A 56,322-nucleotide genomic window follows, 5' to 3' on the forward strand; every position below is an offset into this window, starting at 1 on the left:
TGCCGCCCCCGGGGTCTGCGCCGGGGGCGGTCGGGCTTGGTAAGACTCCGATTCACGCAGTAATGAGACCGTTTCATGGCCAAGCCTTCGTTTATCAATCTGTGGAACGAATATCTCAAGATCTGGAACGAGTACCCCGACGGCAAGGTATGTGATGGCCCATGGGCGAACCAATGTGCCATTCGCATGAGCTACACGCTCAATGCCGACAAGACCATCAAGGTCAACAAGGCCACCTACACCGAACCCAAATGTGCTCACGCACACGCCAGGGGCGCTGAATCATTGGCCAACTGGTTATGGAAACACCACCTGGGCCGCCCGCTGATCATCGGTGGCAGTGCACAGGAGCGTCTCAAGCTGGTCGACAAGACCGGACTGATCTTCTTCAAAGATTGCTTCCAGCAAGCCGGACAGACCCTCGATGAGCGCACCGGCGACCATATCGATCTGTGGAATCGCGGCTTTACGGCAGGCCGTTACGCTGATCCGAGACACATGGCCCGGCAGATCTGGTTCTGGGAGCTGGCATGAGCAAGCGCCTTCGTACACCTTTGCTGCTGCTCGGCATGCTGACCAGCCTCTGTGCATGCGCCGAATCGACTCTACCGCCTGCCACAGGTAAATCCAGCTACCCGGAGCAAGTGGACCTGGAAGGACAGCCTTATAAATTGGAGAACGCCGAGCAGGCCTGCGTATTGCGCAAGCCAGACCTGAGCGTACTGCCACTGAACCTTCCCTCGCCGTGTCATTTCAGTGTCGGCAAGGATGGCCAGGCACATGTCGAAATCTTTCAGAATGTGCCGATCGTCATGGTGCTGCATGTGGCTCCCGTGGCTGAAAACGAGCTGGAGTGTCGCTCGCAATACAAGGCCATTCGACTGATCGAGGGCCAGCTGGAGCCATCGGTGCTGGCTCAGAGTGCCAGTTGCCTGCGCGGTGTCGGTGATCAGAAGGGTTACACCGCGATGTTCGACTGGTAAGCCTGCGTATGACCAGCCCCATGACCCCACGCGAGCGCCTGCAGCCCTCGCTGCTCGATCGCCTGACCGACGATGACCCCGGCAATCCGCAGGAAAGCGCGGATCGCCGCGTGCTGTCGATGAATCAACTCAAGGCTTCGGTGCTGCGCGATCTGACCTGGCTGTTCAATACCATCGCCCTGCTCGATGCCGACACCACGCGGCACACGCCGGCAGGCACCTCGGTGATCAACTATGGCTTGCCGGCTCTGGCTGGCAGCAGTGTTTCGGGGGTCGATATCGCCGCCCTGGAGAACATTATCCAGCGCGCCATCATCACCTTCGAGCCGCGCATCCTGGCGCACAGCGTGCGGGTGCGCGCGCATGTCGGTCATGAACAGATGAACCATAACGCCCTGAGTTTCGAGATTCAGGGTGACCTGTGGGCCCAACCGGTCGCCCTGTCCTTGCTGCTGCGCACCGAGGTGGACCTGGAGTCCGGCCATGTGCAGGTGCTGCCCGCCGAGCAGCGGAGACGCTCATGAACCCCCGTTTGCTGGAACTGTATAACCAGGAGCTGCTGCACATCCGCGAAAGCGCTCAGGAGTTCGCCCGCGAATACCCGAAGATCGCCGGGCGCTTGTCGCTGTCTGGAATGGAATGCGCCGACCCCTACGTCGAGCGTCTGCTCGAAGGTTTCGCCTACCTGACCGCCCGCGTGCAATTGAAGCTCGACGCCGAGTATCCGACCTTCACCCATAACCTGTTGGAGGTCGCCTACCCGCATTACCTGGCGCCGACGCCGTCGATGACCGTGGTGCAGTTGCATACCGATGCCAACGACGGCGCGCTCAACGGCAGCTTCAACCTGCCGCGCGACAGCGTGCTGCGAGCCACTCTCGGCAAGGACAGTCAGACTCCCTGCGAGTACCGCACGGCTCACGCGGTGACCCTGTGGCCGCTGCAGGTGGCGGATGCCGAATACATCAGCAACCCTACCGCCGCGCTGGGTCGCCTCGCCGCCAGCGAGCCACGGGCCAAGGCCGCGCTGCGCATCACCCTGCGCAGCGGCGCCGAAATACCCTTCGCCAGCCTGGAGCTGGACAACCTGCCGCTGTACCTCAATGGCCTCGACGAGCTGCCGTTTCGTCTTTATGAGCAACTGCTGGGCAACCGCATCGCCGTGTTTGCCCGCCAGCCCGGGCGCGACTGGGTCGAACGGTTACCTGCCGACGCCTTGCGCCCTTGCGGCTTCGATGACGCCGAGGCGGCCTTGCCGGTAGTGCCGCAGGCCTTCCAGGGCTATCGCCTGTTGCAGGAATACTTCGCCCTGCCGCAGCGTTTCCTGTTCGTCGATTTCTCTGGTTTGCGCCGTGCCGTGCGCCAGTGCAGCGGTGAAGAGCTGGAATTGATCGTGTTGTTCGATCGCGTCGACAGCCACCTGCAGAACCAGGTCGGCGCCAGTCAGTTCCTGCCATTCTGTACCCCGGCGATCAACCTGTTCCCGCGGCGCCTGGATCGTATCCACCTGAGTGACAAGGTGCACGAGCACCACGCCATCGCCGACCGCACGCGGCCGATGGATTTCGAGATCCATTCGCTGCGCGGCGTCAGCGGCCATGGCAGTGGCCCGGAGCAGCCCTTCCTGCCCTTCTATGCCGTGCGCGACCCTGCTCGCTATGGCCGCGATCAGGCCTATTACATCGTACGTCGTGAGCCGCGCGTGCTGTCGGCAGAGCAGCGCCGCAGCGGCACTCGCTCCAGCTATGTCGGCAGCGAAACCTTCATCAGCCTGGTCGACAGTCACCAGGCGCCCTATCGCCACGACCTGCGCCAGCTGGGACTCAGTGCCCTGTGCACCAACCGCGACCTGCCGCTGTTCATGACCGTCGGTATCGGCAAGAGCGACTTCACCCTGGCCGACAGTGCGCCGGTGCAGAGCGTGCGCTGTGTCGCGGGGCCAAGCCGGCCGCGGGCCAGCCCGGCCCACGACAACCAGGCCTGGCGGCTGATCAGCCAGCTGTCACTGAACTACCTGTCACTGGCCGAGCAGGGCCAGGGCGCCGCTGCCCTGCGTGAAATGCTGCGCCTGTATGGCGACACGCAGAATCCGGCGCTGCAACTGCAGATCGAAGGCCTGCGCGAAGTCAGTGCCAAGCCCTGTACACGGCGTTTGCCGATGCCCGGCCCGATCGTCTTCGGCCGTGGCCTGGAAATCACCCTGGAGTTCGACGAGAACGCCTTTCGCGGTACCGGAGTGTTCCTTCTCGGTGCGGTGTTCGAGCGTTTCCTGGCGCGCTACGTATCCCTCAACAGCTTTACCGAAACGGTGCTACGCAGCACCGAACGCGGCGAGATCATGCGATGGAAAGCCCGGCCCGGCCGTCGTCCGAACCTGTAGACACGCTTGAGCAGATGCAGGCACAGCCCTGGGAGTACGATTTCTTCCAGGCCCTGCGACGCATCGAGAACGAGCACCCGCATTTGCCACGCCTGGGGCATTCGCGGCGTCTGGCTGACGATCCGCTGCGCCTCGGCCAGCGTCAGGAAGGTACATTCGCCCCGGCTACCCTGGCCGCCGTGACGCCCGCCAGCGACGAGCGTCCGGCGCGTCTGGAACAGTACTTCTTCGGCCTCGGCGGGCCCAACGGGCCGCTGCCGCTGCACCTGACCGAATACGTGCGCGAGCGCCAGCGCAACCATGCCGACAGCACCAGCAAGCACTTTCTCGATCTGTTCCATCATCGTCTGCTGACCCTGTTCTACCGCGCCTGGGCCGAAGCCCGGCCGACCGTCAGCCATGACCGCCCCGACGACGACTACTGGTCGGCGCGCCTGGCTGCCTTCAGTGGTCGCGGCATGCCCAGCCTGCGCCAGCAGGGCGTGCTGGACGATGCAGCGAAGCTGCACTTCAGCGGTCACCTGGCCGCACAGACGCGCTACCCCGATGGCCTCAAGGCGATCCTCGCCGACTACTTCGGCGTGCCGGTGCAGATCGAAGAGTACGCCGGCAGCTGGCTGAGCCTGCCCGAACCAACGCGCCTGGGCGTGGAGTCCAGCCAGCTGGGCGTGGACTTCTGCCTGGGCAGCCAGGTCTGGGATCGTCAGCACAGCTTCCGCATCTGCTTCGGGCCGCTGACGCTCGAGCAGTACAACGCCATGCTGCCCGATGGTGAGTCCTTCGCGGCGCTGGTGGCCTGGGTCGCCGAATACCTGGGCGACGAACTCGACTGGCAACTGAATCTCGTATTGCAGCGCGAGGAAGTCCCCGCGCTATGCCTCAACGGCCAGGCTCGCCTGGGTTACACCACCTGGCTTGGCCAGCCGCAGCACGACGCCAGGGATCTGGTGCTGGCCCGCCATCACGCCGCAGCGACCCCGCCGGCGGATCAATCAAGGAGAACTTCACATGGGTGAAATCAGTCGTACCGCGCTGTTCGGCAAGCTCAACAGCGTCGGTTACAAGGCCATCGAGGCCGCCACCGTGTTCTGCAAGCTGCGCGGCAACCCTTATGTCGAACTGGCGCACTGGTTTCACCAGCTCCTGCAGCTGCAGGATTCCGACCTGCACCGCATCATCCGTCAGTTCAGCCTGGAACCGGCGCGCCTGGCGCGGGATCTGACCGACGCACTCGACCGCCTGCCGCGTGGCTCGACCTCGATCACCGACCTGTCCTCGCACGTCGAGGAAGCGGTCGAGCGCGGCTGGGTCTACGGCAGCCTGATGTTCGGCGAGCATCAGGTGCGCACCGGCTATCTGGTCATCGGCATCCTCAAGACGCCGAGCCTGCGCCAGGTGCTGCTGGGTCTGTCGGGTGAGTTCGACAAGATCAAGGTGCAGACCCTGAGTGAGCGTTTCGACGAGTACGTCGGCGATTCGCCGGAGAACCACCTGGCCGCCAGCGATGGTTTCGCCGCTGCAGCACCGGGCGAGGTCAGTGGCGCCATGGCGCCGGCGGCGATGGGCAAGCAGGAGGCGCTCAAGCGCTTCACCCTCGACCTCACCGAACAGGCACGCAAGGGTGAACTCGACCCCATCGTCGGCCGCGACGAGGAGATCCGCCAACTGGTCGATATCCTCATGCGCCGCCGGCAGAACAACCCGATCCTCACCGGCGAGGCGGGCGTCGGCAAGACCGCCGTGGTCGAGGGTTTCGCCCTGCGCATCGCCGCCGGTGACGTGCCGCCCTCGCTCAAGGATGTCGAGCTGCGCAGTCTCGACGTTGGCCTGCTGCAGGCCGGCGCCAGCATGAAGGGCGAGTTCGAGCAGCGCCTGCGCCAGGTCATCGAAGACGTGCAGGCCTCGCCCAAGCCGATCATCCTGTTCATCGACGAAGCTCACACGCTGGTCGGCGCCGGTGGCGCGGCCGGCACCGGCGACGCGGCCAACCTGCTCAAGCCGGCGCTGGCGCGCGGCAGTCTGCGCACCGTGGCGGCCACTACCTGGGCCGAGTACAAGAAGCACATCGAGAAGGACCCGGCGCTGACCCGTCGCTTCCAGGTGGTGCAGGTACCCGAACCTTCCGAGGGCAAGGCGCTGCTGATGATGCGCGGCGTGGCCTCGACCATGGAGAAGCATCATCAGGTGCAGATTCTCGACGAAGCCCTGGACGCTGCGGTCAAGCTCTCGCACCGCTACATCCCGGCGCGCCAGTTGCCGGACAAGTCGGTCAGCCTGCTCGACACCGCCTGTGCCCGGGTGGCCATCAGCCTGCACGCCGTACCGGCCGAGGTCGATGACAGCCGCCGGCGCATCGAAGCGCTGGAAACCGAACTGCAGATCATCGCCCGCGAGCATGCCATCGGCATCGACGTCAGCCTGCGCCAGGCCAACAGCGAGAACCTGCTGGTCGCCGAGCGCGAGCGCCTGGTCGAGCTGGAAAGCCGCTGGGCCGAAGAGAAACAACTGGTCGACGAGCTGCTGGCCACCCGCGCCAGCCTGCGCGAAAGCGCGGGTGTCGTCGATAACGACAGCGCCACGGACCACCAGAGCCTGCGCGCCCACCTGGTCGAACTGCAGCAACGCCTGAGCCAGCTGCAGGGCGAAGCCCCGCTGATTCTGCCGACCGTCGACTACCAGGCCGTGGCCTCGGTGGTCGCTGACTGGACCGGCATTCCGGTTGGGCGCATGGCGCGCAACGAGGTCGAGACCGTGCTCAACCTCGACAGCCTGCTGGCCAAGCGCATCATCGGCCAGGACCACGCGCTGAAGATGATCGCCAAGCGCATCCAGACCTCGCGCGCCGGCCTCGACAACCCCAGCAAGCCGATTGGCGTGTTCATGCTCGCCGGCACCTCTGGCGTCGGCAAGACCGAAACCGCGCTGGCGCTGGCCGAGGCGCTGTATGGCGGTGAGCAGAACCTGATCACCATCAACATGAGCGAATTCCAGGAGGCGCACACCGTTTCCACCCTCAAGGGTGCGCCGCCCGGCTATGTCGGCTACGGCGAAGGCGGTGTGCTGACCGAGGCCGTGCGTCGCCGGCCGTACAGCGTGGTGCTGCTCGACGAGGTGGAAAAGGCCCACCCGGACGTGCACGAGATCTTCTTCCAGGTGTTCGACAAGGGCGTGATGGAAGACGGCGAAGGGCGCCTGATCGACTTCAAGAACACCCTGATCCTGCTCACCACCAACGCCGGCACCGAGCACGTGGCGCGCCTGTGCCAGGACCCGGATAACCTGCCCGAGCCGGAAAGCATCGCCCGCGACCTGCGTCAGCCGTTGCTGGAGATCTTCCCGCCCGCCCTGCTCGGCCGCCTGGTGACCATCCCCTACTACCCGCTCAGCGACGCCATGCTCAAGGCCATCACCCGCCTGCAACTGGGCCGCATCAAGACGCGCATCGAAAGCACCCACAAGGTGCCCTTCGACTACGACGAGGCGGTGGTCGACCTGGTGGTTTCGCGCTGCACCGAGAGCGAGAGTGGCGGTCGGCAGATCGATGCCATCCTCACCAACGGCATGCTGCCGGACATGAGCCGCGAGTTCCTCACCCGCATGATGGAAGGCAAGCCGCTGGCCGGCGTGCGCATCAGCGTGGCCGACAACGACCTGACCTACAGCTTCGCCGACAACGCCTGAGCCCGATCGCGGGTCGGCTTCTGCCGGCCCGCGCCATGGCAGGCCGGAACCCCGACCTATGTTCTTCACCCAATCTACCCGCTTTGCACGCATCACCAGCCCGCTCGGGCCGGACGTTCTGCTGCTGCGCTCGATGCACGGCAGCGACGAGCTGGGCCGCCTGTTCGAGTACGAGCTGCAACTGGTGTCCCACGACGCCAACCTCGATCTCAACCAGTTGCTCGGCAAACCGCTGTCGCTCTCCGTGCAGCAGCATGGCGGCGGTGAACGGCATTTCCATGGCATCGTCGCTGCCTGCGGGCAGACCGTCGACCGTGGCCAGTTCGCGGCCTATCGGGTCACCCTGCGACCCTGGCTGTGGCTGCTCAGCCGCACCTCCGACTGCCGCATCTTCCAGCACATGAGCGTGCCGCAGATCATCAAGCAGGTATTCCGCGACCTGGGTTTCTCCGATTTCGAAGACGCACTCAGTCGTCCCTATCGCGAGTGGGAGTACTGCGTGCAGTACCGCGAAACCAGCTTCGACTTCGTCAGCCGGTTGATGGAAAAGGAGGGCATCTACTACTACTTCCGCCACGAGGCCGATCGCCATGTGCTGGTGCTCGCCGACGCCTACGGTGCCCATGTGCCGGCACCCGGTTACGCCAGCGTGCCCTACTACCCGCCGGACGGGCAGCACCGCGAGCGTGACCACATCAACGACTGGCAGCTGGCTCAGCACGTGCAACCGGGCTCGATGGAGCTCAACGACTACGACTTCCAGCGGCCCAGCGCGCGTATCGACGTGCGCTCGGTCATGCCCCGTCCGCACAGCGCCGGCGACTATCCGCTGTACGACTATCCCGGTACCTACGTGCAGAGCAGCGATGGCGAGCAGTACGCGCGCAATCGCATCGAGGCCCTGCAGAGCCTGCATGAACGCGTCGAGGTTGGCGGCAGCGTGCGCGGCATCGCCTCGGGCAACCTGTTCAGCCTCACCGGCTTCGGTCGCGCCGACCAGAACCGTGAGTACCTGGTGGTGTGCGCGCGCTACCACGTCGCGCAGGAATCGCTGGAGAGCGGCAGTGGCGGCGGTGGCCAGTTCGAGTGCCAGCTCACCTGCACCGATGCCCAGCAGACCTTCCGCCCGCTGTGTGGCACGCCCAAGCCCCTGGTACAGGGGCCGCAGACCGCCGTGGTGGTCGGCCCAGCCGGCGAGGAGATCTGGACCGACCAGTACGGCCGGGTCAAGGTGCACTTCCACTGGGATCGTCACGACCAGTCCAACGAAAACAGCTCCTGCTGGATTCGCGTCTCGCAGTCCTGGGCCGGCAAGAACTGGGGCCATATCCAGATTCCGCGCATCGGTCAGGAAGTCATCGTCAGCTTCCTCGAAGGCGATCCCGACCAGCCGATCATCACCGGGCGCGTCTACAACGCCGAGCAGACCGTGCCCTACGACCTGCCCGCCAACGCCACCCAGAGCGGCATCAAGAGCCGCTCCAGCAAGGGCGGCACGCCGGCCAACTTCAACGAAATCCGCATGGAGGACAAGAAGGGCGCCGAACAGCTGTACATCCACGCCGAGCGCAATCAGGACATCGTCGTCGAGGTGGATGAAACCCACTCGGTGGGCCACAACCGGGTCAAGAGCATCGGCATGAACGAGACCGTCACCATCGGCAACAATCGCCTGCGCGCGGTGAAGCTCGACGACGTGCTGGTGGTGGGCTCGACCAAGACCGATAGCATCAGCCAGAGCTACCTCATCGAGGTCGGGCAGAACCTGCGTCTGGTCTGCGGCAAGAGCATTCTCGAACTCAACGCCAGCGGCCAGATCAACCTCAGCGGCGTGGCGATCAACCTCTACGCCAGTGGCGACGCCGAATTCAACACAGGCGGCGTGCTCAACCTGAACATCGGCGGTGGCCCTGGCGCCACGCCCGATGGTCAGGGTGATCAGGGCAGCATCGATGCCGCCGTCAAATCCCTGTTCGGGCAAGAGAAAGGAACCTCATGATGAGCTACACCACCCAGGAATTGAGCCTGCAACTGCCCGGCCAGGACCTGCAGGACAGCACCATCAACATCCTGCGCCTCAATGACCTCGGCACCTCGCTGGTGATCACCCGTGGCGCCCTTGGCGATGGCGAAACCCTGCGCAGCCACTTCGAGGCCCAGGTCGCCAAGCTGGCGAAACAGGTCAAGGATCTGCGCAGCAGCGCGCTGCAGGATGTCCAGGTCGGCCCGACCCAGGCCGTCGTCGGCGTCGAGCTGCGCAGCCAGTTCAGCAAGGGGCCGGAGCAGGTTTACCAGTTCCAGCTCGGCGTGCTGCTGGCCGATGGTCGCCGCCTGCTCGCCCTCAGCTACGTCAAGCCGACGCCGCTCGATGATGCCGACGCCGCGCACTGGGCGCAGATCAAGCACAGCCTCAGTCTCAACGGATGACCTGCGATGTCTGATGCGCTCTGGGCCGCCCGGCTCGGCGACGATCTGCTGCACACCACATTGCTGGCCGACATCGTCGGCGGCGTGCTGGAAGTGGCTGCCTATGCCGCCATCACTGCCGTAGCCTGCGCTGCGGTGGTCGCCGCCACCGGCCTGACCGTGCTCACCGGCGGTCTCGGTGGCTTTGCCCTCGCTGCAGTGGTCGGTATCGCCGTGGGGGTCGGCATGAACAAAACCGGCTGGGACAAGGGGCTCACGACCCTTTGCGAAGGCCTGGGCAACGCCATCTCCCCGCCCAATGTCCAGGCCAAGATCGTCACCGGCGCCAACAAGACCAAAACCAACGGCCTGCCTGCCGCGCGCGCCGCTGGCAAACTGGGCAGCGCCGCCGCGCCGTCCGGCACCGAGCTGGAGCAGGCACCGCCCGCCGAGGAGCCGGAGCCCGGCTTTCTCGACATGGCCAAGAGCTTCTTCAGCGAGATGTGGCGCCCGACCGTCGCCGAGCCAGCGCCCGGCGTCATCCCCTGCCCGCTGGATGCCATCGAGTGCAAGAAGCACCCACCGATGCCCGTGCAACTGCTGGCCGAAGGCTCCAGCAAGGTCAGCATCGAAGGCCAGCCCGCGGTGCGCAGTGGTGATCGCAGCACCTGCGACGCCAAGGTGGTGGACAGCGGCAACATCTCACCGAACGTGCGTATCGGCGGCGACGCCGTGGTGGTGCAGCCGATTCGCAGCGGCAAGACCCCTGGGGTTGGCCTGGCCATCGCCGTGCTCATGGCGCTGCGCGGCAACCCGCGCAAACTGTGCAGCAAGCTGCCCTGCCTGGCCGCTGGTTTCGCCGGCAACATGGCCATGGGCGGTGCGACCGCCTATGCCACCAACGCCATCTCCAACGCCCTCGGCGCGGCCAGCAGCGGTGCGCCCAACCCGGTACACGCCAGCACCGGGGCCAAGGTGCTCGGCGAGGATGACGACCTCGACTTCGTCCTGCCGGGGCTGATGCCCATCGAGTGGCAGCGCTTCTACAGCAGCCGCGACGAGCGTCGCGACGGCCTGCTGGGTGCCGGCTGGAGCCTGCCGTTCGAGATCGCCGTGCAGGTGCGCGCGCACCCGGAGGGCGGTGAGGCGCTGACCTATATCGACGAGCAGGGCCGTCCCATCGAGATCGGCAGCCTGCCACCGGGCGATGCCTGCTACAGCCCCGGCGAAGGCCTGAACTTCCGCCGCGATGAAAGCGGCGCGCTGCTGGTGGAAAGCGTCGATGGCCTTTACCGCCTGTTCGAGCCGTTGCCCGAGTCACCTGATCGTCTGCGCCTGAGCAAGCTCGGCGACCGCAACGACAACCGCCTGCTGCTCGAATACGACGCCACTGGCCGACTGCGTGCCGTGCGCGATGGCCACAACCAGCTGTGCATCGAACTGATTGCCGACGCCCGGCACCCGCAGCGCCTCGGCCGGGTCGAACGCCTGTTCGCCGATGCCCGGCGCGAAGTGCTGGTCGCCTACGACTATGACGCTCAGGGCGATCTCAGCGAGGTTCGCGACGACAAGGGCCAGGTGCTGCGTCGCTTCGTCTACGACAGCGGCCGTCGTCTGATCGAACACCAGCGCCCCACCGGCCTGCGCTGCTTTTATGAATGGAGCGAGCTGCACGGTGCCGATGGCCGCGAATGGCGGGTGACACGGCACTGGACCGATGACGGCGACGAGTACCACCTGCAGTACGACCTCGGTGCCGGGATCACCCGGGTCACCGACGGCCTTGGCCGCGTCAGCGAACGCCACTGGAACAGCCAGTACCAGATCACCCGCTACCGTGACGCCCTCGGCCAGCTCTGGCTGTTCGACTGGAACGACGAACGCCAGCTGCTGGCCGCCGTCACCCCGGACGGCGCGCGTTGGCAGTTCGCCTATGACGAATCCGGTAACCTCTGCGAAACCCTCGACCCGTTGGGGCGCCGTGACTTCACCCAGTGGCTCGGCCACTGGTCGCTGCCCGAAGCCGAGACCGACGCCGCCGGCAATGCCTGGCAGTACCGCTACGACAAGCGCGGCAACTGCATCGCCGAGATCGACCCGCTGGGCCATGTCACCCGCTACCGCTACGACACCAGCGGCCTGCCAGTGGAGATCATCGACGCCAGCGGCAAGCGCAAGACCCTGCGCTGGAACGCCCTCGGCCAGCTCACCGAGCAGGTCGACTGCTCCGGCTACCCGACGCGCTTCGCCTATGACGAGCGCGGCAACCTGGTGCAGATCACCGATGCCCTTGGCGAGATCACCCGCTACCACTACGACAGCCAGGGGCGCCTGCTGCAGACTCAACTCGCCGACGGCCGCTGTGAGGCATTTCAACGCGACACCATTGGCCAGCTCAGCGCCTACCTCGATCCTGCCGGCAAGCCGGTGCGCTACCGTTACGACCGCCGTGGCCAGGTGCGCCAGCGCATCGATGCCCTGGGCCGCAGCGTCGGTTTCGAGTACGACGCCTATGGCCGCCTGCTCGCCCTGAGCAACGAGAACGACGAGCGCTACCGCTTCACCTGGGACGTGCTCGACCGCCTCACCGCCCAGCATGACCTCGACGACAGCGCCCGGCATTACCGCTATGACCCGCAGGGCAACCTCATCGCCCTGGCCTACACCCCGGCGCCGCATGGCACCGGCCTGGGCAGCGTACCCGAGGCGCCACCGGCGCCGATCATTCACCGCTTCGAGCGCGATGCCGTTGGCCGGATGATCGCCAAGCACACCGATGACGGTCACACCGCATACGCCTACGACCCACTCGACCGACTGATCAGCATCGACCTCACCGCCGTCGACGGCCAGGTGCAGTCACTGGCCTTCGCCTACGATGCCCTCGGCCAGCTGCTCAGCGAGCAGAGCGCCGCGGGCACCGTGCAGCATGCCTACGACGAACTCGGCAACCTGCTGGAAACGCAACTGCCTGACCAGCGTCGTATCCGCCGCCTGTACTACGGCAGCGGCCACCTGCAACTGCTTAACCTGGATGATCAGTTGGTCAGCCGCTTCGAGCGCGACCGTTTGCATCGCGAGGTGCTGCGCACCCAGGGGCAGCTCGTTACCCGCAGCCAGTACGACCGCAGCGGTCGCCTCACCGGTCGCCTGCGTCGACGCCTGGAACAACCCGCGCAACTGCCGGCCGAAGCCGAGCGGCGCTATGCCTATGACCCCAGCGACAACCTGATCGGCCGCCTCGACCGTGACCCGGCCAGCCAGCGCGAACAGAAGCAGCAACTGCACTACGACGCCAGCGGGCGCATCATCGCCAGCCAGGACCTGATTCGCGGCAATCTGGAAACCTACAGCTACGACGCCGCCGCCAACCTGCTGCATCCGGTCGGCGGCGATGCCGCCAGCAGCGGCTGGGTGCGCCACAACAAACTGCTCACCTACCAGGACAAGCGCTACCGCTACGACGCCTTCGGTCGCCTGGTGGAAAAACGCAGCGGCCGTCATCAGGTGCAGCGCCTGAGCTACGACGCCGAACACCGCGTACGGGAAGTCACCAACAACGACGGCAGCCGCGTGGTCATGCACTACGACCCGCTGGGCCGGCGTATCGGCAAAAGCCACTACGACGCCCGTGGTGCCCTGCTCGGCCAGACCGACTTCACCTGGGACGGCCTGCGCCTGCTCAGCGAAACCCACAACGGCCGACACAGCCTGTACCTCTACGACGAAGGCAGCTACGACCCGCTGGCGCGTGTCGATGGCCAGGGCGAACACGCGCGCCTGCGCTATTACCACACTGACCCAAACGGCCTGCCGCAGCAACTCACCGAAGACGACGGCCGCTGCATCTGGCAAGCGCGCTACCAGGTCTGGGGCAACACCCTGGCCGAAACGCAGGAAAGCTTCTTCGTCGAAGAGCAGAACCTGCGCTTCCAGGGCCAGTACCTGGACCGCGAAACGGGGCTGCACTACAACACCTTCAGGTTCTACGATCCGGATATCGGGCGGTTTATCAGCCCGGACCCGATTGGGTTGGCGGGTGGGATCAACCTGTTCCAGTACGCGCCGGAGCCGTATGGGTGGGTGGATCCGTGGGGGTGGAGCCCCAGTTCGACACTTGACCGATCATTAGGCGGTATTGTCGGAGACAACATGCAGGCACAACACGTCATTCCTGTGGCTGTTTGGAAGCGACATGAGAGATTCATGACCGCAATAGGTCTTGGCGGCACACGTGATAAATCAGGGAACGGACTCCTGATGCCTGATAGTCAGGTAAAAGCCAAATCCATCGGAGTACCCATTTATCACAATGGGTCACACAAAGACTATTCGGATCTGGTAAATAGAAAACTTTCAAAAATTGAGCGTCGGCATACCGCCAAGCTCATTACTCAGGCACAAGCTAGGCAACAGGTAGAGTCACTTCAGCGTAGTCTTCGTAAGAAAACTCTTTCCGGAAGAATACAGACCAAGTCTAAAACCGGGCGACTTTGTTAATAAGAGGTGGATATGCATTACACATTTGCATTCAAAAAAGATAAGAATTGCCCGACATTTATTGACGGTGTCATTCATGAATTCTATCAAGAAGGAATTTACGATGAGCCTATGGAGCAGAATTGGCATTATGCGGGGCCAGATGAAATACTAGCTAAGCTTCCGGAAAAATTAGTACTTATTACAAAAGATAAATGCTACGGATTTGATTTTTGTACTGACTTTGGCGGGCATATTGTCAGTGAAGCCTTTCTCAAAGAGTTTAAGACTTTAAAAATTGGACGCTGGGAGGTTGCCGAGTTAGCGATCGTTAATCCCAAAGGTATTTCTATGGATGCTCTTCGATATTTCTTCATCCGGCAGCGTCGCGAGGATCAGGCTTCCTCCACAGTTATTGATCTGGAACGATCAAATATCCAGTTCCGCAAAACCGGCGAGATAAAAAGTATAAATAGTTTGTTTATTAAGGATGACGCTGGGCTAGACGTTTTTAGCATTGACGAGGTCAGCTTGCTAGGATTCGTGTTTTTATCTGAAAAGGCGGCTGATGTATTAAATAGGCTAGGATTAAAGGGGGTAGAAATAGTAGATACAGGGGGGATAGGGTCAGTAAAAAGCGCATGAACTGTAAGAACATTCGGAGACAGACCACGATTAGTCCCATAAAACTCGGTTTGTCGCTGAGCAATTCCAGTTGCTGGCCTGCGCCTGCTCAGCGAGACCCGCAACGGCCGGCACAGCCTCTACCTCTATGACGAAGGCAGCTACGACCCGCTGGCGCGCGTCGATGGCCAGGGCGAACACGCGCGCCTGCGCTATTACCACACCGACCCCAACGGCCTGCCGCAGCAACTTACCGAAGACGACGGCCGCTGCATCTGGCAGGCGCGCTACCAGGTCTGGGGCAACACCCTGGCCGAAACGCAGGAAAGCTTCTTCGTCGAAGAGCAGAACCTGCGCTTCCAGGGCCAGTACCTGGACCGCGAAACGGGGCTGCACTACAACACCTTCAGGTTCTACGATCCGGATATCGGCCGGTTTATCAGCCCGGACCCGATTGGGTTGGCGGGTGGGATCAACCTGTTCCAGTACGCGCCGGAGCCGTTTGGGTGGGTGGATCCGTGGGGGTGGGCCAGCAATAATCCGGGTGTATACGATGTGTTTGGTGAGGCAAGGCTTCCCAAGGATATGTATCGTCTCAGCGACTATAAGCATTTTCAGGAATCGAATCGCCAGCTTTACTATCAGATGAAAAATAATCCGAGTCTTATGGCTCAAATAGAGTCAAAGTATCCGGGCACTTTTGCGCACGTTTCACCAGGGAAACGCGGTGCTTTTAAAGGTACCGCACCTGCTAGCTTGACATGGCATCACCATGAAAATGTCGGCGGCCTGCTTCAGTTAGTAGATTCAAAGGACCATAATTCTAGGCATAAGGATTACCACCCTTCTGGCCGCGGCGGCAGAAATAAGTGGGGTGGCGGCTCAATTTGTAGGTAAAATATGAAAAAATTTAGATCTCTTGAAGAATTAGTAAAAACCTTCCAAGCAGAGAGCCAGGAAGAGTGGATTTATACCAATATGGAGCAGTGGAATAGCTCTTCAAAGAGCAATGATTTTTATATAATTACAGAAGAAGAGATAGACGAGCTTGCTGATGATGAAGTGTATGAATCCGCAAGTGGTGCTTTCTTACCTAAAGAATTGGAAGATCAGAATCTATATCCGTGGATACTGACAAGCACGTTAGAAGGTATATTGCTTAATCTGAATGGTGGTAAAAACGCACCTTTAGAAAAAATCAGAGGCGCAATAAATTTCTATAGAGAAAATGATGCTTTCTTAAGCGCCTGAAAGGGTAATAGGGGGTAATAGGGGACGGCCTGCGCCTGCTCAGCGAAACCCGCAACGGCCGGCACAGCCTCTACCTCTACGACGAAGGCAGCTACGACCCGCTGGCGCGTGTCGATGGCCAGGGCGAACACGCGCGCCTGCGCTATTACCACACCGATCCCAACGGCCTGCCGCAGCAACTCACCGAAGACGACGGCCGCTGCATCTGGCAGGCGCGCTACCAGGTCTGGGGCAACACCCTGGCCGAAACGCAGGAAAGCTTCTTCGTCGAAGAGCAGAACCTGCGCTTCCAGGGCCAGTACCTGGACCGCGAAACGGGGCTGCACTACAACACCTTCAGGTTCTACGATCCGGATATCGGGCGGTTTATCAGCCCGGACCCGATTGGGTTGGCGGGTGGTATCAACCTGTTCCAGTACGCGCCGGAGCCGTATGGGTGGGTGGATCCGTGGGGGTGGAAAGGTTGCAGTGTTAAGCAAGGCGATGGAAAGACTCATGACATTGTTCTTGAACTGACAAGAAAACAGTACAAGCAAGCATTTGGTCACATTCAAGCGGTCATAAAGAAAACTGGTTTAGATATATTCACCATAAATAGAGCTGGTGCTGCGAGAAATAGAAAGAGTTCGTTGTCAGGATATCCAACCAAGAAAGGTAAGGACCGCGACGAGTTCCCTATGGCAATGTTTAAAGAGGGTGGAAAAGGAGCAAGTGTTCGATACATTGACCCAAGCGATAATAGAGGTGCGGGCTCATCTATTTCTCATGCTCTAGACCCATACCCTGACGGAACCACGGTCAAAATAACTGTAAAATAATGGAGTCCACATGGTTACTGATGCAGTAATACAAAGCCTGCAGACAGAAGATAAGATTCTTGTCGATTTTTTTGAAAAAATACCAAAGAAAAATAAAAAAACTGAAAAAAAATTTATTGAGTCTTCGGTTAGATTGGCGTACGTGCTTTTTTTTTCTGGCGAGCAGGAAGCCGCTAAGCAAATTGTTGCGCGAATTTCCAAGATCCCATTTGCAAATAGTTATGACTATTGGGTTTGGATCGAGGCTGCTCTAGTTCTTAAAGGTGTTATTGCGGAAAAAGAAGGGGACGTGTCATCTTACGAAAGCTCGCTTGATACTGTTAGCCAAGCACTAAAATCTGGCTCGGAGGTACAGGTCTCCGTTAAGGCTAATGTGCATAAGCGATTCCTTGAAGGGCAAACGCTAGATATAAGCTTCTATGAAGAAAACAATCCGGTAGATGCTTTTGAAATGCGCATTGAATATGTAATGTCTCTACTTAAAATGTATATTTTTGGTGGTAGCGATTCTTGGACGCTAAAAAGAATTAAAGGTGAGCTTGAAAAAGTTGGCGGGGAAATTAGAGCGGCAATAGTCGGAAAAGGGATCTATTCATTCCCTCCTTTTCTCTAGAAAAAATAGAGAGGAATCGGGGACAGGCCACGATTAATTTATCTGTAAATCGTGGTCTGTCCCCTGTTGTTCTGCTTTTCACATAATCGCTCTAAAGATGCAAGTCTCGAGGAAACTTACAGAGATCCTGGAGACTGTATTGGACCTGCTGAAAAATCAAGCTATTTCTAAGGTGAGAAATGAGAGATCTAGAAGTAGAACAGCCAGACCTAGCAGAGAAAATTATCAATGTTATTGAGTCAGGTAATATGATGGCAGATGAAGGCGCGCACGAGAAAGCGCTGGCTGCTTATAATCAAGCTTGGAATCTTCTACCTGACCCTAAAATAGAATGGACCATGATTAGCAGCTGGTTGGCGGGCTGTTTTTATGAGTCTTTTTTTCAACTCGAAGACTTTAAGAGCGCACTGCATTGGGCGTCTATTGAGTTAGATATCAGGGAGTCAGATATTGATGTGGGTCCTTGGATGAACCTAGGGAAAGTTTATTACGAGCTCAACGATCATGATGCAGCCTTCAACTACTTCAAGAAGGCTTTTGATTTCGGCAAGGCTAGAGTTTTTAAGGAAGAGCCAAAGAAATATTACGAGTTCTTCAAGTTAAAAAACATTTGAAGGAACATTCGAAGAACATTCGGGGACAGACCACGATTAGTCTCATAAAACTCGGTTTGTCGCTGAGCAATCCCAGTTGCTGGCCTGCGCCTGCTCAGCGAGACCCGAAACGGCCGGCGCAGCCTCTACCTCTACGACGAAGGCAGCTACGACCTACTGGCACGCATCGTTCTCATGTGTGCCGCTATGGCAAAAGGCTTACACGCCGAAGCGCAATGAGCCTCTCCCGTCTTCTGCGTAGGCTGGCTAATCTACACACACCTGCCGGGAACTGGATGTCCCGGGTCAAGGAAGACAGACCGCGCCAGGATGGCAAACGACAGGATGTCGGAAGGTCATTAAAAAACCCGCTTCGGCGGGTTTTTTGTTGCCTCTGTTCCGGCGGCAACCCTTTCGGGCCGCCGCCTGCGGCGTCAAGACCGTCCATGACGGTTTTGCCCACGCAAAAGGCGGGCCCTCAGGCCCACCAGTAGCGCACCATATGGAAGAACACCGGTGCGGCGAAGCACACCGAATCGAGGCGGTCGAGCATGCCGCCGTGCCCTTCGATCATGTGGCCCCAGTCCTTCACCCCGCGGTCGCGCTTGATCGCCGACATCACCAGGCCGCCGGCAAAACCCAGCAAGCACACCAGCAGGGCGAACAGTGCTGCCTGCCAGAAGGCGAATGGGGTGATCCAGCAGAGCATGGCGCCGATCAGGGTGGCCAGCGCCACGCCGCCGACAAAGCCTTCCACGGTTTTCGAGGGTGAGAGGTTGGGCGCGATCTTGTGTTTGCCGGCCAGCTTGCCGCACACGTACTGCAGCACGTCGGAGAGCTGCACGACGATGATCAGCCAGGCAATCAGCAGCAGGTTGCGTCCCTCGTAGCCGGGAATGTCCAGGGTCAGCAAGGCGGGCACCGAGGAGATGCAGTAAACCGCAATCATCAGGCCCCACTGCACTTTGGCCGCGCGTTCGAGGTAACGGGTGGTGTCGCCGCCCAGCGAGGCGAGGATCGGCAGCAGCAGGAACAGGTAGACCGGAATGAAGATGGCGAACAGGCCGTACCAGCCGAAAGCGATCAGTACATACTGCATCGGCAGGGCAAAGTAGAAGGCTGCCACCAGCGCCGGGTAGTCACTGCGCCGGGTCGGCGTCAGGGTCATGAACTCGCGCAGGGCGTAGAACGAGACGAAGTAAAACAGCACCACAACGCCGTTGTTGCCGAACAGGAAGGCGATGCCGATCACCAGCACCATCACCCACCAGGCGTTGATCCGCGCGTTGAGGTTGTCGACTACCGGGTTGGGGCGATCGCCGCTGCGTTTCTTGAGGATGAAGCCGACCAGGCTGGCCAGCAGGAGCAGGGCGCCGATACCGGCGAATAACAGCAGGGTATTACGATCCATCTCAGGCCTCCTCGGGTGCCAGTGCCAGCAGGGCGTTACGCGCGCGTTCCAGGAAGGCGTCCTTGCCTTCCCCCTCGATGGGTTCCAGCGCAGCGCCAAAGCTCAGGGTGCACAGCAGCGGCAGCGGTAGCGCCCTGCCCTTGGGCATGACGCGATTGAGGTTGGCGATCCACACGGGCACCAGCTCCACGTCCGGGCGCGCCTGAGCCAGGTGATAGAGGCCACTCTTGAAGGGCAACAGCGGCTCGTCGCCGAGGTTGCGGGTGCCCTCGGGGAAGATGATCAGCGAGTCGCCGCCGTCCAGCGCATCGAGCATCGCCTGCAGCGGGTTGGCGCCTTCCTTGCGCTCGCGGTCGACCAATACGCCGTTGAATACCTTGTTGATCAGGAAGCTGCGTACGCCCGGCTTCTGCCAGTAGTCGGCGCCGGCCACTGGTCGGGTGCGTTTGCGCAGTTCCGGCGGCAGCGAGGCCCAGAGCAGGACGAAATCGCCATGACTGCTGTGGTTGGCGTAGTACAGGCGTTGCGTTGCCTGCGCGGTGCTGCCGAGCCACAGGGCTCGTGCGCCGGTCAGCAGGCGAGCTGCCGAGGTGATGGCGAAAGCGGTCAATGCAGCGAGCATGGCGACTCCTTAAGCGAAAACGATGAAGATCCCGAGTACGACGATGACGATCTGTAGCAACAGGCACAGCGCCTGTTTGCGTAGCAGGCCGAGTGCGCCCTGAGTGCGAAGGCTCCAGGTGCGGCCAGCCTGTTGTGCATTCTGCAGGCCCAGATTCTGTAGCGCCTGATCCAGCGCATGCGTCTGGCTGTCGAGCTGTTCACCGGCCTGGGCCAGGCGCTGGAAGAGTTCGGCGTCCAGCGCCACGCGCAGTGCCCAGTATTTCTCGGCCAATCCGGTGATCAGCAGCGCGGCGCAGAGCAGCGCCAGGGTCAGGCTGGGCGGCGCACCCAGCCAAGGCGCCAGACCGAGGAGTACGGCGAGCAGGCTGAGCGCGCCGGAGCAATGATCGAGGCTGCGCCCCCGTCGCAACAGTGCCGCGACCAGCAGCAGATCAGCCTGCATGAGCGACCTCCTGTTTCGCCCCGGCATCGAGCATGCCCTGCAGCGCGGCCAGGTGCGGCGGGCCAAGCACGATCTGCGGCCGCGCCTGGCGGATCAGCACCACGGCCGCTTCCACGCTCTGGCAGCGGCCACTGTGCAGCAGCCAGGCCGCCACGGCGGTGGCACTGCGCGAATAACCGAGGGCGCAGCACACCAGCAATGGGCCCTTGTGGCGCAGACGCTCTATGGCCTCGGCAGCGCGTTGGCAAGTCAGCGCATCCGGCGCCACCAGATCCAGTGACGGCAGGCTGCAGTAGTGCTGTGGCGTATGCAGCAGCGGCAGCTCGGCGCAGAGGTCGACCAGAGCGACATAGCCGTCGAGATCGCTTGCAGCGGGCAGGCGGCCGAGATGAATGCCTTCCACGACCTGGCTGGGCGCAGGCTGGCGGTATGTCCACAGCCGCGAGTTGATCCAGGCGCCGAGCAGATAGGGGGCGAGCAAGGCTGTGGCGGCCGGGCTGAGGCGCCCATTGGCTTGCTTCTGGAAGCCGGAAGCGCCAAACAGCAGGTAGTTGAGCGCAACCAGCGCCAGGGCCACGGCCGGCCAGAACAGCCACAGCCAGGCACCGCCCAGCCTGACTGCGAGCACGGCGCTCAGCGTTGCGCCAAGCCCGTAGCGCAGTGCCAGGCGCCAACGGCGCGGATCGCTGGCCAGGTGTATCTGCTTCAGCGGCGTATCGCCCTGCAGCGGCAACAGCCACAGGCAGAGGAACCCGGCCAGCAGCCCGGTGGGTACATCGATGAAATGGTGCTGCCAGGTGGTCAGCACGGAAATGCCGATCAGCGCCATCCACCCGTGCAGCAGGCCACGCCAGAACAGGCCGCGCGTGTGATTGGCGAACATCGCCCAGATGATCACCAACAAGGTGATATGCAGCGACGGCGCCTGGTTGAAGGGTTTGTCGAAGCCCATCAGCACGTCGAACATCAGGCCGAAGGTGCCGTCCAGGGGCGGCCGCTCGAAGGTGAAGCGCAGTGGCCAGAGCAGGAAGCAGGCGACGCAGATCACCTGGGCGGCAAGCAGGCGCAGGGCGTGGCGATCCATTTCGCGGCGGCAGGCCGGCAGCAGGAAGGACAAACCATAGAGCAGGTCGATCGACCAGTACGGCACGATGCTCCAGGGCCACAGCGGTATCTGCGGCTCCCAGGCGAAGACCAGGCTGCCGACGTCATCGCGCTGCCCGCTGAACCAGTTGGCGAAGCCGTAACTGGCAAAGAACAGCGGGCCGAGCAGCAGCAGCCAGAGCACGCCGCGCTTCCACAATCCTTGTTCGCGGGCGTGCGCCATCACTTCACCCGTTGTGCCAGGGACACACTGAAGATGCCCCATTGGTCGATACGCTGCGCCACCTTGCGAAAGCCTGCAGCCTCGACCAGTTGGTCCATCTCCGCCTGGCTGCGCCGGCGCATCACCCAGGCCTGGCCGTTGCGGTGACTGGTCAGGGCGCGGGCGATCAGCTCCAGCTGCGGGTGCCAGGGCTGGCCGGTGTAGACCAGATAACCGCCCTGCTCGACGGCCGCCGCCAGGCCGGCCAGTGAGTCGCCGACCATCTGGTTGCTGCCGAACAGTTCGTACAGGCCGGAGACCACCGCCAGGGTTGGTTTCGGGTCGAGTGCGGCGAGGTCGTCACGGTCGAAGGCATCGCCTTTGACGAAACGGGCGATATCACCCAGGCCCTTCTGCTCGATCAGGGCATTGCCGTCGCGCACGTTGATGTCGCTGTAGTCGCGCAGCAGGATCGAGTCGGGCCGCTGCTGCTGGCCTTCCAGCGATTCGAGGATGTAGCGGCCGTGGCCGGCGGCGATATCGACGATGCGCACCGCGCTGTCCGCCTCGCGCAGCTTGCTCATGGCCAGGCGCAGCAGCTCCTCGGCGTGCAGCTTGCGCTGGCGAATGCCACGCCAGCCGATGGAGTCCAGGTAGTTCTGGTCGATGAGTCGGCCCAGTGTGCCCTTGCCGGTGGGCTGGTTGCGGTAGACATAATCGAGCGTGCTGCCGGAATCGAAGCCGGTGTCGAAGCCCAGTTTCACCCCGGCCGACACACTGCTGCCCAGGCGCATGCCAGCACGGGTGGCGCGCCAGTAGAGGTCACGCAGCGAGTGTTTCGGCAGCGGTGCGGCCAGCTCTTCGGCTTCGGCGCAGGTGGCGCCCAGGCGATCGGCATCGAGCAGCGAGGGGCGTGCGACCGGCTCCTCGAAATTGCGCAGGATGAAGCGTCGCGCGCGGCTCAGGGCGTGGGCGCGGTCACGTTCACCGAGGGTGTCGTGGAAGAAGCCCGGGAGCAGGTGCTTTTCCTTGCGCAGACTGCCGAGGCGCGCGAAGAAGTCTTCCTGCGGCTTGCGGTGGACGACGAAGTCGGCACCGGAGATCAGCAGTTGGGTCGGCACCTGAATCGCCTGGGCGTCGGCGACGATACGCTCGGCAGCTTCGTACAGACCGAGCAGCATGGTCACCGAAATTGGCCGGGCGATCAGCGAGTCGTTCTCGAAGGAGGCGATACGCTCGGGATCGTGGCTGAGGAACCGCGCCTTGACGTAGCTGTTGACGAAGAAGTTGCCGCGCAGGGCGTGCAGCAGCTTCAGGCCGGGACGGGCGAAGGGCACGTAGAGCTTGACCTTGAACGCGGGCGAGGCGAGTACCAGGCAGCGCACCTTCGGCGCGTAATCGTGGGCCCAGGTGGAGATGATCACCGCGCCGACGCTTTGCGCGACCACCGCCAGGTCCTCTTCGGCGATGCCGTGCTGGCTGCCGATATGCTCGACGAAGGTCTGCACGTCACGCACGTTGGTGGCGAAGCTTGGGCTGTCGCCGCGTGCGCCGGGCGAGAGGCCATGGCCACGGGCATCCCAGGCGAAGAAGTCGCAGTGTGGCAGCTCCAGTTCGTCAACCAGGTGGGCCATGCGCCCGCCGTGCTCATGGCCGCGATGAAACAGCACGACGGCCTGGCGCGGGCCATCGACGGGCGCCGTGGCGGACCAGTGGCGATAGCTCAGCTCAACGCCATCGTGCGTGGTGAAGGTGTGAAGTTGTACGGGGCGCATGGAATCTCCTTATTCCTTGAGAGGGTTCAGGCCGTTTCGGCCAACCCGTGGCGAACGCGGTTGTACAGCGTATAAAGCAGCAAGGCCAGGATCAGGGCCAACAGCAGGTTGATCCACAAAGCCGGAAGCAGGCCGGTGGCGACGCCAGCGCCGAGCACGCCGAAGCAGAAGGCCCGGTCACTCTTGCCCATCGGTCCGTCATAGCGACGTGAAGCGCCAACCATCGGGCCCAGCACGCCGGCGTATTCGCTGATCACCGCCAGCAGCACTACCAGAATCACCAGCAGCGGCGAGACGCCGGCCAGCAGGGCGAAGGGCAGATACAAGGCGCTGTCGGCGATCACGTCGCAGAGTTCGTTGAGGTAGGCACCAAGCTTCGATTGCTGGCCGAACTCGCGCGCGAGCATGCCGTCGACGGCGTTCAGCGCCATGCGCAACAGCATCCACAGCGGGATCAGGGCGAACAGCCAGGTGATGTGACTGAACGCAGCGAGCAGGGCGCCGAGCAGCACGGAGACGATGGCCGCCGCGAGAGTGACCTGATTGGCGGTGACGCCGCGTGCGTAAAGGCGTTCGACGCCGGGGCGCAGCAGATTCTGGAAGGCCGGTTTGAGCTGGTAGATCGAGGGCATGGCAGTGAATTCCTTTTCGTGTCCCATCTTCGGCCATTGCCGCAGGCAAGACTGTGAACCCATCGTGGTAGAAGCGGATTCATCGATGGCATGCGTCGGGCGGTGTATACCGCCCCACCGGGAGTCACAACTTATACCCCGCCGTGAGATTTTCCTAGCGCTGGTGATTCGTCAGGAAAATCAGCCGGATGTGATCGATGGTGGCGCTTTGCTTGCATTTGACGCACAGCTTATCCACAGGTCAGGCCGTTTCGCCCACTCGACTCGCCTGCGGCTCTTCGCCGCGCAGATCGGTCTGTTGCTGGCGCACCCACTGAAAAGCACGTTCGTTGAGCTCGGCAATGGCACGCGGGCCTTCGCCCTCGGCGTGCATTGGCTGGCCGATGATGACCTGGATGGTGCCCGGGCGCTTGCCCCAGCCTGCCTTGGGCCAGAATTCACCAGCGTTATGGGCGATGGGCAGCACCGGCAGGCCGGCATTCACCGCCAGAGCTGCGCCGCCGCGAGAGAACTTGCCGATCTGCCCCGGCGGAATCCGCGTGCCTTCGGGGAACACCAGCACCCAGGCGCCCTGCTTGAGGCGTTCGTCGCCCTGCTTGGCCAGCTGCTTGAGCGCGGCCTTGGGGTTGCTGCGGTCGATGGCGATGGGCTTGAGCAGCGCCATGCCCCAGCCGAAGAAGGGCACGCGCAGCAATTCACGCTTGACCACCTGCGACAGTGGCTCGAAGAAGCCGGAGAGGAAGAAGGTTTCCCAGGTGCTCTGGTGGTTGGCGAGGATCACACAGGGGCGCTCCGGGATGTTCTCCAGGCCGCGCACTTCATAGCGGATACCGACGATCACCTTGGCCAGCCACACGGCGCAGTTGCACCAGGCCTGGACGACGAAGCGGTAGCGTTGGCGGAACGGCAGCAGCGGCGCGACCACCAGGCTGATCAGGCACCAGAAGAAGGAGCTGGACGACAGCAGCAGGTAGAAAAGCGTGACTCTGAGTGCCTGCAGGATCGCCATTGAACTTCGCACCTTATGAAAGCAGTTGATCGGCAACAGCCGCCAGATCATCGAATACCAGGGTTCCTGGCGGCAACGGCTTGGCCAGGGTTCGTTCGCCCTTGCCGGTTTTCACCAGCACAGGCTGACAATCGACGGCCAGCGCGGCCTGCAGGTCACCGCCGGTATCGCCGACGAACCAGATTCCTGCCAGTTCCGTGGCGTAGTGCGCAGCGATCTGCCGGAGCATGCCCGGTTTCGGCTTGCGGCACTCGCAGCCATCGTCCGGTCCGTGCGGGCAATGAACGATCAGGCCGACTTCACCGCCCTGCTCCGCCACCAGCTCGCGCAGGCGCGTGTGCATCGACTCCAGGGTCGCCAGGTCGTAATAACCACGGGCGATGCCGGACTGGTTGGTGGCCACTGCCACCGTCCAACCGGCTTTCGACAGGCGCGCGATGGCGGCGATCGACGAAGGGATCGGCAGCCATTCGTCGAGCGTCTTGATATAGGCGTCGGAGTCTTCGTTGATGACACCGTCGCGGTCGAGGATCAGTAGTTTCATGCAGTCGTTTCAGAGTCTGCCGTAGGAGCGAGCTCTGCTCGCGAACGCTGTCACGCGCGGAGCTCGCTCCTACAGAAGGGTCAGCCCAGTACCGAGATGTCCGCCACGCCGAGGAACAGCCCGCGCAGGCGGGCCAGCAGGGCGTAACGGTTGGCGCGCACGCGCGTATCCTCGGCATTGACCAGTACGGCCTCGAAGAAGGCGTCCACCGGTTCGCGCAGGCCAGCCAGCTTGGCCAGGGCCTCGTTGTACTGGCGGGCGGCGGCCAGCGGCTGTACGGCCTGGTCGGCTTGCTGGATGGCGGCGTGCAGGGCGAACTCGCTGGGGTTGTCGAAGTAGTGCGCCTCGACCTGGGCGGCGATGCCACCTTCGGCCTTGCTCAGCAGGTTCGACACACGCTTGTTGGCCGCAGCCAGGGCCGCGGCCTGCGGCAGGGTGCGGAAGGCCTGCACGGCCTGTACGCGCTGATCGAAGTCCAGCGGCGAGGTCGGGCCAACCGCACGCACCGCCTGGTATACGGCCACTTCGATGCCTTCGTCCTCGTAGCGTGCACGCAGGCGGTCGAAGATGAATTCCAGCACCTGGGCGGCCAGGCCGTCGGCCTTGATCTTGCCGGCGTACTGGGCGACGGCGAAGTCGACCGCAGCGGCCAGGTCCAGATCAAGGCCCTTCTCGATCAGGATGCGCAGTACGCCGAGGGCGGCGCGACGCAGGGCGTAGGGGTCCTTCGAGCCGGTCGGCAGCATACCGATGCCGAAGATGCCGACCAGGGTGTCGAGCTTGTCGGCCACGGCCACGGCGGCGCCGGTCAGGGTGCTTGGCAGTTCGGCGCCGGCACCGCGAGGCATGTACTGCTCGTTCAGGGCCAGGGCGACGTCCTGCGGCTCACCGTCGTTGAGCGCGTAGTAGTAGCCGGCGATGCCCTGCATCTCGGGGAACTCGCCGACCATCTCGGTGGCCAGGTCGCACTTGCTCAGCAGGCCGGCTCGGGCGGCACGCTGGGCGTCGCCACCGACTTCGCGGGCGATGAAGCCGGCGAGCGCCGAGACGCGCTGGGCCTTGTCGAATACCGAACCCAGCTGGGCCTGGAATACCACGTTGGCCAGGCGCTGGTTGAAGCCTTCGAGCTTCTGCTTCTTGTCCTGCTTGAAGAAGAACTCGGCGTCGGTCAGGCGTGGACGCACGACCTTCTCGTTGCCCGAGACGATCTGCGCCGGGTCCTTGGACTCGACGTTGGCCACGGTGATGAAGCGCGGCAGCAGCTTGCCGCCCGCATCGAGCAGGCAGAAGTACTTCTGGTTGTCCTGCATGGTGCTGATCAGCGCCTCCTGCGGAACCTCGAGGAAGCGCTCCTCGAAGGAGCAGACCAGCGGCACCGGCCATTCGACCAGGGCGGTGACTTCGTCCAGCAGCGCCGGCGGCACGATGGCCGTGCCCTGCTCGGCGGCGGCCAGCTCGTCGACGCGGCGGCTGATGAGCGCGCGGCGCTCGGCGAAGTCGGCCAGCACGAAGGCGCTGCGCAGGTCTTCGGCGTAGTTGGCCGGGCTGCTGATGCGCACGTCACGGTTGGCGTGGAAGCGGTGGCCGCGGGACACGCGACCGGCCTTCTGCGCGAGGATCTCGCAGTCGACCACGGCGTCGCCGAAGAGCATCACCAGCCACTGGGTCGGGCGCACGAATTCGTCGCGACGGGCGGCCCAGCGCATGCGCTTGGGAATCGGCAGGTCGTTCAGCGAGTCCTGCACGATGGTCGGCAGCAGGTTGACCGCCGGCTGGCCAGGGATGTGCTGGGCGAAGCGCAGTTTCGCGCCGCTGCGGTCGATCTCGGCAATGTCTACACCGCATTTGCGGGCGAAGCCCAGGGCTGCCTGGGTCGGGTTGCCGTCAGCGTCGAACGCGGCCTGGATGGGCGGGCCGTCGAGGTTCATGCTGCGGTCGGCCTGCTGCTCCTCGAGCTGCTCGACCAGCACCGCCAGGCGGCGCGGCGCGGCGTAGACACGGCTGGCGGTGTAATTCAGGCCGGCGGCCTTGAGGCCTTTCTCGATACCGGCAAGGAAGGCATCACCAAGGCTTTTCAGGGCTTTGGGTGGCAGTTCTTCGGTGCCCAGTTCGACCAGGAAATCGTGTGCACTCATGCTTGTGCCTCCAGCTTGGCCAGTACTTCATCACGCAGTTCGGGGGTGGCCATGGGGAAGCCGAGCTTGGCGCGCGCCTGCAGGTAGCTCTGCGCTACTGCACGCGCCAGGGTGCGCACACGCAGGATGTACTGCTGACGTGCGGTCACCGAGATGGCGCGGCGCGCGTCCAGCAGGTTGAAGGTGTGCGAAGCCTTGAGCACCATTTCGTAGGTCGGCAGCGGCAACTGAAGCTCGATCAGGCGATTGGCTTCGCTCTCGTAGAAATCGAACAGCTCGAACAGTTTCTCGACGTTGGCGTGCTCGAAGTTGTAGGTGGACTGCTCCACTTCGTTCTGGTGGAACACGTCGCCGTAGGTCACGGTGCCGAACGGGCCGTCGGTCCAGATCAGGTCGTAGACCGAGTCCACACCCTGCAGGTACATGGCCAGGCGCTCCAGGCCGTAGGTGATCTCGCCGGTCACCGGGTAGCACTCGATGCCACCGACTTGCTGGAAGTAGGTGAACTGGGTGACTTCCATGCCGTTGAGCCAGATTTCCCAGCCCAGACCCCAGGCGCCGAGGGTCGGCGACTCCCAGTTGTCTTCGACGAAGCGGATGTCATGCACTTCCGGGTCGAGGCCGATGGCCTTCAGCGAACCCAGGTACAGCTCCTGGAAGTTCTCCGGGTTGGGCTTGAGAACCACCTGGAACTGGTAGTAGTGCTGCAGGCGGTTGGGGTTTTCGCCGTAGCGGCCGTCGGTCGGGCGACGCGAAGGCTGCACGTAGGCGGCATTCCAGGTCTCCGGGCCAATGGCGCGCAGGAAGGTGGCGGTGTGGAAGGTGCCGGCACCTACTTCCATGTCGTAGGGTTGCAGCACCACGCAGCCCTGCTCGGCCCAGTAGTTCTGCAGGGCCAGGATCAGGTCCTGGAAGGTGCGCACGGCAGGCTTGGTCTGGCTCACGAAAAAATCACCTGTGGAGGCTTGCGAGGGAAAGCCGGAGAGTATATCGAAACTCGGCGCAGGCCGCAGGGTACGGCATATCGGCATCATCCGACGCGCAGCGTGACTGTATTTATATCCAGTTGTTTTGCCGTTATAGTCACCGCTTCGACTATGACCGAGGTTCACAGCCATGCCCCGCTGCTTCTGGTGTACAGACGATCCGCTCTACCAGGCCTATCACGACGAGGAATGGGGTGTGCCGCAGCGCGATGCCGGTCATCTGTTCGAGATGCTGCTGCTCGAAGGCGCGCAGGCCGGCCTGTCGTGGATCACCGTGCTGAAGAAGCGCGAGCGCTACCGCCAGGTGCTGCATGGCTTCGACCCCGAGCGCCTGGCCCGCCTCAGCGACGAAGAGATCGAGGCGCTGATGCAGGACCCGGGCATCATCCGCAATCGGCTCAAGCTCAAGGCCGTGCGCCAGAACGCCCAGGCCTGGCTGAAGCTGGAAGACCCGGTGACGCTGCTCTGGTCGTTCGTCGGCGGCGCGCCGAAGATCAATCACTTCAGCGATCGTAGCCAGATGCTGGCGGTGACGCCCGAAGCCGAGGCGATGAGCAAGGCGCTGAAGAAGGCCGGTTTCACCTTCGTCGGACCGACCATCTGCTATGCCTTCATGCAGGCCACGGGTATGGTGATGGACCACACCACCGACTGCGACCGCTATGCGCAACTGAAGGGCTCATGACCACCATCACCACGCTGGACGAACTGCAGGCACTGTACGGCGAAAGCCATGAACGCTCGCGGCGCAAGGAGTTGCCGCGGCTGATCGAGCCCTACCGCGCGCTGATCGAAGCCTCGCCCTTCGTGGTGTTGGCCAGCGTCGGCCCGGATGGCCTGGATTGCTCGCCGCGTGGCGATGCGCCAGGTTTCGTGCAGATTCTCGATGACCAGACCCTGCTGCTGCCGGATCGCCCGGGCAACAACCGTATCGACAGCCTGCGAAACATCGTGCTCAACCCGCAGGTGGCGCTGCTGTTCCTGATTCCCGGCGTCGGTGAGAGCCTGCGCATCAATGGCCGCGCCGAGATCTCCCTCGACCCCGAGCTGCTGGAGCTGGGCCGCGCCCAGGGCAAGCTGCCGCGCAGCGTGCTGCGCATTCATATCGATACCTGCTACTTCCAGTGTTCCAAGGCGGCAGTGCGTTCCGGCCTGTGGGATGCCTCGCGCCAGGTGGAGCGCGCCAGCCTGCCGAGCGCCGGCGACATCTTCCGCTGTATCTATGAGGAGTTCGACGTCGATGCCTACCAGCGTGATCTGCAGCAGAGGCTTCTGACGAGCCTGTACTGACTGGCTTGGCCCTGGCCAGTTACACTGGGCGCTTTGCGGAAACGGTTGGAGTCTGTCGTGGAAAAACTCAAGGGCGCCCTGGTGGTTGGTTTCCTGCGCCTGTTCGCACTGCTGCCCTGGCGCGCCGTGCAGGCCGTGGGCAATGCCATCGGCTGGCTGATGTGGAAGCTGCCGAACGGCTCGCGTGACGTGGTGCGTATCAACCTGAGCAAGTGCTTCCCCGAGCTGAACGAGCCCGAGCTGGACAGGCTGGTCGGGCAAAGCCTCAAGGACATCGGCAAGACCCTGACCGAAAGCGCCTGCGCCTGGATCTGGCCGGCGCACAAGTCACTCAAGCTGATTCGCGAAGTCGAAGGCCTGGAGGTGCTGCAACAGGCCCTGGCGTCCGGCAAGGGCGTGGTCGGCATCACCAGTCACCTGGGTAACTGGGAGGTGCTCAACCACTTCTACTGCAACCAGTGCAAACCGATCATTTTCTACCGCCCGCCGAAGCTCAAGGCGGTCGACGAGCTGCTGCAGCAGCAGCGCGTGCAGATGGGTAACCGCGTCGCGCCCTCGACCAAGGAAGGCATCCTCAGCGTCATCAAGGAAGTGCGCAGGGGCGGGGCCGTGGGCATTCCTGCCGATCCGGAGCCGAGCCGTTCGTCGGGGGTTTTCGTGCCCTTTCTCGGCACCACTGCGCTGACCAGCAAATTCGTCCCCGGGATGCTCACTGGCGGCAAGGCAGTCGGCGTGTTCCTGCATGCGCTGCGCCTGCCGGATGGCAGCGGCTACAAGGTGATCCTCGAAGCGGCACCTGAGGGCATGTACAGCGAGAACGTGGAAGAAGGCGTGGCGGCGATGAGCGAAGTGGTATCGCGCTATGTGCGCAACTACCCAAGCCAGTACATGTGGAGCATGAAGCGCTTCAAGAAGCGGCCCGAGGGTGAGGCCAAGTGGTACTGAAGGGGTTTCGCCCGTCTCTTGCCGATGTGATCGCGGCCAGGCTCTAGAGCTCCAGTTCCAGCCGCCGGGCAGTGAAGTCGTCCAGCCGTCCCTTCAGTAGCAATTGGCGAATCCAGGGGGCCAGCAAATCCTGGCGTCCGTCGAGCATCTGCACGGGCCCCCAATGCTCAGCGCATTCGGCGAAGCGTTGCTGGTTTGCGCTGACGGCCTCCAGGATGCGCTTGTCCTGGCGCAACACTACGCCGAATAGCGGCTGAATCAGGAGCCGTTTCAGCCAGCCGGGCAGCCAGCCGCGGCGGGTGGCAATGCGGGCGATCACCTGCAAGTGACCGGGCTCGGCGGGAACGAGCCAGGCCGTGATCAACAGCGTGAGCCGGCCACGGGCGTCGCGGTATTCGATTTCCGCCTGGCCCGGCAGGCGGAAGCGGCCGAAGCTCTCTGCGCGACTGCCTTCGAACAGCCGGGAGATCAGCCCGGTCTGCAGGCGCTCCTCGCTGTAACGCGCTTCGATCCCGTCTTCCAGTGCGCGGATATCGGCGATCACCCGCTGGCGCTTGCTGTCGCGGCGAACCCAGCCGGCGTGTACGAAGTGCGTGTGGAAGGCGTCAAGGAAGTTCTCCGCCGCCTCTTGCTGGCTGCAACGGACCTTGTCGTGCATCCAGAACAGATCCAGTCCTTCCTGCGTGGTGCTACAGGGTAGTGTCGGTGCCGCCAGCCTGGCGTCGCGCACCCATATCAGGCCGTGGGAATCCAGTGCCTGCAGCGGTTGCAGCATGGCCGCGCGGCTGCCCTCGTCGAGACTGCCCGGGGCACGGGTGCAGTGACCGGCGCCGTTGAAACGCCAGCCGTGGTAGGGACACTCGACGGCGCCGTCGCGCACGCAGCCGGCGCTGAGTGGAGCGAAGCGATGCGGGCATCGATCCGGCAATGCCGCAGGCCGCCCGTCGCGCTCGCGGAACAGAACCAGCGGCCGGCCGTGCAGCACGCGCGCCAACGGTTGGCCCGCGCCAAGCTGCTGGCTGGTCGCCAATGGCCACCAGTAAGCCAGTGGTTGGTCGGTCGGATTCATAGCTTCAGCGTCCTCATCAGCGGCACACCCAGCCCCTGCAGCAGTGCGGCCAGGGTGCGCCAGACCAGGCGCTGGCGCAGCGGCAGGTGAGCGATGTGCAGCATGCTGTATTCGATCTGTGGCTGGCCGCCGCGCAAGCGCTTGAAGTGCGCGGCCCCGGAGCTGAAGTTGAGCAGCATGCGGCGTTTGGCCGCCTCTTCGAGGCACAGCCGGGTCAATTGGCGATAGAGCCCGGCACGCTGTGGCAGCGCGGTGTCATAGCCGACGATGGGCGCGCTGAGCACGGTGTCGCTGGCGAACCAGCCGACGACCCCATCGATACGACCATTGTTCGCCCGCAGCACGCGCAGTTCGAGCCAGCCATCACGTTGGCCCTGCTCCAGCCAGGCGGCGCTGTAGTGCGGATTCAGGGCGCTGTATTTGTCCAGATAGAGCAGGTCGTAGAGCGCTTCGATACGCTCGAACTCAAGGTGTGTCAGGGTTTCGCCCGTATCCACCCGGTAATCGCTACGGCGCAGCAGCGTCGCATCGAGCCGGCAATTGTGGTGACGCAGATAAGCGCTGTCGGCACCCTCGCGGCCATCGAACAGATAGACCTGGCGGCTCGGCACGGCGAGATAGCCGAGTGCATCAAGCCGTTTCATCAGGACGGCGTTGCTGGCCGTGTTGAGCGAGCGAAAGCCGAAGGCATGGCTCGGAAAACGCTGGCGCAGCTGCACTGTCAGCTCATCCAGGCCCTGACCTTGCCAGTCCGAGGGGTACAGGTTGGTCGACAGCAGCCAGTTGTTGACCTGCACGATGCGATCGATATGGGCGCTCCTGAGCAGGTATTCGACACCCGCAACCAGCGGTTTCAGCAGGTGTGCGAGCAGCCGATTGGGCAGGCGCTGCAACTCGTCGCGGGCGTAGCCGCTGTAGGCGGTCAGGGGCGAGACCACATAGCAGTTGTCGGCCCGCTCGCCGCCGCGGTTGATCGATACCGGCATCTGCCACTGGCCGAGGTCGAGCAACTGCAGTTCGCAGGCCAGGTTGCCGATACCGCGCTCGGCATGTTCGCGCACGTAACGCGCTGCTGCGCTGTCGCGTTGCGCCAGTTGTGGATCGTCGGCAGCCAGCAGCTTCATGATCCTGGCGTTCCTGCGAGCGATTGACCGTCCCACTCGATGTCCGCGGTCGAGGCTGCCAGCAGGCCGCGCCGGCGCATCAGCGCGCGCATGGCGATCTCGCCAACGCCGAGTAACTGGCCTGCCAGCGGGCCGAGGTCGCCGTCACGCAGGATTACGTCGCGCGCCGCGCGATAGTCGCTCCAGAAGGTACGGCTGGCGAGATGGCGTGGTGCGCCGATCAGCAGCATCGCGAGCGCCACCATGCGCGGGGTCGAGCTGGGCAGAAGCGGCTCGCCGGTCGTGCTCAGGGTGTTCACCAGCGCCGTGGGCTGGTCGTCGAACAGATGGATACCGCTGGTAGCGCGTGGGTTGCATTCAAGGACGTGAAAGTCTCCCTCGGCATCGGCGATGAAGTCGAAGCCCACCTGGCCGCTATAGCCGGTGGCCTGACCGAAGGCCTCGACGAAGGCCCGCACGGCAGCAGGTTGTGCAGGCTGGAAGTAGATCCCGGAGCCACGTCCGACGCGATACAGCGGACGGTAGCAGGCATGTGCGCGTATCTGACCGTCGACCAGCAGGCTGAAGCTGCAGTGTTCGTCGCCGGCGATGAAGCGTTGGGCGACCCAGGGTTGGTCTGGCGTCGGGTGCAGTGTGCGAACGGTACGCGGGTCAGGCCGGATCAGGGTGCGCGAGGCGAAGCGCGAATAGGCCGGTTTGAACACCCAGTCGCGGCTCTCATTGGCCAGGGCGAGGCAGTCTTCGTGGCGCTGCAGAAGGCGTGTCTCGGGCGCTGCAACGTGCCAGCCACGGGTCATCTCGGCGAAGCGTCCCTTGTGATGCAGGCGGTGCAGCAGCTCGAAATCGCTGGTCAGCACCCGGCACAGCGGCGCCAGCTGTGGCAAGCCGTGGGCCAGGTAGAAGACCTCCTCGCAGGTCGGCAGGAGCAGGTCGATAGCGTCCTGGCGTATGCGCTCGGCCAGTGCGTCGACCCAGGCTTGCGGCTTGCTACGTGGCTCCGGCAGGCGGACGAAGCGGTGTACTGCCCGGCTCGAGCGAGCCAGTGGCCAGGCCAGTGAGTCACCGACGCTGACTGTCCAGCCGCTGGCGGCGAATGCGTGTGCCCATTCCAGGCACGCCGGCGCACGAGCACCGAGGATCAGTACGTGCATGGCGTTCCCTCTGGTCTGCGTTGCAGCAGCAGGCGGCGACGCTTGGCGCCGGGCTCATCCGGCATCCAGTCGCTGATGTGCAAGGTCGCGGGCTGTACCTGCTGCTGTTGAAAGAATGTGGCCAACGCCTCGCGCAAGGCTGTTTCGGCCTTGCCGGGTGCTACGGCCTTCACCTGCAGGTGCCAGTCCATGCCCTCCTGGCGCAGGCGCCATTGCTCCAGGTCGGCCTGTGCGGTAGCGATGGCGCGCCGCAGCAGATCCGGGTAGAGCGGGCGCAGGCCGCTGCCATCCAGGGCCGGCAGCCAGAGGATTTCATCGGCGCGGCCTTCGATGGCGGTCAGGGTGCGCTCGGCGCGGCCACAGGGGCATGGCGCGGGTGCCAGTTGCAGAATGTCGTTGAGGCGATAGCGAACGGTGATCTGCGTGGTACGCGAGAAGTCGCTGATCAGCGGCTGGAAGCGCCGCTGCTCCTGGTCCAGCCACTCGGGTTCGATCAGCAGATGGGTTTCGTTCAGGTGCAGGTTGCCCCGCTCGCAGCTATAGCCGAGAAAGCCTTCGCTGGCCTGGTAGATCTGCGCCGGGCGCTGGCCGAAGGCGTGCTCGATGTGCTGTGCATCCTCTTGCTCGAGGACTTCGGCGACCGATACCAGATGCGCCGGGGCAATGCGCAGACGTCCGGCCAGATGCGCGTCGGCCAGCGCGCGCAATACCGTGGCCGGTGCGACCAGTACATGCGGCTGTTGCTGTTCGAGCACTGGCAGCGCGGCGTCCAGGCCCAGCAGCAGATCATGGAAGGCGAAGTCGATCCGGCGGCTGGACAGCGTGGTGTACAGACGGCTGTTGGCGCGCAGGAAGAAAGCGATGCGCAGCGGCGGTCGCCACGGCAGCAGGTGGCCGAGCAGGCGTGTCGGCAAGGTGCGCGCCAGCAGGGTTCCGGCCCAGCGTTCGCGTTCTTCCCTGCCGACCAGAAAAACGCCGCGATGGCCGGACGTGCCGCTGGAAAGGCCAACGGTCAGCTCGCCCAACTGTGGACTGAAATCCCGCGAATGCTCGGCTTGCAGCGCTACGTCCAGAGCGGATTGCAGGTCGATGCCCTGGCTGTTGCAGGCGCTGAACTCGCTCATCAGCAGCGCCTTGTCCATGCCGGGCCATCGCTCCAGCGGTTGTCCCCGAAAAGCACGCAGGCGCGGCGCCTGTGGTGCGGTTTCGCGCAGAAAGCGCGTCAGCTGACGCGCCTGCCACGCCTCGAGGCGGCGCCGGTCGGAGAAGCGCAGCCACCAACGACTGTGGATGAAGCTGAAGGCAACGCGCAGCAGGCTGCGCAGTCGTTCAAGATCGCGCATGGAATGCCTCTGCGGCGACTTCGCAGTGTGACGGCAGGATCAGCAGCGAAGGTTCGCGCCGGGCCAGTTCGCCCACGCCGGTGAAGGTTTCGCGATAGCAGCGTACGGCGCTGTTGCTGAACCACTGCGTGGCTGCGGGGGGCAGGCGACCTTCGCGGCAGGCCGGCAGCGAATAACAGGCGTCCGCCACCAACAGCAGCGGCCGGCCACTGGCATCGGGGATGCACAGGCCGAGCTGGCCGTGGCTGTGTCCGGGGAGTACGACGCCGAGCAGGCTGCCATCGCCAAACAGGTCGAAACCGTCCCTGAAAGGCGCCATCCACGCTGGCAGCGGCCGCTGTGGGTAATGGTCAGCATGTTCCAGGCGCGCCGAGAAATCATCCGGCAGCAGACCCGGCAGGCGTCCCTGCAGCGTCGCCCGCCAGCGCTTGCCACGCAGCGCCAGCACATGTTCGCTTTCGGCGCGCAGGGCGATGAAGCGCGCCTGCGGAAAGTCGCGCAAGCCGGCAACGTGGTCGCCGTGATAGTGCGAGACGATCACGGTGGTGATCTCCTCACAGCGAATACCGCGCCTGGCGAGTTGTGCCGACAGGCACGCTTCGGCAGGCAGATTGACTGGCAGCAGGCTGCCGTAGAGGCGCTCGGGAAACGTGGCGGTGGCCTTGAGAAAATGCGCCGCGTAACCGGTGTCGTACAGCATCCAGCCGCGCGCCGGGTGGCGCAGCAGGGCGCAATACGACGGGAAGTCGACCGGCCGCAGCCCTGCCCCGCGCGCGGCCATGCACGCCAGGTGGCGGCAGCTGCCGACCCGTAGCCAGGCGACATCGATCGATGCGCTCATCTACCCTGCTCCAGCCACCAGGCTGCGTGGCGACGAATGCCTTCTTCGAGGTCGATCCTGGGCTGCCAGCCCAGTTCGTGGCGAATTGCCGAGGTATCCAGGGTCTGGCTGAAGGCGAGCACGCCAGCGCTGTAGCGGGTCAGCAGCGGCTCTTGGCCGCTGCGCCAATGCGCGTGCGCTTCGAGCAGGCGGGCGACGGCGCAAACCAGTGGCCAGGGCAGCCGGCGCGTACGTAGTGGCAGCGCGAAGGCTGTGGCGACACGTTCCAGCAGGCGATCGAGACGGATAGGTTCGGCATTGCTGACGTTGTACAGGTTGTAGCGGCCTGGTAGCGGACGAGTCAGGCCGAGCCATACGGCATCGACCAGGTTGTCGATGTAAGTCAGATCGAGTTCGGCACGCCCACCGCGCATCAGCGGAATCGCCCCACGGCGCATCACGCGCAGCATGCGCGGCATCAGTGTGGCGTCCCATGGGCCGAACACGGCGCGCGGACGCAGCACCACGGTTGGCGCGACATCGGCTGCACGCAGCAGCGCTTCGGCCATGCCCTTGGTGTGCGCATAGTGGTTCACAGGGGGCGGTAATGGATCGCTTTCACGCACGCCGAGTCGGTCCTGGAAGTCGAAGTACAGACTCGGTGTCGACAGATGCACCAGGCGCGCGACGCCTTGCGTGCGGCAGGCATTGATGACTTCTTCGGTAGAGGCGACGTTGGCGCGCTGAAATGCCTCGGCGCTGCCCCAGGGCGCCGATAGCGCCGCGCAATGCACCAGAGCGTCGGCGCCCCGGGCCGCCTCTGCCAGCGCTGCGCGTGCCTGTGGCGTGCCATGTTCTATCGGTAGAAAGCGCATCGCTGCGCGAGCGTGGCGCAGTACTTCGTCAGCAGCGTCACGGTTGCGACCGCTGAACACCACCTCGCAGCCCTCTGCGGCCAGGCGCCAGGCGATATGCCGACCGACGAAGCCGGTGCCTCCGGTGAGCAGAATCTTCATTCCAGCTCCAGCAGCATGCCACCGAGCGAAAGCCCGGCACCTGTGCCGAGCAGCAGCACGCGCTGACCGGCGCGGACACGCCCGTCGCGCACGCCTACATCGAGGGCGGTCGGCAACGATGCGGCGACCTGATTGCCATAGTCGGCAAAGATGTCGATCACCTGCTCGGCAGAGAATCCCAGCCGTTTGCGCAGGTGTTGCATCGCCAGGTGGCTGGCCTGGTGCGCAATCACTCGGTCGATCTGGGTCCGCTGCAATCGCGCTTCGTCGAGCAGAGCCTGCACAAACCCCGGCAGATGGGTCGAGGCCAGGCGGAAAACCGCTTTACCCTGCATGGTGAAACGACTCAGGGCAGCAAAATGCTCGTCGCCGCGCGAGGGGTGGTGACGCGAGCCGCCTGCCGCAATCTGGCAGAGCTCGGCGCCTTCGGAGTAGGTGCGTAGCTGCGCAGCGAGGATGTTCAGGCGCAGCCCGCCGCCGTCACGCCCGAGAACCACCGCCGCCGCGCCGTCGCCAAAGATCGCAGCACTGTGCAACTGCTGCCAGTCGAGCCCGCAGGAGGCAATGTCGGCACAGACCAGTAGCACTCGGCGGTAGCGACCGGCAACCAGTGACCAGGACAGCTGATCGAGGGCGACGATGAAACCGAGGCAACTGGCGTTGATATCGAAGGCCGGGATGCCGCTCGCGCCAAGGCCCAGCTCGCGGTGAACCAGCGCGGCATTACAGGGCATGCCCTGGTCCATGGTGCCGCTGGCGGCGATCACGCAGTCGAGCTGGTCTGCCGTCAGACCGGCCGCCTGAAGAGCCTTGTGCGCGGCCTGTGTGGCAAGGCTGGCGGCAGTGTCGTCGGCAGCTGCAACCGCGCGGCTGCGTACGCCACTGAGGCGCTCGACGCTGCCATCGGGCAGACCGAGAGAATGGTCGATTTCGGCGCTCGTCAGACGCTGCTTTGGCAGGGCATGGCCGCTACCGAGAAGTGACAGGGTGCGCAGAGGTAAAGAGTCGATCGGCATGCACAATCCATTGTTCAGGCATCGGGAACAGCCCGCATGATGAACCAGCAAGGCGTTCACGCCTACTGCGCGGGGTGTTCAGTCGCGTATTTTCGTGCGCCATGGCGCTCTTTTGCGGAGGGCTCGACACGGATTATTCCTACCGGTCGCGGAGACGTCGAGGCTCGATTGCTTGCGTACGTGCGCCCGGGAGACGAAATGCTCGCGACTACCGCGTGCCCTGGAAGGTTCCGGGTTGCCTGGACGTGCATTTTTCCATCGAGTATTGGGAATTGCTTCGGTTTTGCGCTATTAAAGGCTGCACCATCCGCCTACCCCCGGAGCCTCCATGCCGAACCAGCGCCAGCAGGTGCGTACCCCGATGAAGTGCCGGATCAAGATCAGCCATCCCAGTTTTGGTGAGCTGGTGGCGCAGACCCGTGACCTGTCCGATAGCGGCGTCTATGTGAAGCATCCGGACATGGCCGGCCTGTCGGTCGGCACCGAGGTGATCGGCCAGGTGCAGGATCTGCCTTTCCCCGCCCCCATATTGAAGATGGAAGTGATGCGCGTGGACGCCGAAGGCGCCGGCCTGCGTTTTCTCGGCGAGGCCTGAACGGCGGCAGCCAGCCTGGACGTTCGTAACGCGTGTTTCTGCCAAGCATATGGCCGCTGCCGGTTATCCAGTGGTGGGCATTGATACCCTGCGTTACTACTGGCAGCACAAGGGCCCGGAACAGAGCGCTGCCGACCTGTCGCGGCTGAACCGCTGCTAAGGAAACGGCAGGGAGCATTGTCGTGGGAGCCGCGACGTCTTGCTGTCGCCGCTGAAACGCCTCCCACAGATCCGGTCTCGGGCGCCTCAGTTCGCCTCGTTGACTGCACTCAGAAACGCCTTGGTGCGCTCCTGCTGCGGGTTGCCGAACAGCTGATCCGGCGTGCCCTGTTCATGGATGCAGCCCTGATGGAAGAAGCACACACGGTCGGCGAACTCGCGGGCGAAGCCCATCTGGTGGGTGACCATCAGCATGGTCAGGTTGTGCTCGCTGCCGAGGCGGCGGATGACATTGAGTACCTCGCCGCACAGCTCCGGGTCGAGCGCCGAGGTCACCTCGTCGAACAGCATCACCTTGGGTCGCATCGCCAGCGCACGGGCGATGGCCACGCGTTGCTGCTGGCCGCCGGATAGCTGCGAGGGGAAATGGCGCAGCTTCTCGCCCAGGCCGACCATCGCCAGCAGCTCCTCGGCGCGCTCGGTGGCTTCCTTCCTGCCCATGCCGAGCACCTGCATTGGCGCCTCGATCACGTTCTGCAGCGCGCACATGTGCGGGAACAGGTTGAAACTCTGGAACACCATGCCGATCTTGCCGCGCACCTTGCGCTGGTGGCTGGCGCTGGCCGGCAGCAGGCGCCCGTCGCGGCCGGGCATGTGGGTCAGCGGCTCGTCGTCGACGCAAATCACGCCTTCGTCGATGCTCTCCAGGGTCATCAGCGCGCGCAACAGGGTCGACTTGCCCGAGCCGCTGGGGCCGATGATCGCCACCTTCTCGCCGGGGGCGACGTTCAGGTTGAGCTTGTTGAGTACGGTGAGGTTGCCGTAACGCTTGGTCACGTCGGTGAAGCGGACGATGGGCTGGGGCATGGAAAAACTCCCTGCGGCGTCTGTAGCGTTAAGAAAAGCAGTCATCGAGCAGTGACCTCCAGCCGATCTTCCACGCGGCGCACGCACCAGGCCAGGGCCAGGCTGAGCAGCAGGAAGAAGATACCGACCATGGTGATGGGCTCGAGGTAGCGGAAGCTCTCCGAACCGATGTTCTTGGCTTGCTGCATGATTTCTACCACGGTGATCGCCGATAGCACCGGGGTGTCCTTGAGCATGGCCACCAGGTAGTTGCCCAGCGCCGGCAGGATCGGCCGCAGCGCCTGCGGCAGGATGATCTGCCGATACGCAGGCAGCGGCGACATGTTCAGTGCCGTCACCGCCTCCCACTGGCCACGCGGCACTGCATCGAGGCCGGCGCGGTACACCTCGGCGGTGTAGCAGGCGTAGTGCAGGGCGATGCCGAGGATGCCCGCCTGCAGTGCGGTCAGGTTTAGCCCGTAGTTGGGGAACACGTAGAACAGGAAATACACCTGGATCAGCAGCGGCGTGCTGCGGATGAATTCGATCAGCCCGGCCACCGGCCAGGACAGCCACAGGTGCCGGCTGCGCCGAGCGATGGCCAGCAGCAGGCCGACGACGATAGCGATGGCGAAGCCGGCGAAGGTGATCAGCAGGGTATTGAGCGAGGCCTTGAGCAGGTCCGGGAGGATGCTCAGGGCGAAATCCCAGTCGAAGAAATTCATTGCAGGCCTCCGCGCATCCGGCCACGGCTCAGGCGTTTTTCCAGCAGGCGCATGCCGAGGTTGATCACTTGGGCCATGAGGAAATACAGCAGCAGCGCCAGGGCGAAGATCTCCAGAGTCATGAAGGTCGCCTGATCCAGCTGGCGGGCGCGGAAGGCCAGGTCGGACAGGGTGATCAGCGACACCAGCGAAGTGTTCTTGAGCAGCTCGATCAGCAGGTTGGTGCCCGGTGGGATCGCCGCCAGCAGTGCCTGCGGCAGGATGATGCGCAGGAAGCGTTTGGACGGATGCATGTTAAGCGCTGTGCAGGCCTCGTACTGACCCTTGGCCACCGAGCGGATGGCACCACGCATCACTTCCGCACCATAGGCGCCGATGTGCAGGCCAAGGCCGACGATGGCCACGGTGAAGGCGCTCATCTCGACGTTGAATGGCGGCATCGGCAGCACGAAGTACAGCCAGAACAGCTGCACCAGCAGCGAGGTGCCGCGAAAGATTTCGATGTAGGTGATGGCCAGCCAGCGTAGCGGGCCAATCGGCGACAGCCGGCCGAGGGCGGCGATGACTGCCGAGACGATGGCCAGCAGCGAGCCCCAGAAGGTGACTTGCACGGTGACCCAGGCGCCTTGCAGCAGCAGGGGGAAAAGATCGGTCATGAATGTCTACCGCTCTATGCAGGGAAACACGCCACGCACCTTCGTGCGCGGCGTTACCCGTGCATTACTGGCCGCAGAGTTCGGCGGCGGTCTTGTCGGTGATGTTGGACTGATCGAAACCGAAGGGTTTGACCGTGGCCAGATGCTCTTCGCTGCCCAGCCACTTCTTCAGCTCGGCATTCACCGCATCGCGAAGGTCCTTGTCTTCCGGGCGGAAGGCCAGGGCGCCATAGCCGGTGTGGGCCGGATCGTCCTTGAATTCGGCGATGGCTTCGACGCCGTCGCCGCCCTTGTCGGCCAGCCCCTTCATGGTCAACTGAGTGCCGACGGCGGCGTCGGCGCGACCGGCGCGCACGGCCTGCAGCTGCGCGGTGGTGTCCGGCACCTGGAGGATCTGTTCGTCGGTGATACCGGAATCACGGGCATAACCCAGATTCACCGTACCGGACATGATCGCCACCTTGGCACCGCTCTTGGCGATGTCTTCGTAGCTGTGCAGGTCCTTCGGGTTGCCGGCTTTCACCAGCAGGGTATCGGGTAACTGATAGTGCGGGTCGGTGAACAGCACCTGCTTGCAGCGCTCGGGGGTGATGTACATGCCGGCGGCGATCAGGTCGAAGCGGCTGGCGCGAAGGCCTGGGATCAGCGAGCCCCATTCGGTAAGCACCGGGTTGATCTTCTCGACGCCCATGTGCTCGAAGATCTTCCTGACGATCTCCGGCGACTCGCCAGTGACACTGCCGTCGAGAGCGGTATAGGCGAAGGGGGTTTCGTTGGCGTAGCCGATGCGCACGCGGCTGCTGTCCTTGACCTTGTCCAGCGTTGAAGCCTGGGCGCCGGCAAGGCCGGTAAGCAGGGCGCAGGCCAGCGCAAGGCGACCGAAGCGGGAGGGGATAACGCTACTCATCTTGGTGTTCTCCTGTTTCTTGTAGTCCGCCAACGGCGGCGTGCTGTGTTAGGAGGCAGGTAAATCAAGAGCGTTGGTGGCGCTGTTCGCGCCAGGTGGTAATTCTTCTGAGGTGCCGAGGCACTGTTTTCCACCCTTGACCCGAGCATACAAAGGCTTTTTTCGCTACGGCATTGCACTAGGACAATTGAATCGTAACGCCTCGCGCGGGATGCTTGAGCGCAGTCGCCGCAGGAGCCATCGATGCATAACTGGAAGAAGGCCCTGGCCAACGCTCGCCCGGGCGAGTCGAAGTACAAGCTGCTGGTCCAGGCGGTCGCCGCCGATATCGAACAGGGTACCCTGATCGACGGCCAGCGACTGCCACCGCAACGCCAGGTTTCAGATGCGCTGGGCATCAGCGTGCAGACCGTGACCAACGCCTACAAGGAACTGGAGCGCCAGGGCCGCGTGCGCTGCGAGGTGGGTCGTGGCAGCTTCGTCTCGCGGCGCACCAGCGAGCGCGTGGCCACCAGCATGCTCGATCGCAGCGAGCAGGCGCTGATGGACTTTTCCAATGCACGCATCCTGCACACCGATGCCCACGACCGACTGTGGCGACAGACCTGCCTGGAGCTGGCGCAGGAGCCGCACCAGCCCTGGATTCACGCTTTTCGTCCTATTGCCGGCATGCAGCACCAGCGCGAGTCGGCAGTGCGCTGGCTGGAGCGTCTGGGCATGGACGTGGGTATCGAGGACGTGCTGCTGACCAGCGGCGCGGCCCACGGCATTTTCCTCGCCCTGGCCACCCTGGCCGGCCCGGACGACGTGGTGCTCTGCGAAGGCCTGACCGATCACGGCGCCATTGGCAGCTCGCAGGTGCTCGGCTTCACCCTCAAGGGTCTGGAGATGGATCGCTACGGGCTGAACCCCGAGCACTTCGAGGACATGTGCGGCAACGAGCGCATCACTGCGCTGGTCTGCACGCCCAACCTGAACAACCCCACCAGCGCGCTGATGCCCGACGAGCGCCGCCGCGAGATCGCCGAAATCGCCCGCCGCTATGGCGTGTACATCATCGAGGACGACGTCTACGGCCCGCTGCTGGCCGGCCAGCAGAGCACGCGGCCGCTCAGCCACTACGCGCCGGAACTGTCGTTCTACTGCACCAGCATGACCAAGTCGGTGCTCACCGGTCTGCGCATCGGCTACCTGGTGATGCCCAAGCGCCTGGCCCTGCGTACCGAGAGCATCTTGCGGGTCAACAGCTGGATGGCGCCGTCGCTGCTCGGTGAGATTGCCACGCGCTGGATCGACTCCGGCGAGGCCGAGGACCTGGTGCAGCTGCAGCGGCAATTGCTGGCCAACCGGCAGGCTTTGGTGGAGCAGGAACTGGGCGAGCACCTGATCGGCGCTCATCCCTATTCGCTCAACAGTTGGTTGCGGGTGCCCGACGGCTGGGAGATCGACGGCCTGTTGCGCGAGCTGCGTCGGCGCAACGTGGCGCTGACGTTGCCCGACCCATTCGTCCCGCCGGGCATGCCGAGGCCGCGTGCGGTGCGCCTGTGCGTCGGCGCCGAATGCAGCGAAGCGAAGATGCGCCAGGGCGTACAGATCGTGCGTGACGTCTTCGAGCAGTACCCGAAGGTGCATGATTTCTGAGCGAGAGAGCCGGTGCGCACGGCGCACCCTACGGAAGCGCGTAGGGTGCGCCGCGCGCACCGGTTGTTAGTCTCTTGAGGTACCCGAATAAAAAATCGTCCTAGTACATTAAGTCGCTCAATTTCCCGCTCATACACTCGGTCGCACACCTTCACGGAACGTGCGCCATGTCTTCCATCCACCTTGATGAACTGCTCCAGGCCCGCCAGCGTATCGCCGGCCTGGTGCGCCAGACGCCGCTGGAGCACTCGCCGAGCCTGAGTCGCCTGGCCGGTGTGCCGGTGTGGCTGAAGCTGGAGTCGCAGCAGGCCACCGGCAGCTTCAAGTTGCGCGGCGCCAGCAATGCGGTGGCGCAACTGGATACCGAGCAGAAGCGCCTCGGTGTGGTCACTGCCTCCACCGGCAATCACGGCCGAGCCCTGGCCTTCGCCGCCTCGCAGCAGGGCGTGAAGGCCATCGTCTGCCTCTCCGAGCTGGTGCCGCAGAATAAGGTGCGCGCCATTCGCGAGCTGGGCGCCGAGGTGGTGATCAGCGGCCGCAGCCAGGACGATGCCCAGCGCGAAGCCCTGCGCATCGCCCGCGAACAGGGCGCTGCATTTATCCCACCCTTCGACCACCCGCACGTGATCGCCGGCCAGGGCAGCCTGGGCCTGGAGATTCTCGAGCAATGCCCGGATGTCTGCGAAGTGCTGGTGCCGCTGTCCGGCGGCGGCCTGTTCGCCGGCGTGGCGCTGGCGATCAAGGCGGCCAGCCCGGCCATTCGTACTCATGGCATCAGCATGCAACGGGGTGCCTCCATGCACGCCAGCCTGCAGGCCGGCGAACCGGTCGAGGTGGAGGAGCTGTCAACGCTGGCCGATTCGCTTGGCGGCGGCATCGGCCTGGACAACCGCTACACCTTCGCCCTCACCCGCGAGCTGTGCGATCAGCTGCATCTGCTCGACGAGGCTTCCATCGCTCGTGGCATCCGCCACGCCTACCGCGAGGAGCGGCTGGTGGTCGAAGGCGCCGCTGCCGTCGGTATCGCCGCCCTGCTCGACGACTTGATCGAGCCGCGCGGTCCGGTGGTGGCGGTGGTCAGCGGCCGCAATATCGACATCGACCAGCACCTGCGTGTGCTCAATGGCGCCGACGCCTGAGGAACTCCCATGGCCAAGACCCTGATACTCAACCAGGCCGATCTGCGCGAGTGCATTGGCCTCGACGCCGACAGCCTCGCGGTGGTGGAAAACGCCTTCCGCCTGCTCGCCACGGCCGCCGTGGCGATGCCGCCGATCCTGCGCCTGGACGTGCCCGAGCATAACGGCGAGGTGGACGTGAAGACTGCCTACCTGCCCGGCGTGGCGCACTTCGCGATCAAGGTCAGCCCCGGTTTCTTCGACAACCCCACGCTTGGCCTGCCCAGCCTCAATGGCCTGATGATGCTGTTCTCGGCACGGACCGGCCTGGCCGATGCGCTGCTGCTGGACAATGGCTACCTCACCGCCGTGCGCACCGCTGCCGCTGGCGCCATCGCGGCCAAATGGCTGGCTCGCGAAGACGCCAAGGTGGTCGCCATCCTCGGTGCCGGCGAGCAGGCGCGCTTGCAGTTGCAAGCCCTGCGCCGGGTGCGTGATGTGCGCGAGGTACGCATCTGGGCGCGCGACCCGGCCAAGGCCCAGGCCATGGCCGCCGAACTGGATGATGCGCGCGCGGTGGATGGCGTCGACGCGGCGCTGGACGGCGCCGATATCGCCATCACCACCACGCCGAGTCGCGAGCCGCTGATCCAGCTACAGCACCTGCGCCCCGGCCTGCACATCACCGCCATGGGTTCGGATGCCGAGCAGAAGAACGAGATCGCCCCGGCCGTGCTGGCGCGGGTCGATGCCTATGTCGCCGACCGCCTGAGCCAGACCCGCGTTCTGGGTGAGCTGCATCACGCCATCGCCGCCGGTCTGGTGGCTGCTGACGCCGATTTTGCCGAACTCGGTCAGGTCATCGCCGGCCAGCGTCCGGGGCGTACCGCGCCCGAGCAAATCACCCTGTGCGACCTGACCGGCACCGGCGCTCAGGATACGGCCATTGCCAGCCTTGCGTTCGAGCGGGCGCGGGCGGCAGGCAAGGGTTTCATCTTCAACGCCTAACCCTGTGGGAGGGGCCGGGCGGCGCTCCGCTTTAGCCGCGATAAACCAATCGCGACTAAAGCCCTTCCCACAGTCCACATAAACACGGGGATTCATCCATGTCCGAAATCGTCGTCAACCTCCCCTTCAGCCGGGAGGAATATGCCCAGCGTCTTGCCAAGGTCCGCACGGCCATGCAGGCCAAGGGCATCGAGCTGCTGATCGTCACCGATCCGTCCAACATGGCCTGGCTCACTGGCTATGACGGCTGGTCGTTCTACGTGCACCAGTGTGTGCTGCTGGCGCTCGATGGCGAGCCGGTCTGGTATGGCCGTGGTCAGGATGCCAACGGCGCCAAGCGTACGGTGTTCATGCAGCAGAGCAATATCGTCGGCTACCCCGATCACTACGTACAGTCCACCGAGCGCCACCCGATGGACTACCTGTCCAAGGAGGTCATCGCCGCGCGTGGCTGGGACAAGCTCGCTATCGGCGTCGAGCTCGACAACTACTACTTCAGCGCCGCCGCTTATGGCTCGCTGCAGCGCAACCTGCCCAATGCACGCTTCGTCGACGCCACCGCGCTGGTCAACTGGCAGCGGGCGATCAAGTCGCCCACCGAGATCGGCTACATGCGCATCGCGGCGAAGATCGTCGAGCAGATGCACGCGGCGATCTTCGACAAGATCGAGCCGGGCCTGCGCAAGAACGAGCTGGTTGCCGAGATCTATCGCACCGGCATCCTCGGTGTCGACGGCCATGGCGGCGACTATCCGGCCATCGTGCCGCTGCTGCCCACCGGCGCCGACGCCAGCGCGCCGCACCTGACCTGGGACGACTCGCCGATGGTCAGTGGCGCCGGCACCTTCTTCGAGATCGCCGGCTGCTACAAGCGCTACCACTGCCCGCTGTCGCGCACCATTTACCTGGGCAAGCCGCCGCAGCATTTCCTCGAAGGCGAGAAGGCCGTGGTCGAAGGCATCGCTGCCGGTCTGGAAGCTGCCAAGCCGGGCAACACCACCGGCGATATCGCCCGCGCCTTCTTCAAGGTGTTGGAGAAATTCGGCATCCACAAGGACAGCCGCTGCGGCTACCCCATCGGTATCAGTTATCCGCCTGACTGGGGCGAGCGCACCATGAGCCTGCGCCCGAGCGACGAGAGTGTGCTGCAGCCGGGCATGACCTTCCACTTCATGCCCGGCCTGTGGCTGGACGACTGGGGCCTGGAGATCACCGAGTCGATCCTGATCACCGACCACGGCGTGGAAACCCTCTGCGACGTGCCGCGCAAGCTGTTCGTGAAGGATTGATGCTGCCTGGATTGTAGGTGCCGGCTTGCCGGCGATCCGCATCAACAACGCATCGCTGGCAAGCCAGCTCCTACGAAAAGCGGCGCTATTGAGACATCCACTTATGCCGGGCTTTGCACCATGACCCAACTGCGCGACAACCCCATCAGCCCCACGGTCGATTTCGACCGTGACGGCGTGCAACACGGTTTTCTCAAGCTGCCCTATTCCCGCGACGATTCGGCTTGGGGCGCGGTGATGATTCCGGTTACCGTGGTGAAGAATGGCAGCGGCCCCACCGCGCTGCTCACCGGCGGCAACCATGGCGACGAGTACGAAGGCCCGCTGGCCCTGAGCAAGCTGGCCCAGCGCCTGCGCGCCGAGGACGTCAGCGGCCGGGTGATCATCGTGCCCTTCATGAACACCCCGGCCGTGCAGGCGGGTACCCGCACTTCGCCGATCGACAACGGCAACCTCAACCGTAGCTTCCCCGGCAAGCCGGATGGCACGGTGACGCAGAAGATCGCTGACTACTTCCAGCGCACGCTGCTGCCGCTGGCCGATGTGGTGCTGGACATCCACTCCGGCGGCAAGACCCTGGATTTTCTGCCCTTCGCCGCCTGCCACGTGTTGCCGGACAAGACCCATGACGCAGCCTGTGCCGCCGGCATGCGCGCCTTCGCTGCGCCCTACTGCATGCGCATGCTGGAGCTGGACGCGGTGGGCATGTACGACACCGCCGCCGAGGAGCAGGGCAAGGTGTTCGTCACCACCGAGCTCGGTGGTGGCGGCAGCAGCACGGCGAAAAGCCTGGCCATCGCCGAGCGTGGCGTACGTAACCTGCTGATCCACTTCGATCTGCTGCAAGGTGAGATCGAGGCGAGTGAATCGGTGATGCTCGACATGCCGGATGGCGACTGCTTCGTCGCCAGTGAGGATGACGGCTTGCTGGAGATGTGTCGTGACCTTGGCGATACGGTCGAGAAAGGCGAGGTGATCGCTCGTGTACATAGCGTGCGACGCACCGGTGCGCCGGCTACCGAGTACCGCGCCAAACGCAGTGGCCTGCTCGCCGCCCGGCACTTTCCGGGGCTAGTGAAAGGTGGTGATACCCTCGCCGTCATCGCCGAGGTGGTGAGTTGAGAAACCCAACCTGCAGCCGCTGTGAAAGCACCTGGCCATGCTCATGAACGCCGGTAAGGCAAACGCTTCGCGAGCAAGCTCGCTCCTGCAGGCCTCGTATCGTTCCCAAGATAGGCGTACTGCCGATGCTCAAGCTCGACCGCTATGACCTGAAGATCTTGCGCATCCTTGCCGAGGACGGGCGGATCACCAAGTCGGCCCTGGCCGAGGCGATCAACCTCTCGGTGACGCCGGCCTGGGAGCGGGTGCGCAAGCTGGAAAGTGCCGGGCTGATCAAGGGTTACCGAGCGCAGATCGACTGGGCAGCGCTGTTTCGCAGCCAGCAGGTGCTGGTGGAAATCACCCTGGCTCGCCACACCGCCCAGGACATGCGCCACTTCGAGCAACGCCTGGCCGAGGCACCGGAAGTTGGCTTCTGCTACGCCACCGGCGGCGGCGTCGACTACATCGCCATGATCCGTGCCCGCGACATCGACCACTACCAGCGCTTCATCGACCAGTTGCTGCTGGAGGACCTCGGTATCGAGCGCTACTTCACCTATATCGTGACCAAGACCATCAAGGCGCATACGTCGGGCGCGCCCACAGAACTGGACGACTAACGTACGCCAACACCGGAGCACACTGTTTCCTCGCCTGGTGGGTGACGCGCCGTGATAGTGGGAATCTTCGGTTCACATTCAGCGTTGCTAACCCACCTTGCAGGCAGTGGCTAGACCGACGGCAGCAGCGCTTCGCCTTGACCGCCGCGAGGTCATCGCCCTGACCTTGATGGCCTGTGGGGCGGCTCAATCGGAGGGGCGAAGTTGGATGCGAACGGTCGGGAACGCGCTGGCATCAGCGGTAAACCGTTCGTCGACTCGTCTCGCTTGGAAATGAACCAAAGACTCCTCGGGGCAGTCCCTCTCCGGGACGGGCAGGCAGCTCGTTTCCGATGCAATGCCTTGATCAGGAAGGGTTTCCGCGTCAAGGCCAGTCACCAGGGTCACTGGGTTTGAATAAATTTTTCATGTCATGTTGCCTGGGAGGCGCTCTTTTACTGGGAATTTGTACCCAAGCCTCCGCCACCTTTCGTCTCCATACCATTCCTGCCACCGCGCCAGCGGTCGCGCCCAAACCGGCCAGCGAAGTGATCGACCGCGCCCTCGGCGCGCTGGGCACGCCCTACCGCTGGGGCGGTACCAGCCTGCGCCACGGCTTCGATTGCAGCGGCCTGGTGCAATACGCCTTCAAGACCCAGGACGACCTTGAACTGCCGCGCACCTCCCGCGAGCTGTCGCGCCTGGATGCGCCCTCGGTGAAGCGCAGCGACCTGCAGCCGGGCGACCTGCTGTTCTTCCGCATTCGCAGCCGCTCGGTGGATCACGTGGCCATCTACATCGGCGAGGGGCGCTTCGTCCACGCGCCGCGTCGCGGCACTAACGTGCGCATCGACTTCCTCGACAACTCGTACTGGCAGCGCCATTTCCAGTTGGCCAAGCGGGTGGTGCCAGAGGCTTGAGTCTGCCACGGCGTGTTTAAGGTCGGCGTGATTGGCTCTCCTCTCCCGGAGGGGCGAGGGGGTTCATTGCGCAAGACCATTTATCAAGTGCATAGCATTACGCGAAGGCACGACCTTTCATCCGAGCGGCGTGGCCGTCTGCGGCAAAACCTATCCCGCGGGTCAACAACGCGCTAGAATGCGCGCCGCTCGCGGCCATGTCGGCTGCGGCAGTGGGTTCCCTAACCCCACTCCATGAAAAAGGACATCGACATGACCCTGATTCCTGCGTCGGTCAGTCGGCCCGTACTGGCCGGCCTGATCGCCTTCCATATCCTCATCATCATCGCCAGCAACTACCTGGTGCAGCTGCCGATCACCCTGTTCGGCTGGCATACCACCTGGGGTGCGTTCAGCTTCCCGTTCATCTTCCTGGCCACTGACCTGACCGTACGCCTGATCGGCAAGCATGCGGCGCGCGTGGTGATCGCGCGGGTGATGCTGCCGGCATTGATCGCCTCCTACGTGGTGTCTGTGCTGTTCCACGAAGGCGCCTTCGGCGGCCTGATGGCGCTGGGCGAGTTCAACCTGTTCGTCTTTCGTATTGCCGTGGCCAGCTTTCTGGCCTACGCCTTCGGCCAGTTGCTGGATATCCAGGTGTTCGACCGTCTGCGCACGATGCGCCAGTGGTGGGTCGCGCCGACCGCTTCGACCATTTTCGGCAACCTGCTCGATACCTTCCTGTTCTTCTCGGTCGCCTTCTGGCGCAGCGACGACCCGTTCATGGCCGCCAACTGGGTGGAAATTGCCACGGTGGATTACGTGATCAAGCTGGCCATCAGCCTGATCCTCTTCGTGCCGCTATACGGCATGCTACTCAGTGCCATCGTGCGGGCGTTGCCGCAGCGTACCGCCGCGGCGTGAGTGAACCGTCGTCGGATGCCACCCGGGGCGGGCCTGCAGCCTGCCCCCGGATTTCATCCGGGCTACCGCATCGGTGCGCGCGGCGCACCCTACATGCTGAGGCGGCTTCCGCGGTAGCTGGTGGCGAGAGTGTGGGAGGGGCTCTAGCCGCGATTGTCTGAGTGTCGCCGCCGAGGCGTGACGGGAGCCCGAGAAATCCCCTGTTCCGCCTGATCCTTCAGAAAAAACTGCGGTAGCGCCTACCCGTCTTGGAAAAAACGCCAAGCTGCTCTTCCCTAGCATGTCTCCCATGCCCCACGGCCCGGAGACATCGCCATGCCCCTCGATCATCCTCTGCTGTTCAAATCGCTGTGCTATGTCGATGGTCACTGGTTGCACAGTGACGACGGCGCCAGCATCGCCGTGCACAACCCCGCCGACCAGAGCGTGATCGGCCATGTGCCGATGCTCGGCCAGACGCAGATCGTCGCCGCGGTGGACGCCGCCCAGCGCGCCTTCGCCGACTGGCGCGAGCAGAGCCTGGACGCCCGCGCGGCGCTGCTGCGACGCTGGGCCGAGCTGATCCTGCAGCATCAGGAAGACCTGGCGCGCATCCTCAGCCTGGAGCAGGGCAAGCCGCTGGCCGAAGCCCGTGGCGAGATCCGCTACGCCGCCAGCTTCATTCCCTGGTTCGCCGAAGAGGCGCGCCGGCTCTACGGCCAGACCATTCCCAGCCATATCCCCGGTGCTCAGCTCGGCACGGTAAAGCAGCCGGTGGGCGTCTGTGCCCTGCTCACGCCGTGGAATTTCCCCAGCGCGATGATCACCCGCAAGGCAGCTGCCGCCCTGGCCGCTGGCTGCACCGTGGTGGTCAAACCGGCGCACGAGACGCCCTATTCGGCTTTCGCCCTGGCGCAACTGGCTGAGGAAGCGGGCTTGCCGGCTGGTGTATTCAACGTGGTGCTGGGCGAGCCGCAGATGGCCATGGAAACCCTGGTCAAGGATGCGCGGGTGCGTTCGGTGAGCTTCACTGGATCGACCCGCGTGGGCAAGCTGGTGTTGCAGGCAACTGCCGAAGACGTGAAAAAGGTGGCGCTGGAGCTGGGCGGCAACGCGCCGCTGATCGTCTGTGCCGACGCCGACCTCGACCACGCTGTGCAGGTGGCGCTGGACGCCAAGTTCCAAACCTCCGGCCAGGACTGCTGTGCGGCCAACCGCATACTGGTCGAGCGTCCGGTCTATGAGGAATTCCTTCAGCGTTTCGCCAAGGCCGTGCGTGGTCTGCGTGTCGGCCCTGGGCATGACGCGCGCAACCAGATCGGCCCGCTGATGCACCAGGCTGCGCTGGACGCGACCGCCGCACGGGTCGCTGATGCCATCGAACAGGGCGCGCGCCTGCTGGCAGGCGGTGAGCCTCACGCGCTGGGAGGCTGGTTCTGGCAACCGACGTTGCTGGCCGATGTCACCGATGGCATGCGCATCTACCGCGAGGAGAACTTCGCCCCCATCGCCGGCGTGCGTACCTTCGACACCCTGGACGAAGCGGTGGCCATGGCCAACGACACCGAATACGGACTGGCCGCCTACATTTGTTCCAACCGCGTGGATGTCGTCCACCCGCTGATCCACCGCCTCGACCATGCCATGGTCGCAGTCAACGGCACCAGGTTCACCGGCCACCCGATCCCCTTCGGTGGCATGAAAGCCTCCGGCCTCGGCCGTGAGGGCAGCACGGAAGGCTTCGAGCCCTTCGTCGAAACCAAGTACTTCTGCATTCATCACCAGGGCCAGCGTTACACCTGATCATCCCTCCCACGAGCGAGTGAATTACCTTCAACGCTACCTCAGCGAATCAGATGGAGATCGCCATGACCGACTACCAGAAGCTGTTCGAGCAGGACCGTGCCCACTTCATGCACCCGTCCACCCACGCTCACGACCACGCCAGCGGCGCCCTCAAGGGCCGCATCATCACCAGAGCCTCGGGCATCCGCATTCAGGATCATGAAGGTCGCGAGCTGATCGACGCTTTTGCCGGCCTGTACTGCGTGAACATCGGGTACGGTCGTACCGAGGTCGCCGAGGCCATCTACAAGCAGGCCAAGGAGCTGGCCTACTATCACACCTATGTCGGCCACTCGACCGAGGCCATCATCGAGCTGTCGGCGCGCATCATCGACTGGGCGCCCAGGGGCATGAAGAAGGTCTACTACGGCATGTCCGGCTCGGACGCCAACGAGACCCAGATCAAGCTGGTGCGCTACTACAACAACGTGCTCGGTCGCCCGGCGAAGAAGAAGCTCATCTCCCGCCAGCGCGGCTACCACGGCTCGGGCATCATGACCGGCAGCCTCACCGGCCTGGCCAGCTTCCACCAGCACTTCGACCTGCCTCACGCGGACATCAAGCACGCCGCCTGCCCGCATTTCTACAAGGCGCCGGCCGGCATGGACGAGGCCGCCTTCGTGCGTCACTGCGCCGAGGATCTTGAGCGTCTGATCCTGGCCGAAGGGCCGGACACCGTGGCGGCCTTTATCGGCGAGCCGGTGATGGGGACCGGCGGCATCATCGTGCCGCCCACCGGGTACTGGGAGGCGATCCAGGCTGTGCTGGCCAAGTACGACATCCTGCTGATTGCCGATGAAGTGGTCTGCGCCTTCGGCCGCCTGGGCACGCCGATGGGCAGCCAGATGTTCGGCATGCAGCCGGACCTGATCACTACCGCCAAGGGCCTGACCAGTGCCTACGCGCCGCTGTCGGCGGTAATCGTCGGCGAGAAGGTGTGGAGCGTGATCGATGAGGCCTCCAGCCGCGACGGTGCCATGGGCCATGGCTGGACCTACTCCGGCCACCCGATCTGCGCCGCCGCCGCGCTGGCCAACCTGAATATCCTGGAGAAGGAGAACCTCGCCGCCAATGCCGCCGATGTCGGTTCCTACCTCAACCGGCAACTGCGCCAGACCTTCGAAGGCCATCCACTGGTGGGTGAAGTGCGTGGTGTCGGCATGCTTGCCGCGCTGGAGTTCATGGCTGACAAGGATGCGCGTACGCCATTCGATGCCGCGCTCAAGGTTGGCCCGCGGGTTTCTGCCGCCTGCCTGGAACGCGGCATGATCGCCCGCGCCATGCCGCACGGTGACATCCTCGGCTTCGCCCCGCCGCTGGTGTTGACCCGCGCCGAAGCGGACGAAGTGGTGGGAATCGCCAAGGCTGCGGTGGATGCGGTGGCCAGCGAGGTACTCTGATCTCGCTAGAACGGTAGGTTGCCGTCCTGTGGAAGGGCTTCAGCCGCGACGGCTGAAGCCCTTCGCCAGCTCGGTGCGCACGGCGCACCCTACAACACCGTTGCGAATCGTAGGGTGCGCCGTGCGTACCGAGTCGATCAGCGTTGCTTGTCCAGCTTGCGCAGAAACACCGTCATTTCTTTCTCGGCCTGTTTGTCGCCCTTGGCTTGGGCTGCAGCGATGCCCTGCTGCCAGGCCTGGCGTGCGCCGTCGTGGTTGCCCTCGGCCTGCAGCGCCTTGCCCAGCAGCTTCCACGCCGCTGAATAGGCCGGGTCGAACTCCACGCAGCGTTGCAGGTGCTCGGCCGCCTGCGAGGTGTCGCCACCATCCAGATGGGCTTTGCCCAGGCCGAAGCGCAGCAGGGCGTTATCCATGCCCTTGGCCAGCATCTTTTCCAGAGCCTCTGTGCTCATGAACGTTCTCCGCTGATGTAGCCGGATGCAATCCGGGAGAGGCCCGGCACAATCCATCCCCGAATTGCATCCGGGCTACGGTTTGTTCAGAAGAACGTCAGGCCGGCCTGGAACAGGCGCTCGACGTCGCGGATGTACTTCTTGTCGACCAGGAACAGAATCACGTGGTCGCCGGACTCGATCACCGTATCGTCATGGGCGATCAGCACTTCTTCATCGCGGATGATGGCGCCGATGGTGGTGCTCGGCGGCAGGGCGATGTCTTCGATGGCGCGGCCGATCACCTTGCTCGATTTGGCATCGCCGTGGGCGATCACTTCCAGCGCTTCCGCTGCACCACGGCGCAGGCTGTGCACGCTTTCGATATCGCCACGGCGCACGTGGGTCAGCAATGTGCCGATGGTCGCCAACTGTGGGCTGATGGCGATGTCGATCTCGCCGCCCTGCACCAGGTCGACATAGGCCGGGTTGTTGATGATGGTCATCACCTTGCGCGCGCCCAGGCGCTTGGCCAGCAGCGACGACATGATGTTGGCCTCGTCGTCGTTGGTCAGGGCGAGGAAGATGTCGGCGTCGTTGATGTTCTCTTCCACCAGCAGGTCGCGATCCGAAGCGCTGCCTTGCAGCACGATGGTGCTGTCGAGGTTCTCCGACAGGTAGCGGCAGCGTGCCGGGTTCATCTCGATGATCTTCACCTGATAGCGGCTTTCGATAGCCTCGGCCAGGCGTTCGCCGATGTTGCCGCCACCGGCGATCACCACGCGCTTGTAGCTGTCCTCCAGGCGACGCATCTCGCTCATTACCGCACGGATATGCGCCTTGGCGGCGATGAAGAACACCTCGTCATCGGCCTCGATGACGGTGTCGCCCTTGGGCATGATCGGCCGGTTGCGGCGGAAGATGGCCGCTACGCGCGTGTCGACGTTGGGCATGTGCTGGCGCAGCTGGCGCAGTTGCTGACCCACCAGCGGGCCGCCGTAGTAGGCCTTGACCGCGACCAGTTGCGCCTTGCCTTCGGCGAAGTCGATCACCTGCAGGGCGCCGGGGTACTCGATCAGGCGCTTGATGTAGTTGGTCACCACCTGCTCGGGGCTGATCAGCACGTCGACCGGGATCGCTTCGTTGTCGAACAGCGCCTCACGGGTCAGGTAGGCCGCCTCGCGCACCCGGGCGATCTTGGTCGGCGTGTGGAACAGGGTGTAGGCCACCTGACAGGCCATCATGTTGACTTCGTCGCTGTTGGTCACCGCCACCAGCATGTCGGCATCGTCAGCGCCGGCCTGGCGCAGCACGGTGGGGAAGGAGCCCTTGCCTTGTACGGTGCGGATGTCCAGGCGGTCGCCGAGGTCGCGCAGGCGGTCGCCATCGGTGTCGACCACGGTGATGTCGTTGGCCTCGCTGGCGAGGTGTTCCGCCAGGGTGCCGCCCACTTGGCCGGCGCCGAGAATGATGATTTTCACTGATCGCTCCGTTAGCTGTGGCTGGTCACAGCGGTCTTTATCAGCTTGGCATAGTAGAAGCCGTCGTGGCCTTCCAGTTGTGGTAGCAGTTGCCGGCCGTGCTCCGGCTGCAGGCCGAAGCCGCCGGTGATGGCGACTTCCTGCGCGTCGGCAGTGCGGGCCAGGAACGCGGCGATGGTCTCGCTGTTTTCCGTTGGCAGCACCGAGCAGGTGGCGTAGAGCAGGATGCCGCCGGGCGCCAGGGTCGGCC

Annotated in this window: 51 protein-coding genes and 5 pseudogenes (1 of these 56 running past the window's edge); 32 read left to right on the forward strand and 24 right to left on the reverse strand. The window is 63.8% G+C overall.

The genetic code is table 11. The features are described from left to right. Positions 1-75 precede the first annotated feature (75 nt). The 17 genes and pseudogenes from H3221_RS05020 to H3221_RS05095 all read left to right on the forward strand — a co-directional run bounded on the left by H3221_RS05020 (position 76) and on the right by H3221_RS05095 (position 17,849). Complete coding sequence (locus H3221_RS05020; RefSeq protein WP_196474362.1) at positions 76-534, forward strand: T6SS effector amidase Tae4 family protein; 459 nt, start codon at positions 76-78, stop codon at positions 532-534. After that, positions 531-983 (forward strand): hypothetical protein, encoded by a 453-nt coding sequence (locus tag H3221_RS05025; protein WP_196474361.1) that lies wholly within the window; start codon positions 531-533, stop codon positions 981-983. The genes H3221_RS05020 and H3221_RS05025 overlap by 4 nt, the downstream gene beginning before the upstream one ends. Positions 984-991: 8 nt before the next feature. Continuing rightward, positions 992-1,507, forward strand: coding sequence for a type VI secretion system baseplate subunit TssE (gene tssE, locus H3221_RS05030; protein WP_196474360.1), 516 nt, complete (start codon positions 992-994; stop codon positions 1,505-1,507). Then, a complete protein-coding gene (tssF, locus tag H3221_RS05035) occupies positions 1,504-3,363 on the forward strand; it encodes a type VI secretion system baseplate subunit TssF (protein WP_196474359.1) in 1,860 nt (619 codons plus the stop codon). The genes tssE and tssF overlap by 4 nt, the downstream gene beginning before the upstream one ends. Then, positions 3,327-4,379: a type VI secretion system baseplate subunit TssG gene (gene tssG / locus H3221_RS05040; protein WP_196474358.1), complete on the forward strand. Its 1,053-nt coding sequence runs from the start codon at positions 3,327-3,329 to the stop codon at positions 4,377-4,379. Before tssF ends, tssG begins: the two co-directional genes overlap by 37 nt. Beyond that, positions 4,372-7,044 (forward strand): type VI secretion system ATPase TssH, encoded by a 2,673-nt coding sequence (gene tssH, locus H3221_RS05045; protein WP_196474357.1) that lies wholly within the window; start codon positions 4,372-4,374, stop codon positions 7,042-7,044. The genes tssG and tssH overlap by 8 nt, the downstream gene beginning before the upstream one ends. 58 nt (positions 7,045-7,102) lie before the next feature. Then, positions 7,103-9,043 (forward strand): type VI secretion system Vgr family protein, encoded by a 1,941-nt coding sequence (locus tag H3221_RS05050; protein ID WP_196474356.1) that lies wholly within the window; start codon positions 7,103-7,105, stop codon positions 9,041-9,043. Further along, positions 9,043-9,471 carry a DcrB-related protein gene (locus tag H3221_RS05055; RefSeq protein ID WP_196474355.1) on the forward strand — a complete coding sequence of 143 codons (429 nt, stop codon included), beginning with the start codon at positions 9,043-9,045 and terminating at the stop codon, positions 9,469-9,471. The genes H3221_RS05050 and H3221_RS05055 overlap by 1 nt, the downstream gene beginning before the upstream one ends. Before the next feature lie 6 nt (positions 9,472-9,477). Further along, positions 9,478-13,950: an RHS repeat-associated core domain-containing protein gene (locus H3221_RS05060; RefSeq protein ID WP_196474354.1), complete on the forward strand. Its 4,473-nt coding sequence runs from the start codon at positions 9,478-9,480 to the stop codon at positions 13,948-13,950. A gap of 12 nt (positions 13,951-13,962) precedes the next feature. Beyond that, positions 13,963-14,574 (forward strand): Imm43 family immunity protein, encoded by a 612-nt coding sequence (locus tag H3221_RS05065; protein ID WP_196474353.1) that lies wholly within the window; start codon positions 13,963-13,965, stop codon positions 14,572-14,574. 75 nt (positions 14,575-14,649) lie between these two features. Continuing rightward, positions 14,650-15,081 (forward strand): annotated as a pseudogene (locus H3221_RS05070) (RHS repeat-associated core domain-containing protein); the annotation flags it as partial. Between the two features lie 36 nt (positions 15,082-15,117). Next, positions 15,118-15,450: pseudogene (locus H3221_RS25760) on the forward strand (HNH endonuclease); the annotation flags it as partial. Positions 15,451-15,453: 3 nt separating this feature from the next. Continuing rightward, positions 15,454-15,804 carry a hypothetical protein gene (locus H3221_RS05080; RefSeq protein ID WP_196474351.1) on the forward strand — a complete coding sequence of 117 codons (351 nt, stop codon included), beginning with the start codon at positions 15,454-15,456 and terminating at the stop codon, positions 15,802-15,804. 23 nt (positions 15,805-15,827) lie between these two features. Beyond that, positions 15,828-16,269, forward strand: a pseudogene (locus H3221_RS25765) (RHS repeat-associated core domain-containing protein); the annotation flags it as partial. A 140-nt stretch (positions 16,270-16,409) separates the two neighbouring features. After that, positions 16,410-16,622, forward strand: a pseudogene (locus H3221_RS25770) (NucA/NucB deoxyribonuclease domain-containing protein); the annotation flags it as partial. 10 nt (positions 16,623-16,632) lie between these two features. Further along, positions 16,633-17,235 (forward strand): DUF6707 family protein, encoded by a 603-nt coding sequence (locus tag H3221_RS05090; protein WP_196474350.1) that lies wholly within the window; start codon positions 16,633-16,635, stop codon positions 17,233-17,235. A 179-nt stretch (positions 17,236-17,414) separates the two neighbouring features. Next, entirely contained in the window at positions 17,415-17,849 is a 435-nt protein-coding gene (locus H3221_RS05095; protein ID WP_196474349.1) for a tetratricopeptide repeat protein, read from the forward strand. A gap of 457 nt (positions 17,850-18,306) precedes the next feature. On the opposite strand, the gene H3221_RS05100 is transcribed toward H3221_RS05095, so the two are convergent. The 10 genes from H3221_RS05100 to glyQ form a co-directional block, all read right to left on the reverse strand. After that, complete coding sequence (locus H3221_RS05100; RefSeq protein WP_196474348.1) at positions 18,307-19,239, reverse strand: phosphatidate cytidylyltransferase; 933 nt, start codon at positions 19,237-19,239, stop codon at positions 18,307-18,309. Position 19,240: 1 nt separating this feature from the next. After that, positions 19,241-19,861, reverse strand: coding sequence for a lysophospholipid acyltransferase family protein (locus tag H3221_RS05105; RefSeq protein ID WP_074677272.1), 621 nt, complete (start codon positions 19,859-19,861; stop codon positions 19,241-19,243). 9 nt (positions 19,862-19,870) lie between these two features. Beyond that, on the reverse strand, positions 19,871-20,305 hold the full coding sequence (locus H3221_RS05110; RefSeq protein WP_196474347.1) for a hypothetical protein: 435 nt from the start codon (positions 20,303-20,305) through the stop codon (positions 19,871-19,873). After that, positions 20,295-21,632 (reverse strand): phosphatase PAP2/dual specificity phosphatase family protein, encoded by a 1,338-nt coding sequence (locus H3221_RS05115; protein ID WP_196474346.1) that lies wholly within the window; start codon positions 21,630-21,632, stop codon positions 20,295-20,297. The genes H3221_RS05110 and H3221_RS05115 overlap by 11 nt, the downstream gene beginning before the upstream one ends. Then, positions 21,632-23,386: a bifunctional alpha/beta hydrolase/class I SAM-dependent methyltransferase gene (locus H3221_RS05120; protein WP_196474345.1), complete on the reverse strand. Its 1,755-nt coding sequence runs from the start codon at positions 23,384-23,386 to the stop codon at positions 21,632-21,634. The genes H3221_RS05115 and H3221_RS05120 overlap by 1 nt, the downstream gene beginning before the upstream one ends. A gap of 26 nt (positions 23,387-23,412) precedes the next feature. Further along, positions 23,413-24,018, reverse strand: coding sequence for a CDP-alcohol phosphatidyltransferase family protein (locus H3221_RS05125; protein ID WP_196474344.1), 606 nt, complete (start codon positions 24,016-24,018; stop codon positions 23,413-23,415). Positions 24,019-24,259: 241 nt separating this feature from the next. After that, positions 24,260-25,027: a lysophospholipid acyltransferase family protein gene (locus H3221_RS05130; RefSeq protein WP_196474343.1), complete on the reverse strand. Its 768-nt coding sequence runs from the start codon at positions 25,025-25,027 to the stop codon at positions 24,260-24,262. A gap of 13 nt (positions 25,028-25,040) precedes the next feature. Continuing rightward, the gene (gene gmhB, locus H3221_RS05135; RefSeq protein ID WP_196474342.1) at positions 25,041-25,571 is read right to left on the reverse strand and encodes a D-glycero-beta-D-manno-heptose 1,7-bisphosphate 7-phosphatase; all 531 of its coding nucleotides are present in this window, start codon (positions 25,569-25,571) and stop codon (positions 25,041-25,043) included. Between the two features lie 80 nt (positions 25,572-25,651). Next, the gene (gene glyS, locus H3221_RS05140) at positions 25,652-27,706 is read right to left on the reverse strand and encodes a glycine--tRNA ligase subunit beta (protein WP_196474341.1); all 2,055 of its coding nucleotides are present in this window, start codon (positions 27,704-27,706) and stop codon (positions 25,652-25,654) included. Further along, on the reverse strand, positions 27,703-28,650 hold the full coding sequence (glyQ, locus tag H3221_RS05145; protein WP_037001019.1) for a glycine--tRNA ligase subunit alpha: 948 nt from the start codon (positions 28,648-28,650) through the stop codon (positions 27,703-27,705). Before glyQ ends, glyS begins: the two co-directional genes overlap by 4 nt. 172 nt (positions 28,651-28,822) lie before the next feature. On the opposite strand from glyQ, the gene H3221_RS05150 reads away from it, so the two are divergent. The 3 genes from H3221_RS05150 to H3221_RS05160 are packed head-to-tail and all read left to right on the forward strand — an operon-like array spanning position 28,823 to position 30,927. After that, entirely contained in the window at positions 28,823-29,377 is a 555-nt protein-coding gene (locus H3221_RS05150) for a DNA-3-methyladenine glycosylase I (RefSeq protein ID WP_196474340.1), read from the forward strand. Then, a complete protein-coding gene (locus H3221_RS05155) occupies positions 29,374-29,982 on the forward strand; it encodes a pyridoxamine 5'-phosphate oxidase family protein (protein ID WP_196474339.1) in 609 nt (202 codons plus the stop codon). The genes H3221_RS05150 and H3221_RS05155 overlap by 4 nt, the downstream gene beginning before the upstream one ends. Positions 29,983-30,039: 57 nt before the next feature. Next, complete coding sequence (locus tag H3221_RS05160; protein ID WP_196474338.1) at positions 30,040-30,927, forward strand: lysophospholipid acyltransferase; 888 nt, start codon at positions 30,040-30,042, stop codon at positions 30,925-30,927. Positions 30,928-30,970: 43 nt separating this feature from the next. Here the strand turns inward: H3221_RS05160 and H3221_RS05165 are convergent, their stop codons facing one another. The 7 genes from H3221_RS05165 to H3221_RS05195 are packed head-to-tail and all read right to left on the reverse strand — an operon-like array spanning position 30,971 to position 38,466. Continuing rightward, positions 30,971-31,996, reverse strand: a complete 1,026-nt coding sequence (locus H3221_RS05165; protein ID WP_196474337.1) for a Rieske 2Fe-2S domain-containing protein — start codon at positions 31,994-31,996, stop codon at positions 30,971-30,973. Beyond that, positions 31,993-33,120 (reverse strand): GNAT family N-acetyltransferase, encoded by a 1,128-nt coding sequence (locus tag H3221_RS05170; protein WP_196474336.1) that lies wholly within the window; start codon positions 33,118-33,120, stop codon positions 31,993-31,995. Before H3221_RS05170 ends, H3221_RS05165 begins: the two co-directional genes overlap by 4 nt. Further along, entirely contained in the window at positions 33,117-34,271 is a 1,155-nt protein-coding gene (locus tag H3221_RS05175; RefSeq protein ID WP_196474335.1) for an ATP-grasp domain-containing protein, read from the reverse strand. The genes H3221_RS05170 and H3221_RS05175 overlap by 4 nt, the downstream gene beginning before the upstream one ends. Beyond that, positions 34,259-35,614 (reverse strand): F390 synthetase-related protein, encoded by a 1,356-nt coding sequence (locus H3221_RS05180; RefSeq protein WP_196474334.1) that lies wholly within the window; start codon positions 35,612-35,614, stop codon positions 34,259-34,261. Before H3221_RS05180 ends, H3221_RS05175 begins: the two co-directional genes overlap by 13 nt. Beyond that, positions 35,601-36,455 (reverse strand): MBL fold metallo-hydrolase, encoded by an 855-nt coding sequence (locus H3221_RS05185; RefSeq protein ID WP_196474333.1) that lies wholly within the window; start codon positions 36,453-36,455, stop codon positions 35,601-35,603. Before H3221_RS05185 ends, H3221_RS05180 begins: the two co-directional genes overlap by 14 nt. Further along, entirely contained in the window at positions 36,452-37,450 is a 999-nt protein-coding gene (locus H3221_RS05190) for an NAD-dependent epimerase/dehydratase family protein (RefSeq protein WP_196474332.1), read from the reverse strand. Before H3221_RS05190 ends, H3221_RS05185 begins: the two co-directional genes overlap by 4 nt. Then, positions 37,447-38,466, reverse strand: coding sequence for a 3-oxoacyl-[acyl-carrier-protein] synthase III C-terminal domain-containing protein (locus H3221_RS05195; RefSeq protein WP_196474331.1), 1,020 nt, complete (start codon positions 38,464-38,466; stop codon positions 37,447-37,449). Before H3221_RS05195 ends, H3221_RS05190 begins: the two co-directional genes overlap by 4 nt. Positions 38,467-38,794: 328 nt before the next feature. Here H3221_RS05195 and H3221_RS05200 point away from each other — a divergent pair, with 328 nt between their 5' ends. Both H3221_RS05200 and H3221_RS05205 read left to right on the forward strand, forming a co-directional pair. After that, complete coding sequence (locus H3221_RS05200) at positions 38,795-39,061, forward strand: PilZ domain-containing protein (protein WP_196474330.1); 267 nt, start codon at positions 38,795-38,797, stop codon at positions 39,059-39,061. Positions 39,062-39,089: 28 nt separating this feature from the next. After that, positions 39,090-39,209, forward strand: a pseudogene (locus H3221_RS05205) (AcvB/VirJ family lysyl-phosphatidylglycerol hydrolase); the annotation flags it as partial. 98 nt (positions 39,210-39,307) lie between these two features. Here H3221_RS05205 and ehuA read toward each other — a convergent pair. The 4 genes from ehuA to ehuB all read right to left on the reverse strand — a co-directional run bounded on the left by ehuA (position 39,308) and on the right by ehuB (position 42,354). After that, positions 39,308-40,087, reverse strand: a complete 780-nt coding sequence (ehuA, locus tag H3221_RS05210) for an ectoine/hydroxyectoine ABC transporter ATP-binding protein EhuA (RefSeq protein ID WP_196474329.1) — start codon at positions 40,085-40,087, stop codon at positions 39,308-39,310. Between the two features lie 41 nt (positions 40,088-40,128). After that, the gene (gene ehuD, locus H3221_RS05215) at positions 40,129-40,791 is read right to left on the reverse strand and encodes an ectoine/hydroxyectoine ABC transporter permease subunit EhuD (RefSeq protein WP_196474328.1); all 663 of its coding nucleotides are present in this window, start codon (positions 40,789-40,791) and stop codon (positions 40,129-40,131) included. Then, positions 40,788-41,447: an ectoine/hydroxyectoine ABC transporter permease subunit EhuC gene (ehuC, locus tag H3221_RS05220; RefSeq protein WP_196474327.1), complete on the reverse strand. Its 660-nt coding sequence runs from the start codon at positions 41,445-41,447 to the stop codon at positions 40,788-40,790. Before ehuC ends, ehuD begins: the two co-directional genes overlap by 4 nt. 64 nt (positions 41,448-41,511) lie before the next feature. Then, positions 41,512-42,354, reverse strand: a complete 843-nt coding sequence (gene ehuB / locus H3221_RS05225) for an ectoine/hydroxyectoine ABC transporter substrate-binding protein EhuB (RefSeq protein WP_196474326.1) — start codon at positions 42,352-42,354, stop codon at positions 41,512-41,514. Positions 42,355-42,597: 243 nt separating this feature from the next. On the opposite strand from ehuB, the gene ehuR reads away from it, so the two are divergent. From ehuR to H3221_RS05275, 10 genes are all read left to right on the forward strand, one after another. Beyond that, positions 42,598-43,995 carry a MocR-like ectoine utilization transcription factor EhuR gene (ehuR, locus tag H3221_RS05230; protein WP_196474325.1) on the forward strand — a complete coding sequence of 466 codons (1,398 nt, stop codon included), beginning with the start codon at positions 42,598-42,600 and terminating at the stop codon, positions 43,993-43,995. Positions 43,996-44,162: 167 nt separating this feature from the next. Then, a complete protein-coding gene (eutB, locus tag H3221_RS05235) occupies positions 44,163-45,134 on the forward strand; it encodes a hydroxyectoine utilization dehydratase EutB (RefSeq protein ID WP_196474324.1) in 972 nt (323 codons plus the stop codon). A gap of 9 nt (positions 45,135-45,143) precedes the next feature. After that, complete coding sequence (gene eutC / locus H3221_RS05240; RefSeq protein ID WP_196474323.1) at positions 45,144-46,121, forward strand: ectoine utilization protein EutC; 978 nt, start codon at positions 45,144-45,146, stop codon at positions 46,119-46,121. Between the two features lie 98 nt (positions 46,122-46,219). After that, positions 46,220-47,410: an ectoine hydrolase DoeA gene (gene doeA / locus H3221_RS05245; protein WP_196474322.1), complete on the forward strand. Its 1,191-nt coding sequence runs from the start codon at positions 46,220-46,222 to the stop codon at positions 47,408-47,410. Positions 47,411-47,530: 120 nt separating this feature from the next. Further along, complete coding sequence (gene doeB, locus H3221_RS05250; protein ID WP_196474321.1) at positions 47,531-48,532, forward strand: N(2)-acetyl-L-2,4-diaminobutanoate deacetylase DoeB; 1,002 nt, start codon at positions 47,531-47,533, stop codon at positions 48,530-48,532. Between the two features lie 125 nt (positions 48,533-48,657). Next, a complete protein-coding gene (locus H3221_RS05255) occupies positions 48,658-49,134 on the forward strand; it encodes an Lrp/AsnC family transcriptional regulator (RefSeq protein WP_196474320.1) in 477 nt (158 codons plus the stop codon). 332 nt (positions 49,135-49,466) lie between these two features. Continuing rightward, positions 49,467-50,033, forward strand: coding sequence for a C40 family peptidase (locus H3221_RS05260; RefSeq protein ID WP_196474319.1), 567 nt, complete (start codon positions 49,467-49,469; stop codon positions 50,031-50,033). A gap of 252 nt (positions 50,034-50,285) precedes the next feature. Then, entirely contained in the window at positions 50,286-50,936 is a 651-nt protein-coding gene (locus H3221_RS05265) for a 7-cyano-7-deazaguanine/7-aminomethyl-7-deazaguanine transporter (protein ID WP_196474318.1), read from the forward strand. Positions 50,937-51,251: 315 nt separating this feature from the next. Further along, a complete protein-coding gene (locus H3221_RS05270) occupies positions 51,252-52,718 on the forward strand; it encodes an NAD-dependent succinate-semialdehyde dehydrogenase (RefSeq protein ID WP_196474317.1) in 1,467 nt (488 codons plus the stop codon). 65 nt (positions 52,719-52,783) lie between these two features. Then, complete coding sequence (locus tag H3221_RS05275; RefSeq protein WP_196474316.1) at positions 52,784-54,160, forward strand: aspartate aminotransferase family protein; 1,377 nt, start codon at positions 52,784-52,786, stop codon at positions 54,158-54,160. A 137-nt stretch (positions 54,161-54,297) separates the two neighbouring features. Here H3221_RS05275 and H3221_RS05280 read toward each other — a convergent pair whose 3' ends face one another. From H3221_RS05280 to rsmB, 3 genes are all read right to left on the reverse strand, one after another. Continuing rightward, on the reverse strand, positions 54,298-54,612 hold the full coding sequence (locus H3221_RS05280; protein ID WP_196474315.1) for a tetratricopeptide repeat protein: 315 nt from the start codon (positions 54,610-54,612) through the stop codon (positions 54,298-54,300). Positions 54,613-54,698: 86 nt separating this feature from the next. Next, the gene (gene trkA, locus H3221_RS05285; RefSeq protein WP_192985371.1) at positions 54,699-56,072 is read right to left on the reverse strand and encodes a Trk system potassium transporter TrkA; all 1,374 of its coding nucleotides are present in this window, start codon (positions 56,070-56,072) and stop codon (positions 54,699-54,701) included. Positions 56,073-56,083: 11 nt separating this feature from the next. Continuing rightward, positions 56,084-56,322 carry the 3' portion of a 16S rRNA (cytosine(967)-C(5))-methyltransferase RsmB gene (gene rsmB, locus H3221_RS05290; RefSeq protein ID WP_196474314.1) on the reverse strand. The gene runs 1,075 nt beyond the window's last position, so 239 of the gene's 1,314 nt are visible here — the last part of the coding sequence; its start codon lies off the right edge, out of view; it ends in the stop codon at positions 56,084-56,086.

Source organism: Pseudomonas chaetocerotis (assembly GCF_015712105.2).
Taxonomy (GTDB): Bacteria; Pseudomonadota; Gammaproteobacteria; order Pseudomonadales; family Pseudomonadaceae; genus Aquipseudomonas; species Aquipseudomonas chaetocerotis.

What these genes read in the sequence shown, in the direction of transcription:
- H3221_RS05190 (WP_196474332.1), bottom strand. Translation starts at nt 37,450, where the DNA reads ATGAAGATTCTGCTCACCGGAGGCACCGGCTTCGTCGGTCGGCATATC.
- H3221_RS05200 (WP_196474330.1), top strand. Translation starts at nt 38,795, where the DNA reads ATGCCGAACCAGCGCCAGCAGGTGCGTACCCCGATGAAGTGCCGGATC.
- H3221_RS05065 (WP_196474353.1), top strand. Translation starts at nt 13,963, where the DNA reads ATGCATTACACATTTGCATTCAAAAAAGATAAGAATTGCCCGACATTT.
- ehuR (WP_196474325.1), top strand. Translation starts at nt 42,598, where the DNA reads ATGCATAACTGGAAGAAGGCCCTGGCCAACGCTCGCCCGGGCGAGTCG.
- ehuC (WP_196474327.1), bottom strand. Translation starts at nt 41,447, where the DNA reads ATGACCGATCTTTTCCCCCTGCTGCTGCAAGGCGCCTGGGTCACCGTG.
- H3221_RS05195 (WP_196474331.1), bottom strand. Translation starts at nt 38,466, where the DNA reads ATGCCGATCGACTCTTTACCTCTGCGCACCCTGTCACTTCTCGGTAGC.
- ehuA (WP_196474329.1), bottom strand. Translation starts at nt 40,087, where the DNA reads ATGCCCCAGCCCATCGTCCGCTTCACCGACGTGACCAAGCGTTACGGC.
- H3221_RS05055 (WP_196474355.1), top strand. Translation starts at nt 9,043, where the DNA reads ATGAGCTACACCACCCAGGAATTGAGCCTGCAACTGCCCGGCCAGGAC.
- H3221_RS05080 (WP_196474351.1), top strand. Translation starts at nt 15,454, where the DNA reads ATGAAAAAATTTAGATCTCTTGAAGAATTAGTAAAAACCTTCCAAGCA.
- tssF (WP_196474359.1), top strand. Translation starts at nt 1,504, where the DNA reads ATGAACCCCCGTTTGCTGGAACTGTATAACCAGGAGCTGCTGCACATC.
- H3221_RS05280 (WP_196474315.1), bottom strand. Translation starts at nt 54,612, where the DNA reads ATGAGCACAGAGGCTCTGGAAAAGATGCTGGCCAAGGGCATGGATAAC.
- ehuD (WP_196474328.1), bottom strand. Translation starts at nt 40,791, where the DNA reads ATGAATTTCTTCGACTGGGATTTCGCCCTGAGCATCCTCCCGGACCTG.
- H3221_RS05095 (WP_196474349.1), top strand. Translation starts at nt 17,415, where the DNA reads ATGAGAGATCTAGAAGTAGAACAGCCAGACCTAGCAGAGAAAATTATC.
- H3221_RS05090 (WP_196474350.1), top strand. Translation starts at nt 16,633, where the DNA reads ATGGTTACTGATGCAGTAATACAAAGCCTGCAGACAGAAGATAAGATT.
- H3221_RS05150 (WP_196474340.1), top strand. Translation starts at nt 28,823, where the DNA reads ATGCCCCGCTGCTTCTGGTGTACAGACGATCCGCTCTACCAGGCCTAT.
- H3221_RS05125 (WP_196474344.1), bottom strand. Translation starts at nt 24,018, where the DNA reads ATGCCCTCGATCTACCAGCTCAAACCGGCCTTCCAGAATCTGCTGCGC.
- H3221_RS05170 (WP_196474336.1), bottom strand. Translation starts at nt 33,120, where the DNA reads ATGAAGCTGCTGGCTGCCGACGATCCACAACTGGCGCAACGCGACAGC.
- doeA (WP_196474322.1), top strand. Translation starts at nt 46,220, where the DNA reads ATGTCCGAAATCGTCGTCAACCTCCCCTTCAGCCGGGAGGAATATGCC.
- H3221_RS05255 (WP_196474320.1), top strand. Translation starts at nt 48,658, where the DNA reads ATGCTCAAGCTCGACCGCTATGACCTGAAGATCTTGCGCATCCTTGCC.
- H3221_RS05260 (WP_196474319.1), top strand. Translation starts at nt 49,467, where the DNA reads ATGCAATGCCTTGATCAGGAAGGGTTTCCGCGTCAAGGCCAGTCACCA.
- H3221_RS05020 (WP_196474362.1), top strand. Translation starts at nt 76, where the DNA reads ATGGCCAAGCCTTCGTTTATCAATCTGTGGAACGAATATCTCAAGATC.
- eutB (WP_196474324.1), top strand. Translation starts at nt 44,163, where the DNA reads ATGTCTTCCATCCACCTTGATGAACTGCTCCAGGCCCGCCAGCGTATC.
- H3221_RS05180 (WP_196474334.1), bottom strand. Translation starts at nt 35,614, where the DNA reads ATGCGCGATCTTGAACGACTGCGCAGCCTGCTGCGCGTTGCCTTCAGC.
- tssG (WP_196474358.1), top strand. Translation starts at nt 3,327, where the DNA reads ATGGAAAGCCCGGCCCGGCCGTCGTCCGAACCTGTAGACACGCTTGAG.
- H3221_RS05115 (WP_196474346.1), bottom strand. Translation starts at nt 21,632, where the DNA reads ATGGCGCACGCCCGCGAACAAGGATTGTGGAAGCGCGGCGTGCTCTGG.
- H3221_RS05175 (WP_196474335.1), bottom strand. Translation starts at nt 34,271, where the DNA reads ATGCACGTACTGATCCTCGGTGCTCGTGCGCCGGCGTGCCTGGAATGG.
- H3221_RS05275 (WP_196474316.1), top strand. Translation starts at nt 52,784, where the DNA reads ATGACCGACTACCAGAAGCTGTTCGAGCAGGACCGTGCCCACTTCATG.
- H3221_RS05025 (WP_196474361.1), top strand. Translation starts at nt 531, where the DNA reads ATGAGCAAGCGCCTTCGTACACCTTTGCTGCTGCTCGGCATGCTGACC.
- H3221_RS05185 (WP_196474333.1), bottom strand. Translation starts at nt 36,455, where the DNA reads ATGAGCGCATCGATCGATGTCGCCTGGCTACGGGTCGGCAGCTGCCGC.
- H3221_RS05270 (WP_196474317.1), top strand. Translation starts at nt 51,252, where the DNA reads ATGCCCCTCGATCATCCTCTGCTGTTCAAATCGCTGTGCTATGTCGAT.
- H3221_RS05265 (WP_196474318.1), top strand. Translation starts at nt 50,286, where the DNA reads ATGACCCTGATTCCTGCGTCGGTCAGTCGGCCCGTACTGGCCGGCCTG.
- H3221_RS05050 (WP_196474356.1), top strand. Translation starts at nt 7,103, where the DNA reads ATGTTCTTCACCCAATCTACCCGCTTTGCACGCATCACCAGCCCGCTC.
- H3221_RS05155 (WP_196474339.1), top strand. Translation starts at nt 29,374, where the DNA reads ATGACCACCATCACCACGCTGGACGAACTGCAGGCACTGTACGGCGAA.
- H3221_RS05130 (WP_196474343.1), bottom strand. Translation starts at nt 25,027, where the DNA reads ATGGCGATCCTGCAGGCACTCAGAGTCACGCTTTTCTACCTGCTGCTG.
- tssH (WP_196474357.1), top strand. Translation starts at nt 4,372, where the DNA reads ATGGGTGAAATCAGTCGTACCGCGCTGTTCGGCAAGCTCAACAGCGTC.
- H3221_RS05060 (WP_196474354.1), top strand. Translation starts at nt 9,478, where the DNA reads ATGTCTGATGCGCTCTGGGCCGCCCGGCTCGGCGACGATCTGCTGCAC.
- H3221_RS05165 (WP_196474337.1), bottom strand. Translation starts at nt 31,996, where the DNA reads ATGAATCCGACCGACCAACCACTGGCTTACTGGTGGCCATTGGCGACC.
- H3221_RS05120 (WP_196474345.1), bottom strand. Translation starts at nt 23,386, where the DNA reads ATGCGCCCCGTACAACTTCACACCTTCACCACGCACGATGGCGTTGAG.
- H3221_RS05100 (WP_196474348.1), bottom strand. Translation starts at nt 19,239, where the DNA reads ATGGATCGTAATACCCTGCTGTTATTCGCCGGTATCGGCGCCCTGCTC.
- glyS (WP_196474341.1), bottom strand. Translation starts at nt 27,706, where the DNA reads ATGAGTGCACACGATTTCCTGGTCGAACTGGGCACCGAAGAACTGCCA.
- H3221_RS05105 (WP_074677272.1), bottom strand. Translation starts at nt 19,861, where the DNA reads ATGCTCGCTGCATTGACCGCTTTCGCCATCACCTCGGCAGCTCGCCTG.
- gmhB (WP_196474342.1), bottom strand. Translation starts at nt 25,571, where the DNA reads ATGAAACTACTGATCCTCGACCGCGACGGTGTCATCAACGAAGACTCC.
- ehuB (WP_196474326.1), bottom strand. Translation starts at nt 42,354, where the DNA reads ATGAGTAGCGTTATCCCCTCCCGCTTCGGTCGCCTTGCGCTGGCCTGC.
- H3221_RS05110 (WP_196474347.1), bottom strand. Translation starts at nt 20,305, where the DNA reads ATGCAGGCTGATCTGCTGCTGGTCGCGGCACTGTTGCGACGGGGGCGC.
- eutC (WP_196474323.1), top strand. Translation starts at nt 45,144, where the DNA reads ATGGCCAAGACCCTGATACTCAACCAGGCCGATCTGCGCGAGTGCATT.
- tssE (WP_196474360.1), top strand. Translation starts at nt 992, where the DNA reads ATGACCAGCCCCATGACCCCACGCGAGCGCCTGCAGCCCTCGCTGCTC.
- doeB (WP_196474321.1), top strand. Translation starts at nt 47,531, where the DNA reads ATGACCCAACTGCGCGACAACCCCATCAGCCCCACGGTCGATTTCGAC.